31 protein-coding genes, 1 tRNA gene and 2 pseudogenes are annotated in these 42116 nt (G+C 47.3%); 17 read left to right on the top strand and 17 right to left on the bottom strand.

What is annotated here, in order from left to right:
* Window positions 1-216: 216 nt before the first annotated feature.
* The gene (locus B5F71_RS07040; protein ID WP_164488574.1) at window positions 217-1833 is read right to left on the bottom strand and encodes a RagB/SusD family nutrient uptake outer membrane protein; all 1617 of its coding nucleotides are present in this window, start codon (window positions 1831-1833) and stop codon (window positions 217-219) included.
* Between the two features lie 31 nt (window positions 1834-1864).
* A complete protein-coding gene (locus tag B5F71_RS07035) occupies window positions 1865-5065 on the bottom strand; it encodes a TonB-dependent receptor (RefSeq protein ID WP_087208746.1) in 3201 nt (1066 codons plus the stop codon).
* A gap of 284 nt (window positions 5066-5349) precedes the next feature.
* Here B5F71_RS07035 and B5F71_RS07030 point away from each other — a divergent pair, with 284 nt between their 5' ends.
* The 3 genes from B5F71_RS07030 to B5F71_RS07015 all read left to right on the top strand — a co-directional run bounded on the left by B5F71_RS07030 (window position 5350) and on the right by B5F71_RS07015 (window position 11762).
* Window positions 5350-6507: a site-specific integrase gene (locus B5F71_RS07030; RefSeq protein ID WP_022039855.1), complete on the top strand. Its 1158-nt coding sequence runs from the start codon at window positions 5350-5352 to the stop codon at window positions 6505-6507.
* A gap of 680 nt (window positions 6508-7187) precedes the next feature.
* Window positions 7188-10154 (top strand): TonB-dependent receptor, encoded by a 2967-nt coding sequence (locus B5F71_RS07020; RefSeq protein WP_143269860.1) that lies wholly within the window; start codon window positions 7188-7190, stop codon window positions 10152-10154.
* Window positions 10155-10175: 21 nt separating this feature from the next.
* Entirely contained in the window at window positions 10176-11762 is a 1587-nt protein-coding gene (locus B5F71_RS07015; RefSeq protein WP_087208740.1) for a RagB/SusD family nutrient uptake outer membrane protein, read from the top strand.
* 36 nt (window positions 11763-11798) lie between these two features.
* Here the strand turns inward: B5F71_RS07015 and B5F71_RS20190 are convergent, their stop codons facing one another.
* From B5F71_RS20190 to B5F71_RS07000, 4 genes are all read right to left on the bottom strand, one after another.
* On the bottom strand, window positions 11799-11939 hold the full coding sequence (locus B5F71_RS20190; RefSeq protein WP_158098052.1) for a hypothetical protein: 141 nt from the start codon (window positions 11937-11939) through the stop codon (window positions 11799-11801).
* Between the two features lie 103 nt (window positions 11940-12042).
* Entirely contained in the window at window positions 12043-12288 is a 246-nt protein-coding gene (locus B5F71_RS07010; protein ID WP_022039202.1) for a hypothetical protein, read from the bottom strand.
* Window positions 12285-12758: a DUF3990 domain-containing protein gene (locus B5F71_RS07005; protein ID WP_022039203.1), complete on the bottom strand. Its 474-nt coding sequence runs from the start codon at window positions 12756-12758 to the stop codon at window positions 12285-12287. The genes B5F71_RS07010 and B5F71_RS07005 overlap by 4 nt, the downstream gene beginning before the upstream one ends.
* On the bottom strand, window positions 12755-12973 hold the full coding sequence (locus tag B5F71_RS07000) for a DUF3791 domain-containing protein (protein WP_022039204.1): 219 nt from the start codon (window positions 12971-12973) through the stop codon (window positions 12755-12757). Before B5F71_RS07000 ends, B5F71_RS07005 begins: the two co-directional genes overlap by 4 nt.
* 204 nt (window positions 12974-13177) lie before the next feature.
* Between B5F71_RS07000 and B5F71_RS06995 the strand changes: the two are divergent.
* The 4 genes and pseudogenes from B5F71_RS06995 to pyrH all read left to right on the top strand — a co-directional run.
* Window positions 13178-16171: pseudogene (locus B5F71_RS06995) on the top strand (SusC/RagA family TonB-linked outer membrane protein); the annotation flags it as partial.
* Window positions 16172-16204: 33 nt separating this feature from the next.
* Window positions 16205-17836 carry a RagB/SusD family nutrient uptake outer membrane protein gene (locus B5F71_RS06990; RefSeq protein ID WP_087208738.1) on the top strand — a complete coding sequence of 544 codons (1632 nt, stop codon included), beginning with the start codon at window positions 16205-16207 and terminating at the stop codon, window positions 17834-17836.
* 259 nt (window positions 17837-18095) lie between these two features.
* Window positions 18096-18743 (top strand): hypothetical protein, encoded by a 648-nt coding sequence (locus tag B5F71_RS06985; RefSeq protein ID WP_087208737.1) that lies wholly within the window; start codon window positions 18096-18098, stop codon window positions 18741-18743.
* Between the two features lie 127 nt (window positions 18744-18870).
* A complete protein-coding gene (gene pyrH, locus B5F71_RS06980) occupies window positions 18871-19581 on the top strand; it encodes a UMP kinase (protein WP_087208756.1) in 711 nt (236 codons plus the stop codon).
* A 225-nt stretch (window positions 19582-19806) separates the two neighbouring features.
* Here pyrH and B5F71_RS06975 read toward each other — a convergent pair whose 3' ends face one another.
* The 5 genes from B5F71_RS06975 to B5F71_RS06955 all read right to left on the bottom strand — a co-directional run bounded on the left by B5F71_RS06975 (window position 19807) and on the right by B5F71_RS06955 (window position 25143).
* Complete coding sequence (locus B5F71_RS06975; protein ID WP_087208735.1) at window positions 19807-20328, bottom strand: histidine phosphatase family protein; 522 nt, start codon at window positions 20326-20328, stop codon at window positions 19807-19809.
* Between the two features lie 236 nt (window positions 20329-20564).
* Complete coding sequence (ettA, locus tag B5F71_RS06970) at window positions 20565-22253, bottom strand: energy-dependent translational throttle protein EttA (protein ID WP_087208733.1); 1689 nt, start codon at window positions 22251-22253, stop codon at window positions 20565-20567.
* Window positions 22254-22266: 13 nt separating this feature from the next.
* Complete coding sequence (locus tag B5F71_RS06965; protein ID WP_087208731.1) at window positions 22267-23391, bottom strand: MFS transporter; 1125 nt, start codon at window positions 23389-23391, stop codon at window positions 22267-22269.
* Window positions 23392-23469: 78 nt separating this feature from the next.
* Complete coding sequence (gene panB / locus B5F71_RS06960) at window positions 23470-24291, bottom strand: 3-methyl-2-oxobutanoate hydroxymethyltransferase (RefSeq protein ID WP_087208729.1); 822 nt, start codon at window positions 24289-24291, stop codon at window positions 23470-23472.
* Window positions 24292-24483: 192 nt separating this feature from the next.
* Window positions 24484-25143 (bottom strand): HAD family phosphatase, encoded by a 660-nt coding sequence (locus tag B5F71_RS06955; protein ID WP_022039833.1) that lies wholly within the window; start codon window positions 25141-25143, stop codon window positions 24484-24486.
* 100 nt (window positions 25144-25243) lie between these two features.
* Here B5F71_RS06955 and B5F71_RS06950 point away from each other — a divergent pair, with 100 nt between their 5' ends.
* Entirely contained in the window at window positions 25244-26593 is a 1350-nt protein-coding gene (locus tag B5F71_RS06950) for an MATE family efflux transporter (RefSeq protein WP_013617412.1), read from the top strand.
* 82 nt (window positions 26594-26675) lie between these two features.
* On the top strand, window positions 26676-26885 hold the full coding sequence (locus tag B5F71_RS06945) for a hypothetical protein (RefSeq protein WP_158098051.1): 210 nt from the start codon (window positions 26676-26678) through the stop codon (window positions 26883-26885).
* A gap of 83 nt (window positions 26886-26968) precedes the next feature.
* On the opposite strand, the gene B5F71_RS06940 is transcribed toward B5F71_RS06945, so the two are convergent.
* The 3 genes from B5F71_RS06940 to B5F71_RS06930 all read right to left on the bottom strand — a co-directional run bounded on the left by B5F71_RS06940 (window position 26969) and on the right by B5F71_RS06930 (window position 31484).
* Window positions 26969-28222: an Nramp family divalent metal transporter gene (locus B5F71_RS06940; RefSeq protein WP_087208754.1), complete on the bottom strand. Its 1254-nt coding sequence runs from the start codon at window positions 28220-28222 to the stop codon at window positions 26969-26971.
* A gap of 126 nt (window positions 28223-28348) precedes the next feature.
* Complete coding sequence (locus B5F71_RS06935; RefSeq protein ID WP_022039835.1) at window positions 28349-29611, bottom strand: putative DNA modification/repair radical SAM protein; 1263 nt, start codon at window positions 29609-29611, stop codon at window positions 28349-28351.
* Between the two features lie 475 nt (window positions 29612-30086).
* Window positions 30087-31484, bottom strand: a complete 1398-nt coding sequence (locus tag B5F71_RS06930) for an rRNA cytosine-C5-methyltransferase (RefSeq protein ID WP_087208752.1) — start codon at window positions 31482-31484, stop codon at window positions 30087-30089.
* Between the two features lie 265 nt (window positions 31485-31749).
* Between B5F71_RS06930 and B5F71_RS06925 the strand changes: the two genes are divergently transcribed.
* Window positions 31750-32544 carry a thymidylate synthase gene (locus B5F71_RS06925; protein ID WP_013617267.1) on the top strand — a complete coding sequence of 265 codons (795 nt, stop codon included), beginning with the start codon at window positions 31750-31752 and terminating at the stop codon, window positions 32542-32544.
* An 11-nt stretch (window positions 32545-32555) separates the two neighbouring features.
* The gene (locus tag B5F71_RS06920; RefSeq protein ID WP_022039838.1) at window positions 32556-33041 is read left to right on the top strand and encodes a dihydrofolate reductase; all 486 of its coding nucleotides are present in this window, start codon (window positions 32556-32558) and stop codon (window positions 33039-33041) included.
* Between the two features lie 72 nt (window positions 33042-33113).
* Here the strand turns inward: B5F71_RS06920 and B5F71_RS06915 are convergent.
* Window positions 33114-33302 (bottom strand): annotated as a pseudogene (locus B5F71_RS06915) (Arm DNA-binding domain-containing protein); the annotation flags it as partial.
* Between the two features lie 242 nt (window positions 33303-33544).
* Window positions 33545-33617: transfer RNA gene (locus B5F71_RS06910), tRNA-Lys, on the bottom strand.
* Between the two features lie 221 nt (window positions 33618-33838).
* Here B5F71_RS06910 and B5F71_RS06905 point away from each other — a divergent pair.
* Both B5F71_RS06905 and hisS read left to right on the top strand, forming a co-directional pair.
* A complete protein-coding gene (locus tag B5F71_RS06905) occupies window positions 33839-34513 on the top strand; it encodes a zinc metallopeptidase (protein ID WP_087208727.1) in 675 nt (224 codons plus the stop codon).
* A 139-nt stretch (window positions 34514-34652) separates the two neighbouring features.
* Window positions 34653-36011 (top strand): histidine--tRNA ligase, encoded by a 1359-nt coding sequence (gene hisS / locus B5F71_RS06900; RefSeq protein ID WP_022039844.1) that lies wholly within the window; start codon window positions 34653-34655, stop codon window positions 36009-36011.
* A 204-nt stretch (window positions 36012-36215) separates the two neighbouring features.
* On the opposite strand, the gene B5F71_RS06895 is transcribed toward hisS, so the two are convergent.
* On the bottom strand, window positions 36216-37442 hold the full coding sequence (locus tag B5F71_RS06895) for a DNA recombination protein RmuC (RefSeq protein ID WP_022039845.1): 1227 nt from the start codon (window positions 37440-37442) through the stop codon (window positions 36216-36218).
* A gap of 434 nt (window positions 37443-37876) precedes the next feature.
* On the opposite strand from B5F71_RS06895, the gene B5F71_RS06890 reads away from it, so the two are divergent.
* The 4 genes from B5F71_RS06890 to B5F71_RS06875 all read left to right on the top strand — a co-directional run bounded on the left by B5F71_RS06890 (window position 37877) and on the right by B5F71_RS06875 (window position 42010).
* Window positions 37877-39214, top strand: coding sequence for a cytidylate kinase family protein (locus tag B5F71_RS06890; RefSeq protein WP_022039846.1), 1338 nt, complete (start codon window positions 37877-37879; stop codon window positions 39212-39214).
* A 186-nt stretch (window positions 39215-39400) separates the two neighbouring features.
* Window positions 39401-39673, top strand: a complete 273-nt coding sequence (locus tag B5F71_RS06885; protein WP_022039847.1) for a co-chaperone GroES — start codon at window positions 39401-39403, stop codon at window positions 39671-39673.
* A gap of 33 nt (window positions 39674-39706) precedes the next feature.
* Window positions 39707-41338: a chaperonin GroEL gene (groL, locus tag B5F71_RS06880; protein WP_087208725.1), complete on the top strand. Its 1632-nt coding sequence runs from the start codon at window positions 39707-39709 to the stop codon at window positions 41336-41338.
* Between the two features lie 204 nt (window positions 41339-41542).
* Window positions 41543-42010, top strand: coding sequence for a nucleoside deaminase (locus tag B5F71_RS06875; RefSeq protein ID WP_087208722.1), 468 nt, complete (start codon window positions 41543-41545; stop codon window positions 42008-42010).
* The last annotated feature ends 106 nt before the right edge of the window (window positions 42011-42116 follow it).

The following is a 42116-nucleotide window of genomic DNA, read 5'->3' as shown; positions in this document are numbered from 1 at the left end:
CCCGTCAAGGCACGGAAACTTTTGCTGTTGTCTTTATGGTCGCGGTAATTCATGTTGCAAAGGTACGCGTATGCGCGATATATAACAAATCTAAATTACATAAACTCTAATCTACACACGTACCTATCTTTTATTCTCTCCGACACGTCATAATAGAACAAGAAAGGGCTGCCCCATACGGAACAGCCCTCTATTTATCGGATTTCAATAAACGTTTTACTCAGTAATGTCCTGTACAGGAGTCGGAGCAGGAGCAGACGGATTATTATCATCCTCGGTCAAAGCCTGGTTCGAGTTGATTTCGTTTTGCGGAATGCGCCACAATAAAATAGCAGAACCCGGCTCGATGTTATAAACCGAAGCGGCTTGCGGGAAGCCTGCACCCCGGCGGTCTACACCTTTATTCAAGCGCATGATGTCAAACCAAATCAAGCCTTCACCCCAAAACTCAATACGGCGCTGGCGGTAGATTTCTTCCTGAATATCCGTTGCGGAAGCAGCGGTGCAGGTATATTCCGGATCACGGTAAGTCTGGATAAAGCTTTCCAATGTAGCCCGGCCTGTTCCGGCATTGCCTCCCATAGCCTGAGCTTCCGCCATAATCAAGTACATTTCCTCGATACGCATTAACGGTATGTCATTCGCATTGGTAGAAGTTTCCAATTCATTGTTATAAGGAGCGAACTTCACTTGTGTATAAGGACCGAAACCATATCCTTTCATCAAAGCTTGTTGGGCAGCCGTCAGATTTGCGGATTCCGTATCAGCATTCAGCCACCAGCCTTTACGTGCATCGGTGTCCGGAATGGTGTTGAACAGGGCACGGTTGATTTGCTTTCCGCCTGAATACCAAGCATAACCATAGTTAAACGAACCCATGTGTGAAGGCCAGTTTACGATACCCGAAGATACCACGGGATCTGATTCTTCAACCAATACGCCCCACATCCAGTCCGGTTCCGTAACATCCCAGAAAGTCGGATGGTTCACCTCTTCTATTGTTGCCGGGCGAGCATCCGACAAAGAAATAGCGGTTTGTGCAGCTTCTTCGGCTGCAGCCCATTCCTGTTTGGTCAAAGCCACACGTGCACGGATACCGTATGCCACCGACTGGTCGATATAACGGCGGTCAGGACGGCTCTCACCTGCATCTTCCGCCGATTTCAAATAATTGATACCGGTTTCCAAATCGGCTTCAATCTGGTCATAAATAGCTTGGACTGTAGCACGGGGCGCACCGTTCGCGGCAGCATCTGCCGAGTTCTCGTTTGTAATCAAAGGCACACAAGGTTTATCCTGATTGCCTACATACGTAAACTGATACAGCTGAGCCAAGTTGAAATAACAAAAGGCGCGGGTAGCGTAAGCACGTCCCAAATACATTTGGAAAGTAGGGTTATCGGTTTCCGGATCGAATGAAGAGATAGCGTTGTTGCATGAGAAAATGATGTTATACAAATCATTCCATACCATTTGAGCTTCGTATGAAGTATAATCTCTGTCATCAAAAGTCAAGCTGTTCCCTTGCCAGTTGTAACCGTTATTATCACTTACAACGTCCATACCGTTAGCATCCGTGCACAACATAATGGTCGGATATCCGATATCGTTATGGCGTTCTGTTCCCAACGCATTTTCATTCGGCGTACGTTGGTTAAACTGAGAATAAATAGCATTGATGGCAGCTTCTGCACGTTCCGGGTTCTGAATATAAACCTCCTCCTTTTGGTCGGTCGTAACAGTATCCCCTTCCGGTGCTGTATCCAAATCCTGACATCCCGTAAATGCCAGGGAAAGAAGCAGGCTCGAAGCGAAAATATATTTTGTTTTCATGTTCTTTCTCATTGTTTTTAAGTTATATTCATTAGAATGTCAAGTTGATACCTCCTGAGATGGTGCGGATCGGCGTATAAAGAGCAGTAGTAGCTGTTGTATAGCTTTGGCGCGGATCCAATCCCTTACGTGCCGAGATAAAGCCCAAGTTGTCCGCCGTGAAGTAGATACGCAATTTCTCAATCTGCATCTTCTGGGTCCAGCTCTTCGGCAAGGTATAACCTACGGTGATGTTGTTGATGTTCAGATAATTTGAACTAGTCAGGAAACGGGTTGAAGTCGAATTAGTATAGCGGTCTTCAGCGTCCAGACGGGGCACATCGGTACGAGTATTGGTCGGAGTCCATGCATTCAAGATATCCTTGTTCCATGCTGTACCGCCACGTTGATAACCGCCGTGCATCGTAACTGCATAACCGGAGTCATAAATTTCTCCGCCCAACTGGTAAGAAAGCGAGATAGAAGCATCGAATCCGTATGCCGTTACACTGGTTCCGATACCGCCATATACCGTAGGCATCATGTCATCCGTTGCAATACGGTAATTTTGCGCATCCACATAATCAGTTGTTTTCTTACGTCCGATGATATTCCCCTTTTCGTCTTTATCAGCAGTCCAATATAATGCTTCACCGGTAGTTTCGTCTACACCTGCATATTCCACCAGATACATACGGTACATAGACTCGCCTTCTTCGTAAATACGAGTACCGTCAATCAGACGTCCGTTCAGGTTCTCATGCAATTCATTGATCTTGTTCTTGATGAAAGTCGCATTGAAGTTCACGTCCCAAGTCACATTCTTGTTCTGAATGATGTTGTAAGTGAAGTCCATTTCAAAACCTGAGTTAGTCATCGAACCTACATTCACCGGCATTGAAGTATAACCCAAGCTACCTGCGGTAGGCAAGTTGTAAAGCATGTCAGAGGACTTACGTCCGAAATATTCCAACGTACCGGTCAGCTTGTTCTTAAACAAAGAGAAGTCCACACCCACATTATACGAAGTAGAAGTTTCCCAAGTCAGGTCCGGATTACCTTTATAATAAAGCACACCGTCCGAATAAACACCGTTCGCACCGCTGATGCGGTATTGGTCGATATACGGATAATAGTTCTTCGTTGTCAGGTCACCCATCAAGATGTCATCGTTACCTTGCTGACCGAACGAAGCTTTCAGCTTCAACTGGTTCACCCATTCCACGTCTTCCATGAAAGCTTCTTCCGAAATACGCCAAGCCACACTGGCTGCCCAGAAGTCACCCCAACGGTGATCGGGAGCAAAACGTGAAGAAGCGTCACGACGGTAAGACACATTACCGATGTATTTGTCATTGTACGAATAGTTGACACGGGCGAAAATACCGTGAGTGGCATACTCGTTCTTGACACCGCCCAACTGCCAATTATCAATCGTATTACCCAAATAATAGCTTTCCGGATTATACAAGTTTGTTCCGTATCCGTAGAAGTCAGTCTTTTCCATGTTATAACCATCATAACCGGCAGTTAAGTCGATATGATGGACATCGTCAATAGAGAAGTTATAGTTGGCTACATACTGCTGATCGAATCCGAATGTACGCATGTGTTCCTGAGTTGCTGTACCGCCATAAGATGCAGTCTGGCCCATATATGCATTACCCAAGTCATTGTAACGGGTATTGTCAATATGCAGACCGTAACGTGCCGTCAAGGTCAGCCCCTTAATCGGAGTGATTTGCGCATACCAATTGGCATTGATGATATCCATCAGGTATTCGGTCTTATTGTAAATCAAGTCACCGGCAGGGTTTGAAATAGACATGAATGAACGGCTCTGGTTCGTACTCTGTCCGTCACCATAGTCATACACCTTGCGCCCGTTGTTAGTCATGATATTGCCATTGGCATCACGTACGTATAAGGGATAGATAGGTGCCGCAAAGTTTGCGATATAAAATGCATTACCTGAAGAAGCGGTATTTTGTTGTTCTCCCGGATAACGGCTATTAGTAAAGTTATAAGCCACATTAGCACCCACTTTCAACCAATCGTTTACCTTGTAATCACCATTCAAACGACCGCTGTAACGCTTGAATCCAGAACCGTCAATTACACCTTGGTCATCCAGATAACCCAAAGAGAAGTAGAACGTAGCACGTTCATTACCGCCTGATACGCTCAGGTTGTACTCCTGGCGCAGCTTGTTCTTGAACATTTCCTTTTCCCAGTCATCCGGCGTATAATAATAGGTACCGTCCGAATAACCCAACTTCGCATTCGGATTGACACGTCCGTCGGTAGTAAACATGCCTTCACCTTCAGGAAGCGTATAAACCTGATAACCTACACCACCCGATGCATTCTTGAAGATAGTAGAATTAGCGTATGCGTGAGCTGCAGCATCGTCATAACCCAAGTTATACAAACCTGCATTCTTCAACGACTGGTAAGCCAGTTCCATATATTGGTTCGGGCTATCAATTACATCGTAATTGGTCACGGCACGTGAGTTAGCACCCCATTTGGCATCAAAGTTCACACGAGCTTTACCCGAAGCACCCTTTTTCGTAGTAATCATGATGATACCGTTGGCACCACGCGCACCGTAAAGAGCGGTAGAAGCCGCATCTTTCAATACCGTCATACTTTCGATATCTTGTGTATTCAATGAAGAAAGGTCACCGTCGAAAGGCATGCCGTCTACAACGTACAACGGTTCTGTACCCGCATTGATAGACCCTACACCACGGATACGCACCTTCGCATCCTCACCCGGCTGACCGTTTGAACTCTGAATTTGCACACCTGCAACCGCGCCCGCCAATGCATTCGTAATATTAGACACCTGACGTTTTTCGATTTTATCGGCCTTCATCACCGAAGCAGAACCGGTAAATGTACCTTTGGTAGCTGTACCATAAGCTGTCACCACAACCTCGTCCAACACCTCAGCATCCGACTTCAGCACAACTTTCATAACCGGCTGAATCTTAACCTCTTGCGTCTCCAGCCCGATGAAAGAAACCACCAAAGTTCCGGCCGAACTTGGCACGTTACTAATCGTAAAATTACCATCTATATCAGTAACCGTACCTACTGTGGTACCTTTTACCAATACAGATGCTCCCACTACAGGTAAACCGTCTTCTTCAGAAGTAACCGTACCGGTAACTTTCTTTACTTGCGCGTTTACCAGACCAATGCCTATCATCAGGCAGGTCATTAACAGCATCAATTTTCTTTTCATAAAAATTCTCTCTTAATTTTTAACCTTAAATAAACACTTTTATCTAATTCAGTTTGCCCGCAAAGGTAAGCATTTATCTTATAACTTGTATACTTTTGGAAACAAAATACAAAAGATACGTCGCTTTTTAACACTTCAAGATTGAAATTCTGTATAAAAAGCAAACAAATATGCAGGATTTCCGGTGTTGTCTTTGCTTAAAAAATAGCCAAAAACAAGCTCAGAACCTTGTATAGGACATCTTTGTGATAGTTTTTAAGACTCCTGATAAAAAGTGTAGTGAAATGAAAAAAATTAGTTACCGATTGGTTTATAATCGTAAAAAACGTCTCAATGCAAGCGGAAAGGCATTGATACAAGTGGAAGCTTATTTAACAAAGCAGAAAGCCTATTTTTCCACTCACATTTATGTACGTCCCGAAGAATGGGATGCCAAAAAAGCAAGGATTGTACTTCATCCGCAGGAAGAGGCGCTGAACCGGATGCTTGACGAGTTTCTCCTAAAGCTCCAGTATGCGGAATTGGAAGGGTGGAAGCGAGGAAAAGAAATATCCTTGTCAATGCTGAAAACAGACAATGAGGCAGAAGAAAGAACAGATGTTTTTGCATTCGGTAGAAAATGGGTAGAACACTCAAAAAGCAAAGAAAGTACAAAAAACAACTTGAGCACTACATTTGCTCTTTTACATGAATTCCGCCCGGCACTATGTTTTGCGGAGATGGATTATTCGCTGCTGCTCCAGTTCGAACATTTTCTGGAAAAGAAAAAACTGAAGATAAACACAATTGCCAAACACATGCGTCATTTACGCACGCTTTGCAATGAAGCCATCAGACAAGGCGTAATGTTATCATCGGCTTCACCTTTCATTAAATACCGGATAAAGACCACTGAAAGTAAACATGTATTCCTGCTTCCAGAAGAACTGAGAAAACTGGAAGAACTGCCGCTCGGACAGACAGGAAAAGCATTGCGCCACACACTGGATGCGTTTCTGTTTTGTTGCTACACCGGCATCCGTTATTCTGATTTTATAGAATTGCGTGAGGAAAATATCGTTTATCCAGACAAGCAACATGCCTGGCTGACGTTCAAGTCGCAAAAGACAGGAACGGAAACTCAAGTCCCCCTTTATCTTTTGTTTCAGGGGAAAGCTCTGAAGATATTAAAGCGATACCCCGACAAAGAGTGCTTTTTCCGTCTTCGCCCGAACCCTGACATTAACAAGGAATTGGTCAGGCTGGGCAAGCTGGCTGGTATTGACAAGCATTTCTCTTTCCACTCGGCACGGCACACCAATGCTACCTTATTAATATATAATGGAGCAAAACTGACTACGGTGCAAAAACTATTAGGGCACCGCAGCATCAAAACCACGCAAATTTACGGTGAAGTGTTTTCGCAAACGTTAGTAAATGACCTGAAGAAATGTAAGTTCTAATGTCGCTTTTCTACAAAGCTGCAATGATTTGCCAAGGCAGTTAACTGTTTCAGCAGTTTCAATGCACTGAAACTAGAGTTTCAGTACATTGAAACTACGGTAAAACTGCATTGCATAAGCTTACCTGACTTTATGCATGTTTTGAAAAAGCCTAGTGCATGGACAAAACGTCATTCTTATCACGGAGCAGAATCGGATTGCAAAAGTTGTAGAAACGTAAAACTCTGTGTCTCCCTGCCTGCAGGACGAACCATGCGTGAAGACTTGCCCGGAGATGATTTTGCTCATCGGGAAGTGCAGTTTGTACGTTAAATTGCACTTTCGAAAGTGCAAATACGCCTAATCCATGCTTATTTATTGCATACATTCATATCTTTGCCGAAAAGGAATGCTTTATGGATAAACATAATCTTTTCCTGCAAGAGGCCCGTAGCACAATATGCATCTAGAAACCGGCTTCATGCATGTCGTTCCTTTGTGGCAATTCGAGTTGGAGTATTAAGCGTTCCTTCTATATCAAAAGGTATGGCTATTCAGTAAAAAGCAGGTAGAAAGCTTCCGGTTGAAACGCATTAATACGTACCACGACACCATTTTTTGAAAGAAACCATTTTAAAAGAAGTCCTTATAGTTTCCTCATACTCAATACGTTAATAGTCATCTTTAGTTCGGCCGGAACTTTGGTGGTTTCTTTCATCGGCTTGCAGACGCAAGAGCTCGACATCCGACCGGTTATGAAAGTTGTACTGAAGTCGGATGCTGAGGTATTGGACGAAGTGATGGTGGTGGCTTATGGTACTGCAAAGAAGTCGACATTTACCGGTTCGGCAGCTACAATCAAGAATGACAAAATCGCTTCACGGCAAACTTCAAATATCACGAATGCTTTGACCGGACAGGTTGCCGGAGTGCAAACAACAAGCAATACTGGCCAACCGGGAAAGGATGCGGAAGTGCGCATTCGGGGTATCGGATCTATCTCAGCCAGCAACAGGCCTCTTTATGTAGTGGACGGCGTACCTTATGACGGTGAATTGTCTGCCATCAGCTCTACTGATATCGAATCGATGACCGTATTGAAAGACGCAGCTTCAAATGCTTTGTATGGTGCCCGCGGTGCAAACGGTGTCATTTTGATTACTACTAAGCGGGGTGCCAATGGGGAAGCACGTGTGAATTTTAATGCCAAATGGGGTGTGAACAAGCGCGGTATCGCTTCATACGAACGCATTACAGATCCAGGCAAATTCTATGAATTGAATTACGCTTCTATCTACAATGCAGATTTGGAAGGTTATCTGGCAAACGGAGACTTAGCTGCTGCTAATGCATACGCCAATCAGGCTATGTTGTCTTCGGCTTATTTAGGATACCAAGTATTCAGTGTGCCGAATGGTGAACAGCTGATAGGAATGGACGGAAAACTGAATCCGAATGCGAAACTAGGGTATTCTGACGGGACATATACTTATCTCCCTGACGATTGGACGGACGAATTGTTCCAAAACAATTTGCGTCAGGAATATAATTTGAGTGTCAGTGGTGCCAATGAAAAATTGAACTATTACATGTCTGCCGGTTATTTGGACGATCAGGGAATTGTCCCTAATTCCGGATTCCAGCGTTATTCAGCCCGCTTGAAAGCGGATTATCAAGTCAAACCGTGGCTGAAAATGAGCGGCAATGTATCGTTCACCCATTACGACAGTCGGGAACAGGATACCGAAAGCGGTACTTCTAATGCCAATGCCTTTTATGCCGCGAACATCATTGGTGCTATTTATCCGATGTATGTACGTGATGCAAAGGGAAATATCATGGTGGATAATCGTGGTTCCCAGCGTTATGACTATGGGTCGGACACAAATTTCTCACGCTCGAACGTAATTCCCAATGCTAACCCATTGGCAAGCTATATGCTTGACAAAATGGAATATTCCGGTGATGTTGTCAGTGGAAAATGGGGTGCCGACATCGACATTTGGGGCGGCATCAAAGCAAGAATCAATATCGGCGTGGATGCGAACAATGTGCATTATTCTAATATGGTCAATCCGTTTTACGGACAATATTCCGAAACAAGCGGTGTAGGCGGTATCGTCAGTGTAGCTACAGAGCGCACTTTCAGTACGAACCAACAGTATTTGCTGACTTATAACCGGACGTTCAATCATGTACATAATGTAGACATTCTTGCCGGACATGAAAACTATAACTACAAATACCAGTATTTATACGGCCAGCGGGAGAAAGTATACAATCCGAATATTCCCGAACTGAATAATGCCATTTCCAACCAAATCAACGAATCTTATACGCAAAAATACGCAACGGAAGGTTGGCTGTTCCGCGGACAATATGATTATGACGGAAAATATTTCGCATCTGTATCTTACCGTCACGACGCTTCTTCTTGCTTTGCTCCTGAAAACCGTTGGGGTAATTTCTGGTCGGTAGGGGCAGGATGGCTTATCAACCGCGAGAAATTCATGGAAAACCAGCATTGGATTAACATGTTGAAGTTTAAAATCAGTTATGGTACCCAAGGTAATGATAACCTGATGTATGAAGGCGGGCTTTATCGTAACTATTATCCCTATATGGACCAATACACATTGGCAAACAGCAATGGTGATTTTTCTACATCATTGTATTATAAAGGAAACAGAGACATCACATGGGAAACTTCGCACAGCTTCAATACTGGATTTGACTTCACATTCTGGGACGGGAAATTAAGCGGTAGTGTGGAATACTTCTCGCGCAAAACCACCGACATGCTCTATTTCAAGCCAGTGGCTTCGTCATTGGGTTATTCGCGTATGCCGGAAAACGTGGGTTCAATGGTGAACCGTGGCATTGAACTTGATTTGTACTCGACTGTAATCGATACAAAAAACATATCATGGGACATCAATCTCAACCTTACCCACTTTAAGAACAAAGTGCTGGAACTGGCTCCCGAGCTGAACGGGCAAATGATTGACGGCGCACGTATCTATCGCGAAGGGGATTCCATGTACCAGCTATACCTGCCTAGATATCTGGGTGTAAATCCGGATACCGGTGAAGCCCAATATGCGTTGGTTCAACCAGACGAGGAAGGAAATACAGTCACAACAGATTATGCCGTGGCTTCGGAGAACCGTTTCGCTACAGGCGATATCTTGCCGAAAGTATATGGCGGTTTCGGCACCAGCCTTAAAGTTTACGGGTTTGACTTCTCCATTTCATTTACCTACCAACTGGGCGGACGCATGATAGACAATACTTACGCTGATTTAATGAGTGATGAAGCAATGGGTCATGCCTTGCACGTAGACATGCTGAATGCCTGGACTCCGGAAAACAGAAACACGGATGTGCCACGCATGAACGCCAATAACGTGTATACTACTTATACATCAGACAGATGGTTGACAAGCTCAAACTACCTGAGCCTGCAAAACATCACTTTCGGTTATACTTTGCCGAAGAAGTGGACGCGCAAGTTACAGATAGAAGGAGTACGCCTCTTCTTCGTGGCAGACAACGTGGCTTTGTGGACAGCACGCAAAGGTTTTGACCCGCGGCAAGGATATGTATCTACTGATAATGTATATTCTCCAATCCGTACTATTTCCGGCGGAATATCATTGGATTTCTAACGTTTAAATAAAAGGAAAATTATGAAACTGAATAACAATTTTATAATAATAGCAGGCATTACACTGGCACTTGCGTCTTGCGACTTAGATAAGTTCCCGGAAGGCCAGTATGTGTCTGACGAGCAAAAGGAAAACATAATCGAAAGCCGTCCGAATCTGATAACGGCAGAAGCCAATGCCATGGCTGCCAGACTGAATTTCTTTGGCACGATTTCCGATGACCTTAATACATACCATAGCGACTATGGAGTTCCTGCCGTGTCTTTACAACTGGAATCTGGAGGTCAGGACATTGTGGCATCTACAAGCGGCTATAACTGGTTTAGTCGTTCTCAGAATTATGCCGACCGGGATTATGCCGATGCAAGCGGGGCTGAGTTTATTTGGAAGATTTTCTATAATCACATGAAGGCAGCCAATGATTTGTTGAAACTTATTGATGCGAATACAGAAGATGCAGATTTGCAACGCTACCGGGGGCAGGCTTTGGCAGCACGTGCATACGATTATTTAAACTTGGTACAATGTTTCCAGTTTACTTATGCAGGACATGAAAGTGCATTAGCTGTTCCTATTGTCACAGAAACAAAAACAGACGAGGAACTTCAAAATAATCCACGTGCTACAGTCGGACAAGTTTATGAACAAATCATGAACGATTTGAATCAAGCCGCAGAACTATTAGCCGGTTTTGACGCAGGCAGCAATAAAGACCAAATAGACGAAGCCGTGGTATATGGCTTGCGTGCCCGTGCCAACCTGCTTATGCAAAACTGGGCTGCCGCAGCAGAAGATGCAGACAAAGCTATTCAAGGTGGCACTCCGCAATCTTTACAGGAAGTTTCCACACCGACCTTTAATTCGGCTACTGCCAGTTCATGGTTATGGGGGATATTGATTTCACCGGATAATGAGGTGGTAACCACAGGCATCATCAATTGGCCTTCTCATCTATGCTCCTTTACTGGAAACGGTTATACGACATTAACCGGGACATTCCGTTCGGTCAGTTCGTCTCTTTATGAACAGATTCCTGATACAGACATCCGCAAGCAGTGGTTTATTTCTCCTGACACTACTTCAACGCTGGTAGATAATGAAACGGTAAACGGAACTCCTGTTATTGAATATTTTGGTTTGACTCCATACGTAAATACCAAATTCGGTGCTTACCAGAGTGTGTTTGGAAATACAACCAATTCTTCAGACTGGCCTCTGATGCGTGTAGAAGAGATGTATTTGATTAAAGCTGAAGCAGAAGCCATGTCCGGAAATCTTGGAGCAGGAAAGTCTACTTTGGAAAGTTTTGTGCAAACTTACCGTAATCCTTCATTTATAAGCCATGCCACTTCTGCAGAAGAGTTGCAGGATGAAGTTTGGCTACAGCGCAGAATGGAACTATGGGGCGAAGGTTTCGCCCTGTTCGACATTTTGCGATTGAAGAAACCTATTGTAAGAAAGGGTACAAACTATCCGGCATCTGTCCAATTCAATTTGGATCCGGAGTCGCAAATTATGATTTATCGCATTCCGCAGTGTGAAATGGAAACCAACGAAGGAATCACTGATGAAGATAACAACCCGGCAGCAGAGCGTCCTACGCTGTAAATCTTTAGTATAAATAGAAATGAAGAGGGTGTGCCCCTAACTGATTATGACATATAAATGGTACAGACTGAACATTCTGTTATAAACCAATCCATATAAACGGTGGTCATCTGCTATATCGGTGTAGTAGTCTATGGCAATCTCGTATTCGGGTGCACTCTCTTCATTATGTTTCACATATATACAATGTTTGAATGCAAGAAGCGTTACATTTGTTCCTTTAACCATAAACTGAAAAAGCGGTCATACACTTGATAGGTCCCCTGCTCTTCGGTAATTATCAGTGTTTGTCGACAGCACCGTCCAGTTTACCCGTCAGAAATTCTCTTTTAAGCCATTCGTATATATATGAAGGGCTTTGACTATATAAGTCTGTTTCTTTGTCAGAAAGTGCTCTGAACGTATCAGAAGTATAAACTATATTCAATGCGGAAGGTATGTCTAATTGAAAATCCTCAATCAAAAAACCTGTTATTTTATCAACTATGTGTGAAATCAAATAGTCTTGTTGAATTGGTCTTATCATATTCTATTCAATAAATTAATACTTCGTAAAGTTCCAAAAAAGAATTGCCTGTTCAATTGTTTGTATTCCAATTCCTTTGCCAATTCCTCCAGAGTACAGAAACCTTCTTCGTAACGGCTTAAAAGGTAAGCTACCCCGTCATCAGCTATCGGACCCATCACAATATCGTAATGATGTGAAAAGGCAGGGATACTCCTTGTTCTATTCCGGTAAATGAATTCTGCCCACTCTTTGCTTGGCTTTTCAAAAAGCAGGACGTTCAGAAACGGAGCCGAGAGATACGTTTCATCAAATTGATATTTCTGTACAATCGGACTTCCGCCAAGAATCCGTGCTTTCTTGGCTGCCATATTTTCAGCCTGCACAAGAATATCAGTCAGATAAAAGCCTTGACCAAAGTCCTTGTACGGATTGGATTTTCGAATGTCTATCTGCTGAAAATCAACATTAGTCCCATGATAAAGTATCATATCAGTTGTCCTCCGTTTTTTTTGCAGATGACAATCAAGTCATCCACGGCATCATCAATGGATTGCAAATGCTCTACGCCGTAAAAGTCATTCAGAAAATCCACGCCTTTAAACCGATATAGGTATAAAAAAGCATTCTTGACCGAAAGGCTGAAACGCTTGGCAAAAGCACGTATGCATGCATTTATATAAGGTATCTTATACTTATCATCCATAACTAAAGGTGTTTGAGTTTCACACAAAGGTAATCAAAAATTCTATTATCTCATCATTTTCAGATATATCTCGGGTAGAAAAATTTCAGACGAAACCCTGTTATACTCTATATGAACCAATCATGAGAAAGAACAAAGCATAATTATAAATTCTGTAATTCGTTTATAAACAGTCATTTATAGGCATCATCAAGTTCGGCCGGAACTTTGGTGGTTTCTTTCATCGGGCTGGAGACACAAGAGGTTAAGATCCAGCCGGTTATAAAGATTGCGCTGAAAGCAGATGAAGAGGTATTGGATGAAGTTGTTGTCGTTGCTTACGGTACCCAGAAACGTGCCTCCATTACGGGTGCGGTATCATCTGTAAGTGCAGGTCAGATTGAAAAACGACCGGTAACAAATGTGACCAGCGCATTGGAAGGTACTACTACCGGTGTGCAGGTAAACAGTACATACGGTGAACCGGGTAATGGTAGTAATAGCATCCGTATCCGCGGTTTTGGTTCTATTAATGGAACAAACGAACCCTTGATTGTAGTAGATGGTGTACCCTATGAAGGCAGCCTGAACGAAATCAATACCAATGATATTGAATCAATGTCTGTCTTGAAGGATGCTTCTTCGGCTGCTCTTTATGGTAATAAAGCCGCTAATGGTGTTATTTTGATTACGACACGTAATGGAAAAGGAAGCAAACCGAGCCTGAATCTGGATATACGCCAAGGTATGTATACCCGTGGTATTCCCGAATACGACCGTCTGGGCATCAACGACTGGATGGAAACAATGTGGAAAGGATACCAACGCTATTATATGATAGACGAAGGTATGGATGCTGCTTCAGCCGCCGCAGCCGTTAACCAGACTTTGATGAGCAATGTTATCAAATCGAATATTTTCGATAAGGGAAACACTGAACTTTTCACAGAAGATGGAAAGTTCTTAGGAAATGTTTTGCCAGGATATAATGACTTGGATTGGAATGATGCTTTGGAGCGTACAGGCTACCGCCAAGAATATAATTTGAGCGGTGCAGCTGCGGGTGAAAAATATGATTTGTTTGCATCTGGTTCTTATTTGAACGAAAAAGGATATGTTATCAGTTCTGATTTTGAACGTTTCTCCGGTCGCTTGAAAGCCAACTTTACTCCGAACAAATGGTTTAAGAGCGGTATTAATTTATCAGCAAGTTCTTCGGAAGGCAATTATGCCAATGAAGCCAACGGCACCTATTATATCAACCCATTTTATTCCGCACGTATGATGGCTCCGGTTTATCCGTATTATGCACATGATGCAGAAGGCAATGTGGTGATGGACGAGAATGGAAATCCTACCTACAACCTAGGGCAACAATATCTGTCAAACCGCCATGTAGTATATGAATTGGAAAACGACATCAACCGTATGTACACCAACACGATGCAAGGACAGATTTATGCCACGATTTCGTTCTTGAATGATTTCCAGTTTACGGCAAAGGGAAATCTGTTCAATTCGAATATGAAACAGAAAAATTACAATAACCCTGTCTGTGGTGACGGTGCAGGCAACAACGGCCGTCTGACCCAATATTACCAACGTGTAAAAGACTATACATTGTCACAAGAACTATTTTGGGCACACCATTTCAACAAGCATACGGTGGATGTGCTGTTGGCTCATGAAGCGCGCAGTTATTATGAGTCATTAGATTATACGGCAAAGGCTAATATGAAAATGACAGGTGACAACACTGAGTTGTCAAACTTCTCAGAAACTACTTATAGCGAGGGTTCTACGATTGAGTATAACACGGAAAGTTATCTGGCACGTGCCCGTTACAACTACGATGACAAGTATTATTTCGATGCTTCTTTCCGTCGGGACGGCTCTTCCCGCTTCCATCCAGACCATCGTTGGGGTAACTTCTGGTCAGTTGGCGGAAGCTGGATGATTTCAAAAGAAAAGTTCATGGAAGATGTTACTTGGGTAGATGATTTGAAATTGCGCGCTTCGTACGGCGAAGTAGGTAATGATGCCGGCGTGGATTATTATGCCTACATGGCTTTGTATAATTCGGACACCAATGCCGGATTGGGCGCTTATTATAAGAACCAGCTGATGAACGAGGACTTGAAATGGGAAACTACCACTTCGTTTGACATCGCTGTAGAAGCACGCCTGTTCGACCGGTGGAACATTTCATTCGATTATTTCGATAAACGTTCACGCGACCTGCTGTTCAATGTATATAATCCGTTGTCGGCCGGTGCTACAGACTTGTGGGGAATCGGTAGTGCTGACGCAACAGCTATGTCAAGTATGGCAAAAAACATCGGGTCGGTATCCAATAGAGGTATCGAAATCGCTACTGATGTGGATGTTATCCGTACCAAAGACTGGAACTGGAATATCGGCATGAACCTGACATGGCTGAAAAACGAGATTATCGAATTGCCTGACGGAGAAGATATCCTAAACGGTGTACAGATGTTCTCGGAAGGACATAGTATTTACGAGTTCTATATGTACCAGTATGCCGGTGTAGACCAGATGAGCGGTCGTGCTCTTTATGAAATTGACCCGACAAAAGTTGAATCGGCAAAAGCAGCTGGTTATCATGTGAATATCAACGGTACAGACTATACGTATAACACCACGTATGCTAGAAAGGACTGGAGCGGCACTGCATTGCCTACTGTTTATGGAAGCATCTCGACTTCGGTAAGTCATAAGGATTTAACTCTTTCTATCTTAGGGACTTACTCATTGGGTGGAAAGACATACGATACCACCTATGCTTCTTTGATGAGTTCAAGCGTAGCCAGTCCGAATGCACTGCATACAGATGTGTTGAATGCCTGGCAGAGTGTACCTGCTGGAATGACAGAGGATTCGCCCAATCGTGTAGATCCGAACGGAATTCCCCGTTTTGACTTGTCATCACAAGATGCTTATTCGCAAGGTTCATGTGACCGTTGGCTGCAAAATTCTTCTTATTTCATCTTGAAGAATATCAACTTGAACTATAATTTGCCTAAGAGATGGGTAACCAAACTCGGACTTGGCGGTATAAGCGTATATGGTAGTATTGAAAACGCATTTACCATTACCTCGCTGAAAGGTATGAACCCGCAGTACAGTTTCAACGGTACGATGGACAACACATTCGTCACTGCCCGCGTTTATACTTTAGGCGTAAACTTGAAATTCTAAATCAATACATAAATTAATAGAGCTTATAAATATATGAGACATTCTATCACAAAATACATGACAATGGGATTGCTGGGTGCTGCCTTGGCGTTCAGCTCCTGTAGTGACAGCTGGCTGGACACGGTGCCTACTGGTTCAGCTTCTGCTGGGGAAGTGAACGGTAATGCAGACAATATGAAGCAAGCCATCAACGGTATCTGCAAACTGATGACCATGCAGCATGCATATTATGGCCAGGGTTTTAATGGCGAAGGTACCATCATGATGATGTACGCCGAATATATGGGTGAGGATTTCTATTTCCCTGTATTTGCTCCGGGATGGGCTCCGATGATGAATGGAACGATGAATGACAGCAATACATCCATTTATGATTCGTACCCTTGGTATTATTACTATACCATAGTAGGAAACGCTAATACGATTCTTGCCAATGTAGATACCGCCGAAGGAGATGAGGCAGAGCTTCAGTTTCTGAAAGCTTCAGCATTGACATTCCGCGCATTTGCCTTTTCACAAGTAGTACAGTTCTATTGCAACAGTTGGGCGAATAGCAACAACGGTGCTACAGACGGTATAGTTTTACGTTTGGATGAATCTACAGGTGACATGCCGTTGTCTACCTTAGCTCAGACCTATGAACAGATTTACAAGGATCTTGACGAAGCCATCTCACTGTTTCAGGCATCCGGTTTAGACCGTAGCGCAGTATTTGGCAGCAGTGCCGTATGTTTTCCAAATCTGAATGTAGCTTATGGCGTATACGCTCGTGCTGCCCTGAATCGGGAGGATTATAGCAAGGCAAGTGAAATGGCCCAATTGGCCCGGAATGGTTATGCATTAATGTCGAATGCCGATTACCGAACCGGCTTCTGCAATCCGACGTCCGAATGGATTTGGGGTTCTTATAATGATGCTGCAGAAACTTTATATTACTGGAGCTATCAAGTGACAATGGCATACAATGGTTATTATGCGTCTGTTGGTTATAATATCGCGGCAAGCCGTGAGCTGATTGACGCTATCCCTGATACGGATATACGTAAAGGCTTATTCTTGCACTCCGGTACTTTCTTGGAAGAAGGCCAAAAGGTGGAAGACGTCATAGAAACAATTTATGGAAGCTTTGATATAGAGACGGATGCAGGTTTAGCTGCGGCAACCAAGGCCAATAATTATGCAGCCAGCGTTTGCACTTACACTCCGGCACAAACCATTGAACCATACGGTGCTTTGAAATTTGCCGCACTTGGTATGCCGGGTATTGGATGCATTCCATTTATCCGTTCTTCTGAAATGTTATTGATTGAGGCAGAAGCAGCTTATAAGACAGGGGATATTACAAGTGCACAAAACGATTTGATTGAATTGAATCAAACCAGTGGACGTGACCCTGAATATACTTGTACGAAAACAGGAGAAGATTTGTGGAACGAAATTATTCTGTACCGCCGTCTCGAACTTTGGGGTGAAGGTCACAGCTGGTTCGACTGCAAGCGTTGGGGACGCCCGGTTCAGCGCAAAGGCATTACCGAAGGAGGTAATTTCCATGCGTCTATTGCCGGTACTTATGGAGCAGATCCCAACTCTTCATTCTGGAAATGGGTTCTTCCGTCAAGAGAAACCGATTACAACAGTGGATTAGACATGCCAGCCGTAGAATAACGGACAAATACACGACAACAAGTAAAGCGACCCTTCTGCACGAAAACATCTGCAGGAGGGTCGTATTTTATATCATAAGGACGTATTTAAAACTTATCCCCAATCAGCCTACGATAAAATTCAAAACAGTTTCTTCTAAGCAAGACACCGCAAAGCAGCGCTACAAATAAAGCATTTAACAAGATTATCACAATGTAGAAACAAGGATGTAACACGACCACCCTATTTTTGCAATGTCAAATAAAAAAGGAAGAAAGAAATGAAAACAACTCTGATTAAAAACATCATTTTAGGCTTGGCTGCCATGACTTTCATTACAACTGCAAATGCAGAAGACAGCAACAAAGAAAACAAGACCAAAGACATGCAAGTAAAAGTACTGGTAGTTGGACTAGACAATGTGGGTTCTAACTATTTTCCAGCTCCTATGATTACAGAAGAAACCGGCATTCCTCAAGACAGCATCGGTGACACTTACAACCGTATTATTACCAATAACATCATTCAGGCAAACAAAGACAAAAAATATACGTTCGTCTCATCAGAAAATCTTCCTGATGTGAATACTCTTGTGACCGAAGTTAAAGTCAACGGAGAAAATGAAGACACCTATGCTGACTTAAGTAATGTAAACAAAGAAGAATTCAGCAAAATACTTAACGAAGCGGATGCCGACTATGTGCTTTTCCTTAATAAACATTACTTGAAATGGCAAGACACCCCCCTGCGCACCCTGTTCCACTTTGTAAGTTATTCACTTTACGACCGCAATCAGCATGAAGTGACCAAAGGGAACAACTATTTCACATGCATGAATTTGGAAAAGGGAGCCAAACTCAGCAAAGCCAGCCGTAAAAGTTCCTCCAAAATAGCTTCGGAAGTCATCAAAAGCATCAACAAAGACTAACTAGACATAAACAAACAGATTCTCTCTCTCTTTCTGACGTCGCCGCATGCTGAAAATGCCGCGACGTTTTTTGTGTATTCCCGTAAATTCTTGTTACCTTTGCCTGCAAACAAAAAAGATTCTGAATATGGCAAAATTTAAACGTATCTTGTTAAAGTTAAGCGGCGAAAGCCTGATGGGAGAAAAGAAATACGGCATAGACGAGAAACGCCTGGGAGAATATGCCTTGCAGATTAAGGAAATACACGACATGGGCGTGCAGATAGGCATCGTTATCGGCGGAGGGAACATTTTCCGCGGGCTGAGCGGTGCCGGAAAGGGATTCGACCGCGTGAAAGGCGACCAGATGGGGATGCTCGCCACGGTAATCAACAGCTTGGGGCTAAGCTCGGCATTGACGGCAAACGGGGTGAAGGCACGGGTGCTGACGGCTATCCGCATGGAGCCGATAGGCGAGTTTTACACCAAATGGAAAGCCATCGAAGCCATGGAGAACGGTGAAGTGGCCATCATGTCCGCCGGCACGGGAAACCCGTTCTTTACCACCGACACGGGTTCATCGCTGAGAGGCATCGAAATAGAAGCCGACGTGATGCTGAAAGGCACGCGCGTAGACGGCATCTATACCGCCGACCCCGAAAAAGACCCGACCGCCAAGAAGTTTGACGATATCACGTACGACGAAGTGCTGGCACGCGGGCTGAAGGTGATGGACCTCACCGCCACCTGTATGTGCAAGGAAAACAACCTGCCCATCATCGTCTTCGACATGGATACCGTGGGCAACCTGAAGAAGGTCATTGCCGGTGAAAATATCGGCACGCTGGTACATAATTAATAATTAATAATTAACAATTAATAATGCCAATCAGGGGTTAAAAGGGAGTTAGATGCCAATGCCTTTTGCACAGCTTCTGTAAAGACGATGTGCACATCGTCTCTACTACGTGGCATATACAAAATGCACAAATAAATACCGCGTGAAGTATAACTCCTGAACGAAGTGATAACTCCTGTGAAACATAACTACGTTTAACTCCTGATTCGCGTTAATTATTAATTATTAATTGTTAATTATTAATTGAATTGTTGTCCCGTTCTTCATCAGCGGTATTTCCTTCAGGCGGCCGAGGGGAATCCCTCGAGCCTGCGCAATGATGTTCCGGTTTATCTGCCCGTGGGCAACCACCAGCACCGACTTGCCCTCGCAATGCTGCTTCAGATAGTCGATGCACTTGCCTGCGCGTGCGTAAAGCATTGCGGGGGTTTCGGCGTCTTTCGGGAAACAGGAACGGTCGACGCTGTTTATCGACCTCCCCGTCCAGCTCCCCCAGTCCACTTCGCGGAACAGGGCATTCTTTTCCCAGGGCAAATCCCGGCTGCCTACCGCAAGGCGAACCGTATCCGCCACCCGTTGCAGGTCGCTGCTGACAATGGCATCCAACGGAATGTTTTCCAAGGCCTTTCCCAAGGCTATAGCCTGCCGCTTCCCTTCTTCGGTGAGATGTCCGGGCAAATGCCCTTGGAATATTCGGCTCAGGTTTTCTTCTGTCTGCCCGTGGCGGGCGAGGTATATAGTCAACATCTTATTAAATGAAGAATTAAGAATTTGAATATCCGCAAACATCCCATGTAGGGGCGTATCGCATACGCCCGAATGCGTCCACTTATCCACGCGGATGCCTTCAGGGCGTATGCGATACGCCCCTACAGTCAATTAGGTAAAATGCGGATATTCATTATTAAGAATGAGGAATGAAGAATCTTTTTTGAATGAAGAATGCTGTTTCTTCATTCTTAATTCTTCATTCTTCATTTAAATCAGTCTTCCATCAGTTTCCGGTAACGCACGCGCTTCGGCTCTACATTGCCCATGCGCTTCATCTTGTTTTCCTCGTATTCGGTGTACGAGCCTTCGAAGAAGAACACCTCGCTGTTTCCTTCAAACGCCAGGATGTGGGTGCAGATACGGTCGAGGAACCAGCGGTCGTGGCTGATTACTACGGCACATCCGGCAAAGTCTTCCAAACCTTCTTCCAGCGCACGCAGGGTGTTGACGTCGATGTCGTTGGTAGGCTCGTCCAGGAGCAATACGTTGCCTTCTTCCTTCAGCGCCATGGCGAGGTGCAGGCGGTTGCGCTCGCCTCCCGAAAGCATGCCGCAGAGCTTTTCCTGGTCGGCGCCCGAGAAATTGAACCGGCTCAGGTAGGCACGGGCGTTCACGTCGCGGTTGCCCATGCGGAGCAAGTCGTTGCCTCCGCTGATAACCTGGTATACGGTCTTGTTCGGGTCGATGTCTTTGTGCTGCTGGTCCACGTAGGCAACCTTTACGGTTTCGCCCACTTCGAAGTCGCCTTTGTCGGGCTTCTCAATGCCCATAATCAGGCGGAACAGGGTGGTTTTTCCGGCACCGTTGGGACCGATGACGCCCACAATGCCGTTGGGGGGAAGCATGAAGTTGAGGTCGTCGAAGAGCAGCTTGTCGCCGTAAGCTTTTGCCACGTGTTTCGCCTCGATTACCTTATTTCCCAGACGGGGACCGTTCGGGATGAAGATTTCGAGCTTTTCTTCTTTCTCCTTCACGTCTTCGTTCAATAACTTGTCGTACGAGTTGAGACGTGCCTTGCCTTTCGCCTGACGTGCCTTGGGCGCCATGCGCACCCATTCCAACTCGCGTTCCAGGGTCTTGCGGCGCTTGCTTGCCACTTTCTCTTCCATCTCCATGCGCTTGGTCTTCTGCTCCAGCCAGCTGGAATAGTTTCCTTTCCAGGGGATGCCTTCGCCACGGTCCAGCTCCAGAATCCAGCCTGCCACGTGGTCGAGAAAATAGCGGTCGTGCGTCACGGCAATCACCGTTCCTTCGTATTGCTGGAGGTGTTGTTCCAGCCAGTCGATGCTTTCGGCATCCAGGTGGTTGGTAGGTTCGTCCAGCAAGAGGATGTCAGGCTTCTGGAGCAGCAGACGGCACAGCGCCACCCGGCGGCGTTCGCCTCCCGAAAGGTTCTTCACCGGCTGGTCTTCGGGCGGGCAGCGCAAGGCGTCCATCGCGCGCTCCAGCTTGGAGTCGAGGTTCCACGCGTCGGTAGAGTCGATGATGTCCTGCAGTTCCGCCTGACGGGCAAAGAGGGCATCCATTTTCTCGGGGTCCTCGTAATACTCGGGCAAGCCGAACTTCTGGTTGATTTCCTCGTATTCGGCAAGCGCGTCTACGGTTGCCTGCACGCCTTCCATCACGACTTCCTTCACCGTTTTCGTATCGTCCAAATAAGGTTCCTGCGCCAGATAGCCTACCGAGTAGCCCGGCGAGAACACCACTTCGCCCTGATAATTCTTGTCCAGTCCGGCGATAATCTTCAGCAACGTAGACTTACCGGCTCCGTTCAAACCGATGATGCCGATTTTCGCTCCATAGAAAAAGGATAGGTAGATGTCTTTCAATACCTGTTTGTTGTTCTGGAATGACTTGCTCACTCCGACCATCGAAAAGATAATTTTTTTATCGTCTGCCATATTCTTTATAGTTTTAATGTTTCTGATAATGTCTCTTGAAATAACGGTACGTGAATGCCTGATACAGCAAAAGCCCTGCCACGGCTATCAGTATTTCCGCCCCAAACAAGCCTTTGCCCTGGCTTTGCAGATACACGCCCAAGAAGATGCCGCACGCCCACGCCAATTCCCACGACAAGCGGTATGTGTGATAACCCGTCCCGCGCTCGCAATGCAAGGGGAGCAAAATCATCATCTGGAGGAACTGGCCGATGGAAAATCCCGTGCCTAAGCCTATCAGGCATCCGCCTATATAGAGGGGGTAAACGCCCTCAGGATGATGCAATGCCATCAGTCCGGCAATCATCAGCAATTGCCCCGCCCCGACTTGAATCCGCCCGTCGACCTGCCGCCTTACGCTCTCCCTCACCAACAGATAGAGCAGGAAGCCAAGCCCTGTGCAAAGATAAAAGGAAAAATCGGAAACCGAAACAAAAAGCATGCCTATCACCAACGGAACCGCCATCATATTGATGCCCGGAGGGACCGCACGGAAAAGCAAGAAACGGTCGGACGAGCACAGGGGCAAATCCAAAGGGGCGCGGAAACTGATTTTCACATACCCGATTAGCACCATAGCCACCGCCAGCAAGCACGCCGAGGCACTTACCAGCTGCGTGAAAGCCACATGCTGCATCCCCGCCAAGCCAATCACAACGCCCGCCAACATGCCCGCGATGCCCGACCATGTAAAAGCCCGGTTCGCTCCGTCCCGCTGATGGCTGGGAGCCACATCTATCGCCAATGTGCTTCCGGTAGCCATCAAAGCGATTCCGAACGCACTCCCCTGCAAGACGCGCAAAGCGACAATCTGCCATGTTGCCGAGGTCCACGGATAAGCCAGCGTCGCCAGGCCTAACACAATCATGCTCCGTATGCATACCTGTTTCCGGCTGAATGTATCGACCAGATAACTGTTGAACACTCCCGGAATGAACAGGGACAAGCCGAACACTACCGCCATGCACGCCGCTTCCACTCCTGTATATCCCCAGACATCCGTCATCCACCGGTGCAGGACAGGAAACTGCATGTATACGGCGGCATGAAAAAACACATTTGCCGCTGCAAGCAAAGTAAAGTTTTTATTCCACAGCATATACCTTTATTATAATTGACAAATGACAATTGACAATTCTTTCACATCGCCGCAGGGCAATTGTCAATTGTCCATTGTTTAATATTGTTCCGACTCGTTCGGGAAACCGCCCGACTTCACATCCGTCACATATTGTCCGATGGCATCGGTCATCACCGCATTCAGGTCGGCATACCGGCGCAGGAACTTCGGGCTGAAGCCTTTGGTCATGCCCAACATATCAGCCACCACCAGCACCTGTCCGTCTGTAGCTCCTCCGGCACCTATGCCGATGACGGGGATATGCAAGGATTCGGTCACCTGCTGTGCCAATACAGCCGGAATCTTTTCCAATACCAGTCCGAAGCAGCCGGCTTCTTCCAGCAATTTCGCGTCGCGCAACAGCTTATCGGCTTCGGCATCGCCCTTGGCACGCACACCATACGTACCATACTTGTTGATGGATTGCGGCATCAGGCCCAGATGACCCATCACCGGGACACCCGCCCCGATTATCTTGCGGATAGCCTCTATCACTTCTTCTCCGCCTTCCAGCTTCAGCGCATCGGCACCCGTCTCCTTCATCATCCGCATGGCGTTGCGCACCCCGTCGAACGGGTCTGCCTGATACGAGCCGAACGGCATATCCACCACCACCAGCGCACGCTTCACGCCCCGGACGACCGAACGGGCATGGTAAATCATCTGGTCGACCGTAATGGGCAACGTCGTCACATTGCCTGCCATTACGTTCGATGCCGAGTCGCCAACCAATATCGCATCCACCCCGGCTTCGTCCACGATGCGTGCCGTGGTATAGTCGTACGAAGTCAGCATTGAAATTTTCTCACCTCTTTCTTTCATTTCCATCAAGCGGTGGGTGGTCACCTTCCGAGTGTCACTAACTAAATATCCAGCCATAATCTTTCTCCTTTCTATAATAACAAAATCGGTTCGTGAAAAACAGGATGGAACGCAGAGGCGCAAAAGCGCAAAGTTTTTATTTTTGAGAGAGCAAAGCGCACAGAGATTGGCATTTTGCCTTCTCTGACATATTCCTCTGCGTCCTTGCGTCTCTGCGTTCGATAATACAAAAATCCGGGCAAAAGTAAATCATTTCAACGAGTTAAGCAAGCTTTTCATCTTTTCGTAGCTGAACGAGGTGAAATCGGGGATAACCACCCGGCATTTATCACGGATTGCCTCGGCGGGATTCGTCGTGCTCAGCCCTACCACCGCCATTCCGGCGGCATTTCCCGCTTCCAGCCCATGAAACGAGTCTTCGAACACCACACAGTTCTCCGGTACCGTCCCCAGCACCTGCGCCCCCAGCAGGAAGCAGTCGGGGGCTGGTTTCGAGCGGGTGAACATCTCCGCCGTCAGGATTCGCCCGACCAGTTCCTTAAGTTCCGGATGCACGGCATACACGCTCCGCATCTTCTGTCCGTTCGAGCTGGTCACAATCGCCGTCTTCACTCCCTGCTCACGCAGCTCACGCATGAAACCAGTCACTCCCGGCACGTATTCATACTTCATCTCTGCCTCATAACGGTTCAAATCCTCCGTAATTTCCGCCTGCTCTTTCTCCATCCCGGCAAAATAACGGCTGAAAATCTGGCTCAAGGTCTGCCCCTTGATTATCTTGCCGAAAGCCTCGTACTCCGGATGATACTTCTTCCCCACCGCATCCCAGAAGACGGTATATTGCGGCTCGGTGTCCATCACCACCCCGTCGAAATCGAAAAGAGCGGCTATACATTTGGTTTTATCCATATCCAGTTTTACATTTAGTTTGATTTAACAGCACAAATTTCCGAAATATTCGTCCATCTTCCTAACTTTGCACCGCAATTTTAACGAAAGAATACACAAAATGAACGCAAACAATCCGCACGTGCTGGGAGAAGCACCTATAGGGAAACTGCTGTGGCAATACTCCATCCCCGCCATCATCGGCATGACACTGACCTCATTGTACAACATCATCGACAGTATTTTCATCGGTCACGGCGTGGGTGCCCTTGCCATCACCGCCCTTGCCATCAACTTCCCGCTGATGAACCTGCTGATAGCCTTCAGCACACTGGTAGGCGTGGGAGGCGCCACGCTCTCATCCATCCGTCTGGGGCAAAAAGACGTGCAGGGAGCCGAAGACATCCTGGGCAATGTCACCATCCTATGCGTGGTCAATGCCGTCGTGTTCGGAAGCATCTCGCTCATCTTCCTCGACCCCATCCTGTACTTCTTCGGCGCCACCGAAGCCACCATCGGCTACGCACGCCAGTTTATGCAAGTCATCCTGATAGGCACGCCCGTATCGTACGTGATGATCGGACTGAACAACATCATGCGCGCCACGGGCTATCCGCGGAAAGCGATGCTCTCGTCGATGCTCACCGTAGGGTGTAACGTCGTCTTCGCGCCGCTCTTCATCTTCTGGCTCGAATGGGGGATGCGGGGTGCCGCACTGGCGACCATCCTCTCGCAGTTCGTCGGCATGATATGGGTGCTTCACCACTTCTGCAGCCGGTCCAGCTACATCCGGTTCCAGAAACGGCGCCTGCGGCTGAAGAAAAAAATCATCCTCAACGTGTTCAGCATCGGCATGTCGCCCTTCGTAATGAACGTGTGCGCCTGCTGCATCACCATCTTCATCAACAGCAGCCTGCTGAAATACGGAGGCGACCTCTCCATCGGCGCATTCGGCATCCTGAACCGCATCCAGATGCTCTTTGTGATGATTGTAATGGGTATCACGATGGGGATGCAGCCCATCACCGGATACAATTACGGGGCAGGACATTACCAGCGCGTGCGGCAGACACTAAGGCTGGGAATGACCGCCGCCGTTATCATCACCACCTGCGGCTTTGCCATCGGCGAACTGTTTCCGCGTGTGTTCGTAGGAATGTTCACCACCAATGACGAGCTGACCCGCCAAGCCACCGTAGCGGTACGCTTCGGAGTAGCCGCCTTTGCCGTGGTGGGTGCGCAGATTGTCATCACCCAGTTCTTCCAGTCTATCGGGAAAGCCAAAATCTCCATCTTCCTCTCCCTCTCGCGCCAGCTGCTGTTCCTTCTTCCGGGACTTGCCCTGCTGCCCCTTGCCTACGGATTGGACGGCGTATGGCTCAGCATGCCCGTGTCCGACTTTCTTGCCTTCATCGTGGCGGTACTGATGCTCGGACACCATTACCGCACGAAAATGAGCGTAGGCAACTGAACCGAGGCATCCGAAGTGCTCCCAACGATTTTGGGAAACGCAGATTAACGCGGATTAGAAGCTGTTTTGAATTTATCGTGCGATGATTTGGGATGAGTTTTTGAGGCATTTTTGCTTCTGTGATGAGGAAGATAGCGGGCTATCTGACGAAGAACAGGAGCGGAAAGGACCAAAAAATCGCCCAAAGCACACACGAAAACGGATACATCAAGCCAAGAAAAACTTTTTGGAGAAATTCAAAACAGCTTCTTATTTTGATTTACTATTTTTCGATTTACGAGGTACGATTTAATGCTCAAATAGTAGATAGTAAATTGTCAAATCGTAAATTAAAATAATCTGCGTTTCAAAAAACACTGTGGTGAAATCCGCCTGTCAACTGAACAACAACATCAGATTAAGCACCGAAACCACCGCGGCGATGGTGTAGAGCACGAAGGTGCTCCAGCGCGAATTGGCGTACTCGCCCATCACACGCCGCGACGAGGTAAGCCCCACCTGCAGGAAGACGGTGAACGGAAGCTGCACGCTCAGCACCATCTGCGAAATAATCAGTCCCTGAAACGGGTCATTGATGAAAAAGATGACCAGCAACGCCACGCCTAATGAGAGGAGCACACCCACGCGCGAATGAATATCCTTGATGTGATACGGCTCGCCGAACATCCCGGCAAAGATAGAGCCTGCCGCCATCCCGCTTGTCACCGTCGACGAAAGCCCCGCCATCAGCAATGCCAAAGCAAAAATCGTACCCGCCTGATTGCCCAGCAAAGGGTCGAGCAACGATTTTGCCTGCTGCAACTCTTCCACCTGTACGCCCTGGGCAAAAAAGGTGGACGCCGCCAGCAGAATCATCGCACTGTTGATAGCCCAGCCCACGCCCATCGAAAAGAGTGTATCGTAAAACTCGTACTTCAGCAGCCGCCGGATGGAGCGGTCATCTCCTTTATTATATTCGCGGCTCTGCACCACCTCCGAATGGAGGAAAAGATTATGAGGCATCACCACCGCTCCCAGCACGCTCATGATGATAAGCAGGCTGCCCTGAGGGATGCTGGGCACCACCCACGAACGGGCGGCAAGAGGCCAGTCGATGTCCACCAGAAACAACTCGTAGAGGAAAGAAAGCCCGATGACCGACACAAAACCGATAATGCCACGCTCGATGCGCCGGTACGAATTAGTGAAAAGCAACACCACCACCAGCACCGTAGTGATCAACGCGCCCCATACAATGGGCATCCCCACCAGCATCTGCAGGGCTATCGCTCCGCCCAATATCTCGGCAAGCGAGGTAGAGATAGAGGCAAGCACCGCACTGCCCAATATGGGGCGGGCAATCCAGCGGGGCGCATAACGGTGTGCCGCCTCGCTCAGGCACAAGCCAGTCACGATGCCGAGGTGTGCCACGTTGTGCTGCAACACTATCAGCATCACCGTAGACAGGGTAACTACCCACAACAGGGTATATCCGAAATCAGAACCCGCAGCAAAGTTCGAAGCCCAGTTTCCCGGATCGATAAATCCTACGGTCACCAGCAGTCCGGGACCGATATACTTGAAGAAATCCAACCCGCCCAAATAGCGCTGGTGGTCTTTTCGTTTCAGTTCATTCAGTAGTTTTTTCAGCATAATAAAAAAGCATTTATAAGTTGACTAGTTGACTAGGTACCAGGTGACTAGGTTATAGATAGTTTTGCTTGCGTCAACAAGACTATTCAGAACCTAGTACCTAGTCAACTGGTACCTAGTCACCTAATCCCTGAAATCCAGCGTCAATTGCCTCTCGTCCTCTTTCCGCTTCGGCTTGGGAAGCAAGAGCCTGCGCACGCCCGCCGGTCCCAACTCGTGGATGGTCTTGTCAGGAAGCTCACGGCACGTAATGAAAAAACGCGCTTTCTTCATCACCGCCCCCATCTGTTTCAACTCGTAGAAGCCGATGCGCGAAAAACGGCGCGACATCACAATCATCTTTGCCGACTTCACCCCGATGCCCGGCACACGGAGCAACATCTCGTAGTCGGCACTCTGGATATCGACCGGGAACAATTCGGGATGCTTCAACGCCCACGCCAGTTTCGGGTCAATCTCCATATCCAGGTGGGGCGAAGCGTCGTCCACCAGTTCGTCTACCCTGAATTGGTAATACCGCAAGAGCCAGTCTGCCTGATACAAGCGGTTCTCGCGCACCAGCGGAGGCTGTTTCAGCAAGGGCAGGCGTTTGTCGTACGTGTTCACCGCCACATAACCCGAATAGTAAACCCGCTTCATCGTGGGCTGGCGGTAGAGCGCCGACGATACGCTGAGGATATCCTTGTCGGTCTCGTCGGTGGCACCTACAATCATCTGCGTGCTCTGTCCTGCCGGCACAAAACGCGGGGCATGGCGGTGCAGCTTGCGCTCTTCCGCACTTTCCAGCACGCCCTGCTGAATGTACTTCATCGGCAAGTACACGCTACGATGGTCTTTCTCCGGAGCCAGCAGCTTCAGATTCCGCTCGGTAGGGATTTCCAGGTTCACGCTCATACGGTCGGCATACAGCCCCGCCTCGTGCACCAGCTCCTGACTGGCACCGGGAATACTCTTCAAGTGGATATAGCCGTTGAAACGGTGCTTCACCCGCAGGTCTTTCGCCACCCGCACCAGCCGCTCCATCGTATAATCGGGATTGCGCACCACGCCTGAGCTAAGAAACAACCCCTCGATATAATTGCGACGGTAAAACTCCATGGTCAATTCCACCAGTTCCGTCACCGAGAGCGTGGCACGCGGGATGTCGTTGCTCACCCGGTTGATGCAATAGGCACAATCGTAGATGCAATAGTTGGTCAGCATAATCTTCAGCAGGGAGATGCACCTCCCGTCCTCGGCAAAGCTATGGCAGATACCCACACCGCCCACGGTATTGCCCACACCGCCCTTCGTATTGCGACGCACCGTCCCGCTCGACGCGCACGACACGTCATACTTAGCCGACTCGGCAAGCACCTTCAGTTTATGCAACACCTGTTCGTTCATCTCTTCCTTTATTTAGAATCATTTCAAATTCAAAGATAACAAGAGTTTCCCAGTTATGCAAACTTTTGCCAAGTTACTGTTCTTTATCCTGCTTTTTATCCTACAACACTGTCCACGTCCACATAATAGTCTGAAGGATTGTTCCTATCCATGTAGACACGCACTTTCTTCTTGGGATTGATTTCATAACTTTCATACCAAAACGAAGCGCTGCGAAATAAATGTATATGGCACTACCCCAAAAGATAAATTTCACTCATCTTGATCATTATTCGGAAGTCCTCTGCGATGAAACACAACATCAGAGTCGTGTTCATTATCCTGAATCAAGAGGGCACAAGATTTATTTCCCTACCGACCTTGACATATCAGCTAAAAACATCATCGCCGATATGTTGATTTTTTAACGGACTATTGTAAAAACATTTGGCAAATAAATCAGTATCACAATATATAATCTGTGGTAAAAAAACAATCACAAAACACAGACAACCTGTTCAGGCAAATAGCCGCTCCGTATACGCCACTCCTGCGGATAAAGGTTATTTGCCCGATTGCCTATATTCTTGACTAATCCCAAAACCATTCCTTTATACCTTATTAATATATAGCCCTTAGGCATATCCGAAGGCAAAACTACCGATTCTTTCCGCAAATAAGCGATTGCCTGTTCATAGTTTACTTCTACAGAAGAAAATACGTCTTCACGACAAACAGACATTGCCAAAGAATGAGACGGTATCAAATCTTTTCCCTTGACTTCTGCCACCTGAATACCTCCATAAACCACATGCATTGTATCACGAAGCCGTTCATATATTTCCTGATAAGCCACCGGGAAAGCTGTTATTTTATTTTGACCGGCCACAAACGAATAGTCATCCGCCTGTTTCACCCATGCCTTGGCCTCTTTAGGTACAACCGACGGCTTACTTTTACCTCCCTTGCCCCGTCTTTCTCTATAAAGCTTGCCGCATGGGGCTGCATCCGTTTCTCCCGACTTGCGCAAGACCGCCATAAACAATCCCTCGCCTTCGGTGTGGTGAGGCAGGAAACGATAGACAGGGAAATCTTTTCCAGCCAAATTGCCGGAAATGTTCCATCCGGGCTGCACTTCTACCGGAAGGACTTCCGCCCCCAGTTCCTCGGCGATCCATGCCACATTGTCCTCGTTTTCCTCACGATTGTACGTACACGTGCTGTACACCAACAACCCGCCGGGCTTCAGGCAATGCCAGATATCACGCACAATGCGGCGCTGGCGTTGCCAACATAGCGTCACATTCTCCACACTCCACTCTTCTACCGCCACGGGGTCTTTCCGGAACATGCCTTCGCCCGAACAGGGCACATCGGTCAAGATAACGTCGAACAACTCGCCCAACGGCACAAAATCCGCCGGATCATTATTCAAGACCACCGTACCGGGATGCCCCCACTTCGTCACATTTTCCGCCAGCACCTGCACCCGGTTGCGCATCACTTCATTCGCCACCAGCAGGCTTCCTTCGGGCAAGACCGAACGTGCCAGCGTAGACTTTCCTCCCGGAGCGGCGCAAAGGTCGAGCATCACCACCGGCTCGTGTACATATTGCGTCAAGACCTGCTCGAGAAACATCGAGGAAGCTTCTTGCACGTAATAGCATCCGGCATGAAACAAAGGGTCGAACGTGAATGTAGGACGGGAAGCCAAGTAATAACCCGACCCGCACCACGGCACCTGATGCCCGCCGGCAGGCACGGCATCCATCTTCAAACGGTTCATACGAATACTGACCGGAGGTTCCTTGGCAAGCGCTTCACGAAAAGCGGCAAACTGCCCTTCGCCCAGCAAGCCGCCCGTCCGGGTTATAAAATCGACAGGAAGATTCATAAGCATCTATTCTAATAATGAACGGCAAATTTAAACAAAAATCGCGAGATTATCCTCAATACAAGAGAGGATTCAAGCATGCGTTTTGACGAACATAAGTGAGTCGGCCGTTTCACATAAGTAACTCACGCGTTTCACCTAAGTGAGTCAGCCCTCTCACTTATGTTCGTTTGCGAGAGCTTTTGGGCAATCTTTGAAAAAGAATGTTTGCGCATTCGGCCGAATCTGATTACCTTTGCCCAAATTTCAAGCAAACACGACAAGAATGAAACAATACTTAGACCTACTCAGACGCATCCGCACCGAAGGCGTGCAAAAGCATGACCGTACGGGAACGGGCACCATCAGCATATTCGGACACCAAATGCGCTTCAACCTTGCGGACGGATTCCCGCTGGTGACTACCAAGAAACTGCATCTCAAGTCCATCATCCACGAACTGCTTTGGATGTTGAGCGGAGACACCAACGTGCATTACCTGCAAGAAAACGGCGTGCGCATCTGGAACGAATGGGCGGACGCGGACGGAAACTTAGGACACATCTACGGATACCAGTGGCGCTCATGGCCCGATTACGAAGGAGGGGTCATCGACCAGATAGCGGAAGCCGTAGAGACCATCAGACACAATCCCGACTCGCGGAGGATTATCGTCAACGCATGGAACGTGGCGGACCTGAAAAACATGAACCTGCCGCCTTGCCACATGTTCTTCCAATTTTACGTGGCGGACGGAAAGCTGAGCCTGCAAATGTACCAGCGCAGTGCCGATTGTTTCCTGGGCGTACCGTTCAACATCGCCTCGTATGCCCTCCTGCTCCAAATGATGGCGCAAGTGACGGGACTGGAAGCAGGCGAGTTCATCCATACGTTAGGCGACGCGCACATCTACCTGAACCACTTGGAACAAGTAGACCTGCAACTGACCCGTGAGCCTCGCCCGCTCCCGAAAATGAGATTGAACCCGGACGTAAAGGACATCTTCGGCTTCAAATATGAAGACTTCGAACTGACCGATTACAATCCGTGGCCGCATATCGCAGGAAAAGTATCTGTATAATAGAACTCACCATGATTACCATCATCGCCGCTATCAACAAAAACCGGGGACTCGGTTTCGAGAACAAATTGCTTTATTGGTTGCCCAATGACCTGAAACGCTTCAAGGCATTGACCACGGGACACACCATCATTATGGGACGAAAGACTTTCGAATCGTTTCCGAAAGGGGCATTGCCCAACCGGAGAAACATCGTACTAAGCAAAGGTGACCACAACTTTCCGGGTGCCGAATGCTTTCACTCGCTGGAAGAAGCCCTGATGCATTGCGGCAAAGAAGAAGACATATATATTATAGGTGGAGCCGGCTTGTATGCCGAAGCCCTGGCCATCGCCGACCGGCTTTGCCTGACCGAAATAGAAGATGACAAGAAAGAAGCGGACGTATTCTTTCCGGAAATCGACACGACCCACTGGAAAGTGGTGAACCGGGAAACGCATTCCGTTGACGAAAAGCATGCCTACGCATACAGTTTCGTAGATTATGAGAGAGGTTAACTAGGTCCATCCGCTGTAAGATTAATAATCTTCAGGCTGCAAGATTATTAATCTTACACCAGACGAAGTTATCCGGTCTTTCCCGATGGCACATTCTTTTTGGGAATTCCATTTTTCGATTTCAACACTGCGCTTAATCTGCACTTCGGCTCTCTTGCCATTGACCGTGATGCGCATACAGATGGGAGCTTCCCCGTTTTTGAGGAGCTTTGATTTCTTCAGAAAGAAGAGTACCGTAAAATAGTTTCTTTGCATTGCCATACCTGCATATTTTTTAGGGTGTAAAAATACTGTTTTATCAGGTAGTTGCAAGTTTGCAAAATGCAGAAAATCAGAGAAGTATGACACAAATAGGTGGACTTTGTTCCGGTGGAAATCAAGTCCACCTATTTCACCTGTTTTTATTGCCCCATTTTGCCCCGAAATGCAGGTGGGAGATAAAAGAAAAACCGCTGACAATGATTGATTATCAGCGGTTTTCGTTGTTTTACCATTTGATTAAGTGATCCGCTTGGGGCTCGAACCCAAGACCCCAACATTAAAAGTGTTGTGCTCTACCTGCTGAGCTAGCGAATCAAACCTGTTTGCCATCATTCCTGATTGCGTGTGCAAAGGTATAACTTTTTTCCGAATCTGCAAAGGATTCTTCAAAAAAAGTACAAATATATTGCCTTTTTGGCTAAATATTCCTCAATAAAATGCCTGACAAATTGATTAGTTTTCGATTTTTCCCTACATTTGGCAAGATATTTGTAACGTTTCTGACGAAACCATATGATTTAAAGAATATAACACTTATGATGTACTGGATTTTATTTATTGCCATTTCCCTTATCAGTTATTGGGTACAGGCTAACTTGAAACGAAAGTTCGACAAGTATTCACACATTGCGCTAACCAATGGAATGACAGGCAAAGAGGTTGCTGAAAAAATGCTACGCGACAATGGCATCTACGATGTCCGGGTTACCAGCACACCGGGTATGCTCACCGACCATTACAATCCTGCCAACAAAACCGTCAATCTCAGCGAAGGGGTCTATAACACGTGCAGTGTAGCCGCAGCAGCCGTAGCCGCACACGAATGCGGACACGCCGTACAACACGCACGGGCCTACGCTCCGCTTCAGATGCGTTCGGCGCTAGTACCCGTGGTGCAGTTCTCTTCTTCCATCGTGCAATGGGTGTTATTGGCAGGAATGTTCCTCATCAATACGTTCCCCCAACTGATGCTTATCGGCATCTGCCTTTTTGCGATGACCACGTTGTTCAGCTTTATCACCTTGCCGGTAGAAATCGATGCAAGCCGACGTGCCCTGGTATGGCTGAAAGGGGCAGGCATCACCAATGCCTATAACCAGACTCAGGCTTTCGATGCCTTGAAATCGGCGGCATATACCTACGTAGTGGCTGCATTGGGGTCGCTTGCCACATTGATTTACTACGTGTCGATTTTCACCAACCGCCGCTAGTAAAGATATTTTGCGAGTTCCTATTTTGCCTTTTACAAATTACGGCTGCTTATGGCTACAAAATGGTAATCAGTAAATGGTAAATGATAAAGGTTTTTTCCGTAATTTTGCGACCACAAACTTTTAAAACCGATTTATTATGGCAACAAAACCAGGCATTCCGAAAGGAACCAGAGACTTTTCGCCCGTGGAAATGGCGAAACGTAATTATATATTCGATACCATCCGCAAGGTATTCCACCTCTATGGGTTCCAACAGATAGAAACCCCCTCTATGGAAAACCTTTCTACGCTGATGGGCAAATATGGCGAAGAAGGAGACAAACTGCTCTTCAAGATACAAAACTCGGGAGACTACTTTTCGGGACTTACCGATGAGGAGCTGCTCTCACGCAACGCGGCCAAGCTGGCAAGCAAATTTTGCGAAAAAGGATTACGCTATGACCTTACCGTTCCTTTTGCCCGCTACGTGGTAATGCACCGCGAAGAACTGACATTCCCTTTCAAACGCTTCCAAATTCAGCCCGTATGGCGTGCCGACCGACCGCAGAAGGGACGTTACCGGGAATTTTACCAATGTGACGCTGATGTAGTGGGAAGCAACTCACTCCTGAACGAGGTAGAACTGGTGCAGATGATTGATACCGTATTCACCCAATTCGGTATCCGTGTCGCCATCAAGATAAACAACCGCAAAATCCTGAGCGGTATAGCCGAAATCATCGGCGAAGCGGACAAGATAGTAGACATCACCGTAGCCATCGACAAGCTGGACAAAATCGGACTAGACAATGTCAATGCCGAACTTGCCTCAAAAGGTATCCCACAAGAAGCCATCGACAAGCTTCAGCCCATTATCCAGCTGAGCGGAACAAACGAAGAAAAGCTCGACACCCTGAAACAGGTGCTCGCCGCCAGCCAGACAGGAATGAAAGGCATCGAAGAAAGCGAGTTTATCCTGAAGACACTTGCCGGACTGAATATCCGTTCGGAAGTGGAACTTGACCTCACTCTGGCACGCGGCCTGAACTATTATACGGGTGCCATCTTCGAAGTGAAAGCCCTTGACGTACAGATAGGAAGCATCAGCGGAGGCGGACGATATGACAACTTGACAGGTGTATTCGGCATGGAAGGTGTATCGGGCGTAGGCATCTCATTCGGTGCCGACCGTATTTATGACGTTCTGAACCAGCTCGACCTGTATCCGAAAGATGCATCGGCTGGCACACAAGTGTTGTTTGTTAATTTCGGTGAAGCAGAAACTGCTTATGTACTTCCGATTCTCGCGAAAGTGCGTGCGGCAGGCATCTCTGCCGAGATTTATCCCGACAGTGCCAAGATGAAGAAACAGATGAGCTACGCCAATGCCAAAGCGGTCCCTTTCGTAGCCATCGTGGGTGAAAACGAAATGCAGGAAGGCAAAGTGACACTTAAGAATATGGCGACCGGAGAGCAGGCTTTGATCACTCCGGACGAGTTGATTGCCTCTTTCTGATAAAGTTGACAAGGTAACAAGTTGACGAGTTGACAAGGTTTTAGAAAATACCAGTAGATAAAAAGGAGTCAGAAGGAGTTAAATGCCAATAGCACAAAAGTATTGGCTTCCAACTCCCTTTAACTCCTTGCCGGCTAAATGCGGACATTCATTTCACATCATCCGGTTGATGCCAGCACGACTATTTAAAGCCTTGTAGCCCAGTCATCTCGTTACCTCATCGCTTGAAACTTTCAATTGCTTTTTCGGTGTAATCCCCAACTCTTTCAGCATCTCCGCCTGGCGGATGACGTTGCCTTTTCCTTCCGAAAGTTGTCCCAATGCCGTGTCGTATGCCGAAGAAGCCGCTTTCAGCGTATCCCCTATCCGTTCGAAAGTCTCGGTAAACCCTACCAGCTTCTCATAAAGTGCAGTGCCACGACGCACAATTTCCTGAATGTTCTTCTCCTGATATTCCCGCTTCCACAGGTCGAGTGCCAACCGGAGCGCAGCTATCAAGTTGGTAGGACTCATCAGCACCACCTTCTTGCGGTAGGCATAGTTCCACAGGTCAGGGTCCGCCTGCAGGGCAAGCACATAGGCAGGCTCGTTGGGGATGAACATCATCACGAAATCCAGCGAGGCGATGTCGTAGCGCGAATAATCCTTACGGCTCAGCTCATCGATGTGGGCACGTACCGATGTCAGGTGCGCCTTGAGCAGACGCTCCTGCTCCTCGCGGTCTTCGCTTACCACATAAGCGGCGTAAGCGGTGAGCGACACCTTCGAGTCGATGATTACACGGCGGTTATCGGGATACATCACCAGCACATCAGGCTGGAGCCGCTGCCCTTCTTCGTTGCGTACAGGATTCCCCTTCTCATCTTTCAAGAACTCTTGGCGGAAATATTCCTCGCCCTCACGCAGTCCTGAGTTTTCCAGAATGGTTTCCAACACCATTTCCCCCCAATTACCCTGCATCTTCGAGTCTCCTTTCAGTGCACGGGTCAGGTTGTTGGCATCATCGCTGATTTGCTTGTTCAGCTGCACCAGCTCCTTGATGCGGTCTTCCAGCGAGAAACGTTGTTTCGATTCTTTGTCATAAACCTCTTCCACCCTATGCCTGAACTCCTTCAGATTGTCACCCAAAGGCTTCAGCAAGGCTCCCAAGCTTTCTGCGCTCTGGCGGTTGAATGCCTCAGCGCGCTGGCGGAGTATCTTGTCGGCTAAGGTTTCAAACTCCAGTGCCGAGCGTTTGTGCAGGTCTTCCATCTCGCGCTTCTGCTCTGCCAGCCTTTCTTCGGAACGGCGGCGTTCGGCTTCTATCAATTCGTGAGCGTGCATTTCCTGCATCTTCAGCTGTACTTCCAGTGCCGCACCTTTCCGCGATGCAAGCAGCCAGCCTGCCACGCACCCCACGACAAGCCCGATAATCAAATATAGTATTTCCATACAAACAAGTTTTTTTACGGAGAACAAAGATAACAATTTCATTACAATCGTTACAATTGTTACAATTACAGTTAATCGAAAATCGTTTTCGAGTCATCCGGAATGAAAAAGAAAGAATTATCTATTTATATACTATATTATATATAATATATATAATATAAATTTTATAGCCACTTTTATCCCGTACGAATAAAACCGTTTTAAAATAACTGTAATTGTAACAATTGTAACGCCCCCTTACAAAACTTACAAATGACAAATGCTACATTGAATTTTCAAAAGCCGGTGATACAATTGGCGGCATTGTCATTTCTGCTGGAATTGTAAGGATGATAACCGTAAGGAGTTTAAATAAGTTTAAAGCGCTGCCGGGACTTAAGCCAACAACGCTGATTTTTGTGTACTTTCGCACTGATTTTTAAAAGTTCAGAACAATGGAATTAAAAAGGAGCAAGGCAGAGTGGATGCGCCGCTATGCCAGTTTTGTCGTTATTCTTTTTGTCATCGCCTTGGGCACCTCGTTGTCTATCCGCGCCAATCTCGGGTCATCACCTATATCCGCCCCACCCTATATCCTCTCGCTGATACCGGGGATGAAGATGACGATGGGCCAGCTCACCATCTGCATGCATGTGTTCTTCATCTTGATTCAGATGCTGCTCTTGCGCAAGGATTTCGAGAAACGCCAGTACACCCAGATTTTGGTTTCTTTCCTTTTCGGTTTCTACACCGACCTCACCATGTGGCTCACCGCGCCGCTACAGGTGCCTTTCGAGCTCAATCCGGTGGCAGGTTACCCGTTGCGTTTCATCGAACTGCTCGCCGGAGGTGCCATATTGGCATTCGGCATCGCCTGCGAGGTGCGCTGCGACTCGTTGATGCTTGCCGGCGAAGGGCTTCCGCTTGCCATCTCCCGTTTTCTCAGAAAAGATTTCGGCAAGGTGAAAATCTGTTCCGACACCTGCTTAGTATGCATCGGCACCGTTTTCATGTTCGTCTATTTCGGGCACTGGAGCTGGAAGATGGTGGGCGTAGGCACGTTGGTATCCATGTTCTACGTCGGAATCATGGTACGGGTATTCTCGCCTCACCTCCAGTGGTTAGACCTGATTTTCATCCCCAAAGGCGAGCGCCGGAAAGCTGCCCCACAAACCAGCGACGAGTGGAGAGGCAACCACGTCATCACCATCGCGCGCATGTACGGGAGCGGAGGCGATGCCATCGGTGCGGAAGTAGCACGCCGCCTGGGATGCCCCTGCTACAACCGCCAGCTCATCGACCAGACGGCACAACAGATGGGATATTCCGCCGACTTCGTGGCACAGAACGAGCAAACCCTTTCCACCTCCCGCCTGTGGGAAATGATATTTGCCGACAGCGGCATACCGGCATCCATGAACCCCTCGAAAGAAGACGCCATCTACGTCAGCCAGAGCCGGACTATCCGCGGGTTGGCGCACAAAAGCCCTTGCGTCATCATCGGCAGGTTAGGAAACTGGATTTTGCGCGATGACCCGCACGTGCTCCGTGTCTTCATCATGTCGGGACGGGACTTTGCGGTCAAGCAGCTTGCCGACAAACTCCACCTTTCGGCAACAGATGCCGCCAGAAAAATCGAACAGGTCAACACCGGACGTGCCAACCACTATTGGCACTACACCGGCAAGCAATGGACCGACATCAATGGCTACGACCTGATTATCAACACCGAGCGGACCGGAATCGATGGAGCCGTAGACATGATTCTGCGTGCCGCAAGGCAGATAGCCTGAACCGGCAAGGCATATAAGTGCGCCGCCCGATGTACCTATATGCATCTGTCCACGCAGCTATGTGGCAGACATCATGCTGACAGAATGTCAGAAAAACACTTTGGCACGGTTTTGGTAGAGAGAAAGGTGGCTTGCATGGACAAGCCCGATAGAATTTAATGAATAACGTATAAAAATATAAACATTATGAACATTAAACCATTAGCAGACAGAGTGCTAATTCTTCCGGCACCTGCAGAAGAAAAGACAATCGGTGGCATCATCATCCCCGATACAGCAAAAGAAAAACCGTTGCAAGGTGAAGTTGTAGCCGTAGGCAATGGCACAAAAGACGAAGAAATGGTCCTGAAAGCAGGCGACCAAGTATTATATGGCAAATATTCGGGCACAGAAATCGAACACGACGGTGTAAAATACCTGATTATGCGTCAAAGCGATGTGCTCGCCGTACTCAATTAATAATGAATAATGAACAATTAAAAACGAAGAATCATGGCAAAAGAAATACTTTTCAATATTGATGCCCGCGACCAGTTGAAGAAAGGCGTGGACGAACTGGCAAATGCCGTAAAAGTGACACTGGGTCCGAAAGGACGTAACGTCATCATCGAAAAGAAATTCGGTGCTCCGCAAATCACGAAAGACGGTGTAACCGTAGCAAAAGAAATCGAACTGGCAGACGCTTTCCAGAACACCGGCGCACAGTTGGTGAAATCTGTAGCTTCGAAAACCGGCGACGATGCAGGCGACGGTACAACTACCGCAACCGTACTGGCTCAGGCTATCGTAGGCGTAGGACTGAAGAACGTAACCGCCGGTGCCAACCCGATGGACTTGAAGCGTGGTATCGACAAAGCCGTAGCGAAAGTCGTTGAATGCATCAAGGCTCAGGCTGAAACCGTAGGAGACAACTATGACAAGATAGAACAAGTAGCTACTGTATCTGCCAACAACGACCCGGTTATCGGTAAACTGATTGCCGACGCTATGCGTAAGGTTTCGAAAGACGGTGTCATCACCATCGAAGAAGCCAAAGGTACCGACACCACCATCGGCGTTGTAGAAGGTATGCAGTTCGACCGTGGATATCTGTCTCCTTACTTCGTAACGGATACAGAAAAGATGGAATGCGTAATGGAACGTCCGTACATCCTGATTTACGATAAGAAAATCAGCAACCTGAAAGACTTCCTGCCTATCCTCGAACCTGCCGTACAGAGCGGACGTCCTTTGCTGGTTATCGCAGAAGATGTAGATAGCGAAGCCTTGACCACATTGGTTGTCAACCGCTTGCGTGGCCAGTTGAAGATTTGTGCCGTTAAGGCTCCGGGCTTCGGCGACCGTCGTAAAGCCATGCTGGAAGATATCGCTATCCTGACGGGTGGTGTTGTCATCAGCGAAGAAAAGGGTTTGAAACTGGAACAAGCCACTATCGACATGCTGGGTAGCTGCGAAAAAGTTACTATCACAAAAGAAAACACAACCATCGTGAACGGTGCCGGTGACAAAGACAACATTTTGGACCGTATCAACCAAATCAAGGCTGAAATCAAGAACTCTACTTCCGACTATGACAAGGAAAAACTTCAGGAACGTCTTGCCAAATTGTCGGGCGGTGTAGCCGTGCTTTACGTAGGTGCAGCCAGCGAAGTGGAAATGAAGGAAAAGAAAGACCGTGTAGACGATGCTTTGTGCGCGACACGTGCGGCTATCGAAGAAGGTATCGTTCCGGGCGGTGGCGTAACCTACATCCGTGCCATCGATGCACTGGAAGGCTTGAAGGGTGACAATGCCGATGAAACTACCGGTATCGAAATCATCAAACGTGCCATCGAAGAACCGTTGCGCCAGATTGTTGCCAACGCCGGCAAGGAAGGTGCAGTAGTTGTTCAGAAAGTACGTGAAGGCAAAGGTGACTTCGGCTACAATGCACGCACAGACGTTTACGAAAACCTGCATGCCGCAGGCGTGGTAGACCCTGCCAAGGTAACCCGTGTAGCATTGGAAAATGCGGCTTCTATCGCCGGTATGTTCCTGACTACAGAATGTGTCATCGTAGATAAGAAAGAAGACAAGCCCGAAATGCCGGCACCCGGAATGGGAGGCATGGGTGGCATGATGTAATATATCTCTTACCCGATAAAAAGAAAGCGGGGGTACGTAAAAGTGCCTCCGCTTTTTTTTTTCACCACAGATTACACAGATTTTATTTATCCATGAATGTCTGGCAATCCTTATGTTTTTATTCCTAAATAATTTTATGAATCTGTGTAATCTGTGGTGAAAAAAACGTATCTTTAGGGACACGAAACTTAAACCTAAAAGCTTATGACGAAAGAAGAATTGATGCGCAAAGCTATAGAACTGTCGGTACGCAATGTAGCCGAAGGAGGAGGCCCCTTTGGAGCCGTCATCGCACGCAACGGGGAAATCATCGCCACAGGTACCAACCGAGTAACCCCCGACCACGACCCTACCGCCCATGCCGAAGTAAGTGCCATCCGTGCCGCTTGCCGGAAACTGGGGACATTCGACCTGAGCGGATGCGAAATCTACACCTCGTGCGAACCTTGCCCCATGTGTCTGGGAGCCATCTATTGGGCGCATCTGGACCGCATGTATTACGGAAACGACAAACACGATGCCGCCCGTATCGGATTCGATGACGCATTCATCTACAAAGAACTGGAACTGAATCCTGAAGACCGCCGTCTGAAGTCGGAACGCCTCTTGCCCGAAGAAGCCCTCAAAGCTTTCACCGACTGGGAAAATAAAACGGACAAAACAGCGTACTAATGTGATAATGTGCTAATGTGGCAATGTGATAATGTGGCAATGTGATAATGTGGCAATGTGATAATGTGGCAATGTGATAATGTGGCAATGTGATAATGTGGCAATG

The sequence above is a fragment of the Bacteroides sp. An269 genome (genome assembly GCF_002159755.1).
GTDB lineage: Bacteria > Bacteroidota > Bacteroidia > Bacteroidales > Bacteroidaceae > Phocaeicola > Phocaeicola intestinalis.
Note: the sequence above shows the minus strand (reverse complement) of the source record. Positions and strands in the feature narration are given on the sequence as shown.

Bases quoted from the DNA above. Each gene is read 5' to 3' on its own strand.
- B5F71_RS06920 (WP_022039838.1), top strand. From the start codon at position 32,556: ATGATTACCATCATCGCCGCTATCAACAAAAACCGGGGACTCGGTTTC.
- B5F71_RS06955 (WP_022039833.1), bottom strand. From the start codon at position 25,143: ATGGATAAAACCAAATGTATAGCCGCTCTTTTCGATTTCGACGGGGTG.
- groL (WP_087208725.1), top strand. From the start codon at position 39,707: ATGGCAAAAGAAATACTTTTCAATATTGATGCCCGCGACCAGTTGAAG.
- B5F71_RS06925 (WP_013617267.1), top strand. From the start codon at position 31,750: ATGAAACAATACTTAGACCTACTCAGACGCATCCGCACCGAAGGCGTG.
- B5F71_RS06890 (WP_022039846.1), top strand. From the start codon at position 37,877: ATGGAATTAAAAAGGAGCAAGGCAGAGTGGATGCGCCGCTATGCCAGT.
- B5F71_RS06905 (WP_087208727.1), top strand. From the start codon at position 33,839: ATGATGTACTGGATTTTATTTATTGCCATTTCCCTTATCAGTTATTGG.
- B5F71_RS06945 (WP_158098051.1), top strand. From the start codon at position 26,676: ATGATTTGGGATGAGTTTTTGAGGCATTTTTGCTTCTGTGATGAGGAA.
- B5F71_RS06990 (WP_087208738.1), top strand. From the start codon at position 16,205: ATGAGACATTCTATCACAAAATACATGACAATGGGATTGCTGGGTGCT.
- B5F71_RS07010 (WP_022039202.1), bottom strand. From the start codon at position 12,288: ATGATAAGACCAATTCAACAAGACTATTTGATTTCACACATAGTTGAT.
- B5F71_RS06975 (WP_087208735.1), bottom strand. From the start codon at position 20,328: ATGTTGACTATATACCTCGCCCGCCACGGGCAGACAGAAGAAAACCTG.
- B5F71_RS06965 (WP_087208731.1), bottom strand. From the start codon at position 23,391: ATGCTGTGGAATAAAAACTTTACTTTGCTTGCAGCGGCAAATGTGTTT.
- B5F71_RS06895 (WP_022039845.1), bottom strand. From the start codon at position 37,442: ATGGAAATACTATATTTGATTATCGGGCTTGTCGTGGGGTGCGTGGCA.
- panB (WP_087208729.1), bottom strand. From the start codon at position 24,291: ATGGCTGGATATTTAGTTAGTGACACTCGGAAGGTGACCACCCACCGC.
- hisS (WP_022039844.1), top strand. From the start codon at position 34,653: ATGGCAACAAAACCAGGCATTCCGAAAGGAACCAGAGACTTTTCGCCC.
- B5F71_RS06875 (WP_087208722.1), top strand. From the start codon at position 41,543: ATGACGAAAGAAGAATTGATGCGCAAAGCTATAGAACTGTCGGTACGC.
- B5F71_RS06950 (WP_013617412.1), top strand. From the start codon at position 25,244: ATGAACGCAAACAATCCGCACGTGCTGGGAGAAGCACCTATAGGGAAA.
- pyrH (WP_087208756.1), top strand. From the start codon at position 18,871: ATGGCAAAATTTAAACGTATCTTGTTAAAGTTAAGCGGCGAAAGCCTG.
- B5F71_RS06985 (WP_087208737.1), top strand. From the start codon at position 18,096: ATGAAAACAACTCTGATTAAAAACATCATTTTAGGCTTGGCTGCCATG.
- B5F71_RS07005 (WP_022039203.1), bottom strand. From the start codon at position 12,758: ATGATACTTTATCATGGGACTAATGTTGATTTTCAGCAGATAGACATT.
- B5F71_RS06935 (WP_022039835.1), bottom strand. From the start codon at position 29,611: ATGAACGAACAGGTGTTGCATAAACTGAAGGTGCTTGCCGAGTCGGCT.
- B5F71_RS06885 (WP_022039847.1), top strand. From the start codon at position 39,401: ATGAACATTAAACCATTAGCAGACAGAGTGCTAATTCTTCCGGCACCT.
- B5F71_RS07035 (WP_087208746.1), bottom strand. From the start codon at position 5,065: ATGAAAAGAAAATTGATGCTGTTAATGACCTGCCTGATGATAGGCATT.
- B5F71_RS07040 (WP_164488574.1), bottom strand. From the start codon at position 1,833: ATGAAAACAAAATATATTTTCGCTTCGAGCCTGCTTCTTTCCCTGGCA.
- B5F71_RS06930 (WP_087208752.1), bottom strand. From the start codon at position 31,484: ATGAATCTTCCTGTCGATTTTATAACCCGGACGGGCGGCTTGCTGGGC.
- ettA (WP_087208733.1), bottom strand. From the start codon at position 22,253: ATGGCAGACGATAAAAAAATTATCTTTTCGATGGTCGGAGTGAGCAAG.
- B5F71_RS07030 (WP_022039855.1), top strand. From the start codon at position 5,350: ATGAAAAAAATTAGTTACCGATTGGTTTATAATCGTAAAAAACGTCTC.
- B5F71_RS07000 (WP_022039204.1), bottom strand. From the start codon at position 12,973: ATGGATGATAAGTATAAGATACCTTATATAAATGCATGCATACGTGCT.
- B5F71_RS07015 (WP_087208740.1), top strand. From the start codon at position 10,176: ATGAAACTGAATAACAATTTTATAATAATAGCAGGCATTACACTGGCA.